The sequence below is a fragment of the Pseudoalteromonas sp. Z9A6 genome (assembly GCF_011378805.1).
GTDB classification, from domain to species: Bacteria; Pseudomonadota; Gammaproteobacteria; order Enterobacterales; family Alteromonadaceae; genus Pseudoalteromonas; species Pseudoalteromonas distincta.
The window spans coordinates 1-57,671 of record NZ_WTKZ01000012.1 but is presented as its reverse complement, the minus strand read 5'-3'; the positions used below and the strand labels follow the sequence as shown (position 1 = coordinate 57,671).

Below are 57,671 nucleotides of genomic sequence, written 5' to 3'. Positions count from 1 at the left end.
ATCATCATGTTACACCGAAAGACATCGATTTAAGTGAGCACACCCAAGAGCTTAAAATACTATCAAGTGTTAAGCCCTTAGATTATCAGATTAATTTGTCTCGCCTGCTAAAAGAGCATTTGTTGAATTAGCCTTACTGCATTGCCTTTTTTTAGTTTGTTTTGCAGAAATAAACGCACCCAAAAAGCAATTTCCCATCAGTGTTAACCATAACAAAGTGCCTAGCTCTACGTGCAATGCAAAACAACACAGCGCTAAAGAAATCAACGCATTTAACATTGCCCCTAGCCAATAATGGTTTACGGGGTTATCGCATTGTCCTGCTTGAGTACATGCACAGTAGTTTGCTTTGTAAAAGCAAAACACACTCGCCCCACAAAATATTAGCCCTGTAATAATAAATAAAATGATCACAGTTTTACTTCCATTGCGATTTTATAATGAGTGTAAGTTGCTACTAATTTCAAGTCAATCTAAATGATAACTAATTACATTTAGAGTGTTTGCTCTAATACCACACTTCTCATCCGATGAGTTTTAAATAGTTGTTAAAATGCCGTTAAAAAACATGTTTTTTACTGTCTTTTGACGTATTAATAGAGTTTTTTACAAAAAATTAAGGTAGTGTAATCACGTTTTAAATCCTAATAACAACACACATAGTACCCAGACAGTCAGTTTGGTTAAGGACTCAACAATGAAATTTTCTAAAACTCTTATTGCAGCTTCGCTTGCATTTGTTTCAGCTGATAGCTTTGCAGCTGCGTTTCAATTATCAGAGCAAAATGCATCGGGTTTAGGCCGTGCATACGCTGGTGAAGCTTCTATCGCAGACGACGCGTCTGTAGTTGCACGTAACCCTGCACTAATGACTTTATTTAAAGAGAAGCAACTAAGCGTTGTAGCAATTGGCGTAATTCCAGATGTAAGCTTAGAAGGTGAAAGTGCCCCAGCAGGTATTGATGAGTCATCATTAGATGACGATAGCATTGCACCAAGTGCAGTGGTACCAGCAGCTTACTTTACTATGCCTTACAGCGATAAAATCTCACTTGGTTTTGGTGCATTTTCTAACTTTGGTTTATCAACAGACTTTGATGATGATTACTCAGCAGGTCAAATTGCGGGTAAAACAGAAATATTTACTGTTAACTTAAATGCAAGCGTTGCTTATAAAGTTACTGAAAAGTTTAGCTATGGTATTGGCTTGAATGTGATTTATGCAGAAGCTGAAATTGTTCGACATTTAGGTGAGACTCCATTACCTCTTCCAGCTCAAACAGAAGCAAGAAATTTAAAAGGTGATGATACTGGTTTCGGCTTAAATGTGGGATTGATGTACCAGCTAGATGATAATAGTCGTTTTGGTTTTAATTACCGTACTGAAACAGATATTACATTTGATGGCGATTTCTCTAGTGCTCTACCAACAAATTTTGGTGGTACTAATGGGGTGAAATATCCTGGAGCTGTTGATATTACGCTTCCTGCAATAGCAGAGTTTTCTGGTTCTCATCAGTTAGATGATAAGCTAGGCCTACATTACAGTGTATTATGGACAGGATGGAGCAGTTTTGAATCATTAGAAGCGCAAGTAACTGCGCCGACGGGTGATAAATTTATTGGATTTAGTAAAGATGAGAGTTTTTCTGATTCTATGCGCTACGCAATAGGTTCTGATTATCAATACAGTGAAAACTTATTGTTACGCGCAGGTGTTGCTTACGACGAATCACCTGTATCACAAGATCACTTATCTATCTCTATTCCAGATACAGATCGTTTTTGGTTCTCATTTGGCGGTAATTACGCAATTGACCAGCAATCAAATGTTGATTTAGGTGTAAGTATTATTCGCGGTAAAACTCAAAACTTTAAAGAAGATGGATTTGAGTTTGAGTCAGAAGGTAATGCAGTACTTATTGGTGCTCAGTACAACTACAAATTCTAATATTTGTATAAATGCTTAGAGCTTAGGCTCTGGGCACAAAAAAGCCGCTCACTTTAATTAAAGTGAGCGGCTTTTTTAATGCCTATTAAATAGTGTTAATAGGCATTTTATGAAAGCTTATAAGCTTTCTATTTTAGTTTTTTGCTCAAGTAGCTTAGTTTTAGCATCGCTAAACTCAGCCAGTTTTGCATTTTCTTTAGCAAGTACCGCTTCAGGTGCGTTATTAACAAACTTTTCGTTAGCGAGTTTGTTTTGCACTTGTGCTAGGCCTTTTTCTGCTTTTTCGAGTTGCTTATTAATACGCGAAAGCTCGGCTTCTACATCAATTAAGCCCGCCATTGGGATCATGATCTCAAGGTTGCCAACATAAGAAGTCGCACATGCAGGTGCCCCGTCTTTGTTTTCAAGCATTGTAAACTCTTCAATTTTTGCAAGTGATGCTAAAAATGATTTGTTTTCTTCAATGCGGCGCACGTCGTCGCTTGATGCATTAGCAAGTAATACGCTAAGTGGTTTACTTGGGCTAATATCCATTTCACCACGAATATTACGAATAGCTAAAATGAATTGTTTAACCCACTCTAAGTCGTCCATCGCTTTAGCATCAACGCTTGCTTCATTATATACAGGGAACGGCTGAACCATAATGCTGGTGTTTGTTGTTTCAAGGCCTGCAAGAGGTGCAACACGTTGCCAAATAGTTTCAGTGATGTACGGCATCATTGGGTGCATTAAACGCAGTAAGCTTTCAAGTACGGTAATAAGTGTATTACGTGTACCACATTGCTGCGCTTCATTACCTTTAAATAATACCGGCTTAGTTAGCTCTAAGTACCAATCACAGAACTGGTTCCAAGTGAATTCGTAAAGCGTGTTAGCAGCTAAGTCAAAGCGGTAGTTATCTAAATGCTCTGTGTAGGTTTTAACTGTTGACTCAAATTGACCTAAAATCCAGCGGTCAGCTAATGAAAGCTCTTTTTGTGCGTCGTTTGCAAAACCACAGTCTTGCTCTTCTGTATTCATTAATACGTAACGGCTCGCGTTCCATAATTTATTACAGAAGTTACGGTAACCTTCAAGGCGGTTCATGTCCCAGTTAATATCACGACCGGTAGATGCCATTGCAGCAAGTGTAAAGCGAAGGGCGTCGGTGCCGTGTGCCTCAATACCGCCTGCAAATACTTTACGCGTATCTTTTTCGATTTTAGCGGCAAGTTTTGGCTGCATCATGTTACCAGTACGTTTTTGTACTAGGTCTTCAAGTTCAATGCCGTCAATCATGTCTAGTGGGTCAAGTACGTTACCTTTTGACTTAGACATTTTATCGCCATTATCGTCACGTATTAAACCAGTTACATACACGGTTTTAAACGGAACTTGTGGTTTGCCATTTTCGTCTTTTACAAAGTGCAGCGTCATCATAATCATGCGCGCAACCCAGAAGAAAATAATATCAAAACCAGTTACCAGCACGTCAGACGGGTGGAAGGTTTTTAAATCATCGGTATTTTCTGGCCAACCTTGTGTAGAGAAAGTCCAAAGCGCTGATGAGAACCACGTATCAAGTACGTCTTCGTCTTGGCTTAGCGTTACGTTATCAGCAATGTTGTTTTCACGGCGAACTTCGGCTTCGTCGCGACCAACAAATACATTGCCTTCACTGTCGTACCAAGCTGGAATGCGGTGACCCCACCAAAGCTGGCGTGAAATACACCAATCTTGTACGTCGTTCATCCACGAGAAGTACATGTTTTCGTATTGCTTAGGTACAAATTGAATATCGCCGTTTTTAACAGCGTCTTTTGCAGGTTCAGCAAGTGGTGCAACACGTACATACCATTGGTCGGTAAGTAGTGGCTCAATTACCACACCAGAGCGATCGCCGTAAGGAACCGTTAAACCATGGTCTTCAATTTTTTCAAGCAAACCTAGTTCTTCAAATTCTGCCACAATTGCTTTACGTGCTGCAAAACGATCAAGGCCGTGCAAGCGCTCAGGTATTGGTGCATCAAACTCAAGCTCTTTACCGTCAAAGGTGTATGTTTCACCTTGGGTAAGAATAGCGGCGTCTTTATCGAAAATGTTGATCATAGGCATTTGATGACGCTTGCCCACTTCGTTATCGTTAAAGTCGTGCGCTGGGGTTATTTTTACACAGCCCGTGCCTTTATCTTTATCGGCGTGTTCGTCAGCAACAATTTTAATACGACGATTAACGATGGGTAATAAAATCTCTTTATCGATTAAATCTGTGTAGCGTTCGTCATCAGGATTTACTGCAACACCTGAGTCACCCAACATGGTTTCAGGACGTGTTGTTGCTACTACTATGTAGTCTTTTCCGTCTTGTGTTGTAACGCCATCAGCCAGTGGGTAACGTAAGTTCCACATGTGGCCTTGCTTGTCTTTGTTTTCAACTTCAAGATCAGAAATAGCCGTGTGTAATTTTGGATCCCAGTTTACTAGGCGTTTGCCTCGGTAAATTAGGTTTTCTTTATGAAGGCGTACAAACACTTCTTTAACGGCTTCAGATAGGCCATCGTCCATGGTAAAGCGTTCACGATCCCAATCAACCGATGCGCCAAGGCGACGAAGTTGCTTAGTGATAGTGCCGCCAGATTCTTTTTTCCATTCCCAAATTTTATTAATAAAATCTTCGCGGCCTAAATCGTGGCGTGTTTTGCCTTCTTCGGCATGCAGTTTACGCTCAACCAACATTTGCGTTGCAATACCTGCGTGGTCAGTACCTACTTGCCATAATGTGTTGTTACCTTGCATACGTTTAAAACGCGTTAGGGTATCCATTATTGTATCTTGGAAGGCGTGGCCCATGTGTAAGCTACCAGTGACATTTGGCGGCGGGATCATAATTGAATATGGTACGCCTTGGCCAGATGGCTTAAAGTAGCCTTTTTGTTCCCAGTCTTGATATAGAGACTGTTCAATATCTTGCGGATTGTAGGTTTTATCCATTACACAGAACCTTAAATAAGTACTTAAATTAGTTGGTTAGTTTGCCTGATTGGCTAGCTATTAATATCTTGCGTGGTGAGATTGGCACCGAGTTGGCGTAGCTTTTTAAAACGCTCGCGGGCTGCTTGCTTAGCAGCTGGTTCTACGGGTACAAAATCAAAAACTTGGTTAAACCGACGAATGTAATCCGGTAACTGAGTAGCCAAGTTAATTAAAACTTTACGATTGCCAACAGGTGGCGTAATACCAATTTCTACAGGTGCGCCGCCTTTAGGGCCTTCACCTTGTAAATTATGTGGCACAAAACTATCTGGATCGAATGCCCAAATTATTTCATCAATGGCACAGGCTGCTTCGTTATCGTTAACACAAATAAACACACGCTGCCCATTTCGATACTGATCGGCTGCAATTTGAGCTGCCAATGCAAAATGATCGTCAGCCTTCGCTTTAGACTCATCTTGTTGCTTTAGAACGAAAAATTTAGCGTTCATGTTCATTGTATCGGGGTTTCCCATGACATTGAATGTATACCAAATTGATATACACAAATTAAGAGGCAGATTTTGCCATATAACGGGGTTTGCTTCAATTAATACACAAATAAATAAGGCGCCAAATGGCGCCTTATAAATAGTTAAATAGATTATTAATCGTGCGTAGCTTCGCTTACACCCGCTCGGTTTAATAAATACTGAGTAAGCATAGGAACAGGACGGCCCGTTGCGCCTTTTTTAGCGCCACTGCGCCATGCTGTACCGGCAACATCTAAATGTGCCCAATTATACTTTTTAGTAAATTTAGATAAGAAACATGCCGCAGTAATAGTACCCGCAGAGCGTCCACCTAAGTTCGTAAAGTCAGCAAATGGGCTTTCTAGTTGATCTTGGTAGTCATCCCATAACGGTAACTGCCATGCACGGTCGCCACTTTGCTCAGACGCTTTTAATAAATCGTGTGCAAGTGGGTTATGGTTTGATAGTAAACCAGTAGCATGCGCGCCAAGGGCTACAATACACGCGCCAGTTAGCGTTGCTACGTCAATAACCGTATCTGGGTTAAAGCGTTCAACATATGTTAGTGCGTCGCATAATACTAAGCGGCCTTCAGCGTCGGTGTTTAATACTTCAACTGTTTGCCCCGACATTGTTGTTAAAATATCACCTGGACGATACGCATTTGAGCCAGGCATGTTTTCACAACCCGCTAAAACACCAATAACGTTAATCGGCAATTGCATTTGTGCAAGTGCACGCATTGCGCCAATAACGCCTGCTGCTCCGCCCATGTCGTATTTCATTTCGTCCATGCCTTCGCCTGGTTTTAATGAAATACCGCCTGAATCAAACGTTAGACCTTTACCAACAAGTACAATAGGGGCTTGGTCGTCAGCGGCGCCTTTGTAGTTAATAATCGACATAATCGATTCGTTATCACTACCTCGACCAACAGCTAGGTAAGAATTCATACCAAGTTCTGCCATTTGCTTTTCGCCAATAAGATCAACAGTGATGTTGTCAAAATCAGTTGCCAGCTCTTGTGCTTGTTCACCTAAGTACACAGGGTTACAAATATTTGGTGGCATATTAGCTACGTCTTTACATAGCTTACTACCTGCTGCAATGGCTAAACCATGCTCAATAGCGCTTTCGCCAATAGTTAGTTCGCGTCGTGTTGGTACGTTAAACACCATTTTGCGAAGTGGACGACGAGGGTCTACTTTTTTACTTTTCAGTTGGTTAAACGTATATAGGCAGTCTTGCGTTGTCTCAACTGCCTGACGTACTTTCCAGTAGGTGTCGCGACCTTTAACGTGTTGCTCTGTTAAAAAGCAGACTGCTTCCATAGAGCCCGTTTCGTTTAAGGTATTTATAGTTTTAGAAATGATTTGTTTATATTGCTTATCATCAAGCTCACGCTCTTTACCACAACCAACAAGCAATATGCGCTCGCTTAATACATTAGGTACATGATGCAATAATAAAACTTGGCCTGGCTTACCTTCTAAATCGCCACGGCGAAGTAAATTAGAGATATAGCCATCACTAATTTTATCGAGTTGTTCACCAATGGGGGATAACCTACGTGGCTCGTAAACGCCAACCACAATACATGCGCTGCGCTGTTTTTCTGGGCTACCACTTTTTACGTTAAATTCCATTGTTACTCCTGGTTTTGAGTCGTTTAAGTTACTAAGTTGGGGCTAAAAAAGTATTTTCTAGTCTTATCTACGTAACTTATGTAAGGATAATTCTTATTTTAGCTGATTTTGCTAGACTCTTACTGTGTAATTGAACTTTATATGCTTAAGGGCTACTAATGCAACATTATATCGTGCACTTAGGTAGGATAATTAATTTTGATGGCTTATAATAATAGCCTATTTGCCGGTATTAATTGGGTAAAATAGCTATTTAACTATTCAATTCTCACTATCGTAGTGAAATTCCATGTTTAACAGGGGCGAGCATTGCTAATTTTCCGTTATTTGACCGCTGAGGTTTTAAAATCGCAGGTCGCCGTATTTTTAACTTTGATGACAATATTTTTGTCACAAAAGTTAGTTGGTATTTTAGGTGATGCCTCTGAGGGCAGCATTCCTGCTAAATTAGTGCTATCGATGATTGCATTAAAACTTCCACAACTAGCCTCGCTAATACTTCCGCTGAGTATATTTTTAGGCATTATTTTAGCCTACAGCCGTATTTACGCCGATAGCGAAATGACCGTACTTAAAGCCTGTGGCGTAAGTGAATGGTATGTTGTGCGCGTAACACTTATATCAAGTGTAGGGCTTGCTATATTAGCCGCAGCACTGACTATGTATATAGCGCCGTGGGCAAGCGAGCAAGAGTATCAATTAAAAGAGCAAGCCAAAGCCGATGCGGGGTTATCTGCACTCAGAGCTGGGCGGTTCCAAGAAACCGGTAACGAAAAAGCCGTGGTGTTTATTCATAATATTGAAAAGGGTGGCAAAGAGCTCAATAAGGTATTTGTTGCACAGTTACCCGATAGCGAAAAAGGCAACTTAGCGCGCTTGGTATATGCAGAGCAAGGTGTTGTGGTTGAAGCCGTAAATGGTGAGCAACAGCTCGTACTAACAGACGGTAAACGTTACGAAACAGATGGCACAACGCCTGCACTTAACTTAACAGAATTTGATGGTTACAGCGTACAAATACGAGAACAAGAAATAGAGCATCAACGCCGTAAATTAGAGGCTGTGCCTACTAATCAATTACTCGCCATTAATACTCCAGAATCTATTGCTCAATGGCAGTGGCGACTCGCTATTCCGTTATCAATTCCGCTACTTACCTTACTGGCAGTACCGCTAAGTGTGGTTAATCCTCGCCAAGGTAAATTTGCAAAACTAGTACCTGCTATAAGCTTGTACTTAGGCTATTTTATTTTACTAAATGCCGCTAAATTTGCAGTTGAAGATGGCAAAATTCCGCCTTCAATTGGCTTGTGGTGGATTCATCTAAGTGCCTTGTTTATAGGTGGATTATTAATTATAAAAGGGCGACCGTTGGGCGCTTGGCTTAAAGCCGTTGTAACTAAGCGGGAGTTAGGCTCATGATGAAAACACTTGATTGGTATTTAGGGCGCAGTATTTTACAAACTACCGGCTTTGCATTGTTGGTACTTGTTGGTATTAGCACCTTAATTAAGTTTATCGACCAGCTAAAGTCGGTAGGGCGTGGTAGTTACGATTTAATGACCGCAATGCTTTACACTTTGTATACAATACCTGGTGATCTTGTTGTGTTTTTCCCTATGGCTGCGCTAATTGGTGGCTTAACGGGGTTGGGGGCACTTGCCTCAAACAGTGAGCTGGTAGTGATGCAAGCGGCTGGTATGTCGCGCTTACAAATAATTGGTTCTGTGATGAAAACGGCCATATTTATGGCTGTATGCATTATGGCACTTGGCGAATGGGGTGCACCTGAAGCGCAATTACACGCCAAAGAAATGCGTAACCAAGCAATACATGGCGGCGATGTATTTAACACACAAAAAGGTGTATGGGCTAAAGACGGCAGCAATTTTATTAATATTGAAGATGTTGACGAAAACGGCAGGCTCAATGGGGTACACATGTACCACTTTGACAAATCGTTAGAGCTTACCCAAATCACTAAAGCAAAAGATGCACTGAGCCGAAAAGAAGGCTGGCTACTTCGTGATGTAAATAAGGTTATTATTACGAGCGAAAAAACCACAACAGAGCAACTACCAGAAGAGTTTTACCCTTCACAATTGACTGCTGAAAAGTTAGGGGTTGTTTCGGTAAAACCAGAGTCACTCTCATTTACTGGGCTTTGGTCGTATTTAACTTATTTAGAGCAAAACGAACAAGACACCAGTACCTACGAGCTTGCTCTGTGGCGTAAGCTTATGCAGCCTGTATCTGTAGCGGTAATGCTGCTGGTGGCGCTCTCGTTTATATTTGGCCCACTGCGTACCGTTACTATGGGCGCACGTATTATTATGGGTGTTGTAACGGGGATCGTGTTTCACTTAACTAATGAAATATTTGGCCCTGTAGTTATGGTTTACCAAATACCTGCCATTATAGGGGCGGTATTACCCAGTATTATATTTATAGGCTTTGCGACATATTTGATGAATAAACGGGTATAGAGTACCTATTCAAAGCATTAAAAAGGGTGACCACTGGTCACCCTTTTTGCTTTTTAATTACCAGTTTTGGAAAGCTGGTATTAATCAAGCTCACTATAAATACGCCTGTTCTCTTCTTTAGTAAGTGTAATAACTTCTGTTTTAGAGATGTAATCTTGTAGTGCCTTTTTGTTTTTAAAATCGACTAACACCACCAAATTACCTAAACCGAGTAAAGCGCTAACGCTGCGGATAATTGATTGCGGCCAGCTAATTAAATTACCTTCAAGAGTTTGTACTTTTAAACGCCATGCACGCATGCCAATGGTTTGCCCGCTTTTAGTCCAAAAGTAGCCAAAAAATACTAAGCTAACAATAATTAAAAGAGCGGTACGAATACCCGAAAGAAGATTTGAATTTTGAATAAAGGCAGATACATCCTCTGCGCCATTTAAACTAATTACATCGAGAGAAATAAGCCCTTGTACTGCAAATAAATACAGCACTACAGTTAACATCGCAAACGCAATAATGGCTAACGTATCGTAGACCAACGACGCAAAACGGCGCCAAAAACCAGCACGTGGAAACTCACCCGACATAAATACACTCTCACTATTAATATGCGAGCTAGTTTAACAAAAAAGCTTACAAATACTAAGACATGTTGATGCTTAGAGAGGGAATTGATTTTATTGCTTTAAGTTATTACCTACAGGGGAAATGAAAAAGACCCTGCTATTGGTAGCAAGGCCTTTTAATTTATAGCGAGTTTAACCTAGCTTAATGGCAAGGTATTTTATGTCGTCACCACTTATTTGCGGTAAAAAATAAATATCGCCGTATTTAAAATACTGCTGCGAGTTAATTATTACGGCCTGTGCAGCCTGAGGCAGTGAGTCGTAAGTTTGGCCCAAGCTATAGTCATTCACATTACCCACTTTTACTGCCTGATTAAGGCGAGTTGATGGCTCATCAACAACCGTATAACCATCATTATCCGCAATGTAGTACACATTTTGATAAGTGTAGTAAGTCGTATTATGGTGTTTAAAATGCCTGTAATTTCTTGGTAGCGTATTTATACGCAGGCCTCTAGGTGGTTTAACAACATGGTAGCCTCTTTTAGCTTTACGGTAATAAAGGCCGTCGTTAAACGTAAACGAAATACCATTAAATCTGATTGATGCGCTATTGCGTGGTAAATGGTTTATAAATCGATTTTGTCTGTAAGCGACTGAATTGTGATGGCTTGTTAAGTAGTTATATTTTCGCTGGTTGTAGCGGTGTAGTTCACGCTTTTCATGTTTGTACTTAGCAAGTTTACGTTTTTCTTGCTTACGGTCTTCTCGTTTTTCTTTTTTATGTTCAATACGCTGCTTTTTTTCATGGCGGCGTTCATCGCGTTTATATTCAACACGTTTTTCGTGGTCACGTTTAAAGCTTTTATCATTCTCTCGCTCGTTTTGTGCTCCAAGCGCAGAGCCTGATACTGTGCCAATGGCGAGCAGGGCAGGTAGTAAAAAAGTAAGTTTCATAGTATTGCCTCGTTTATGTTTTTACATAACTGGGTTCAATACTAGCGGCTCAAACTGAATGTTAACTGACATACAACAGCAAACGGAGTTATGCTTACAGCTTTTTACATTTTACTGACGGTTCTTGACATAATCTCTAGTTTTTGACGATTTTAGGAACGTTTTAATATATCAAAATGATTAGTCGTGTCACAAAAAATGGATATGAAATTAGTAATTAAGCCTTCCTTGGCTTTGCAGGTTAATTACTTTTGATAAAAAGGATAATCGCTATAACCTACTTCGGTGCCGCCATACATAGTGGCTGCATCGGCCTCGTTAAACGTCCAATTATTTGCTATACGCTCTGGTAAATCAGGGTTAGCTATAAATGGGCGACCAAATGCAAATAAATCACCGTAACCTTCACCTAAAATACGTACCGCTTTTTCTACTGTGTATTTACCTGCATAAATAATGCGACCTGAAAATTCAGCTCGTACTGCTTTATAAAATTCTAGTGGTAAATCGGGAGCGTTATCCCAATCAGCTTCAGCAATCGATAAGTAAGCAATACCCGCTTGCTCAAGTAATTTAACGGCTTGGATATAAGTGTGATGAGGGTTTGATTCAACAAGCCCTAAATACACTCGTGTTTCATCTGTGCTTTCAAATAAAGGAGCAAAGCGAACACCTAAACGGTTTGCGCCTACAACGTCACTTACCGCTTCAACTATTTCTTTTAAAAATCGCAGGCGATTACTAAGCGTTCCACCGTATTGATCGTCACGGTTATTAGTATGCTCAGAAATAAACTGATTAACTAAATACCCGTTAGCACAATGAAGCTCCACACCATCAAAGCCAGCTTCTAGAGCATTGCGTGCAGCTTGCGCATACATGTTTACTAGCTCGCCAACCTCAGTAGTACTTAATGCTCGGGGCTCACTTGGGTCAGCCAATACGCCTTCACCAGGTGCGGTTTCAATAAATACTTTTACGTTTTCAGCAATAATATCTGAAGGGCCAACCGGTTTACCTGAATTTGGTTGTAGCGTGGTGTGCGATACGCGCCCTACATGCCAAAGCTGAGCAAAAATAACACCGCCTTTAGCGTGTACTGCTTGTGTTACTTTTTTCCAGCCTTCAATTTGTGCTTGCGAGTGAATACCTGGGGTCCAAGCGTAACCTTGCCCACGAGGCTCTATTTGTGTGCCTTCGGTAACCATAAAACCAGCCGATGCACGCTGCGAGTAATACTCAGCCATTAATTTATTAGGAATATTGCCAGGCTGAGTGCTGCGAGAGCGAGTAAGAGGAGGCATCACAATACGGTTTTTAAGTGTAAAAGGGCCAAGCTCAATTGATGAGAATAAAGGAGCGGTATTAACTAATTCTGATTTCATTTTAAATTCTCTTATAAAGCAAACAAAGGCTTAAATAGTGGTTAAGCAACATTGGCAGCATAGAGATTTAAAGATACAATTTGAAACAATACTTTTTTGTGCAGCATACAATTATGAATGGTATCAGTCGGCTCGATATAAAACAGTTAAGAGTACTCAGTAGCTTATTAGAACTGCAAAATCTTTCACAAGTAGCCAAAAAAATGGGGTTAACGCAACAAGCTATTAGTGAGCAACTACGAAAACTACGAGACTTATTTGACGATCGCTTGTTTATTCGCCAAGGCAATAACATGGTTGCTACTCCTAAAGCGCAAGGGCTCAAGGCACCTATTAATAATATTTTAAAGCAATTAGAGTCGTTACTAGAGCCCGAGCAGTTTAGCCCGCAAACTTATAAAGGTGTGTTTACCATAAGCGCAACCGACTACGCCACGCAGGCCTTATTGCCGCAATTATTTAATATTACTCGCCGCGAAGCGCCAGGTTTAAAGCTGATTGTGCGCGACTTTGCATCAGATAACGTTAATCAACTTATAACGGCAGGCGAGCTTGATTTGCTGATAAGCTTTCCAGAATTTATACCCGACAACCTTTCTTATATCACTTTGTTTGAAGAACAGCATTTGTGTATTACCGGTATAGGTAACACTACTTACACTGAACCTTTGAGTTTGGCGCAATTTGCAAAGTATCCACAGCTAGTGGTGTCGCCATCTCGTGCAAATTTGCGCGGATCGCACGATCAGTGGTTTGAAAGCCAAGGGCTAAAACGTAATATTGTTATGTCGGTACCAAGTTTTTCTGCGGTGCCCGACATTTTACATACAACCGATATGCTCGCGTTTTACCCATCAAGATTATTACCAAACAGCAAAGTTAAACAGCTAAAAATAGAAGCTCTGCCTCCTACATTTAAAGTAATAGCCGCATGGCACCCGCGTACTAATAAAAGCCCTATTCATAAATGGTTGATAGAGCAATTACAAAACTTATAAAATCCGTAAAAATGCAACAAGATCTAAACGCTCTTGCTTGGTGAGTTTTAATGGTTTTAACAATTTCGTCGTTTTAGGAAAGTGTGGATCGTTTAATTGGCTTTTCCTAGGCTTAGGTCTTGCTCCACCATGGTTGTACATGTTTACTATGCCTAGTAGGTCATCAAAAAGCCCATTGTGCATCCAAGGAAATGTTTCAGTTAAACCAAGTAGAGAAGGGGTTCTAAATAACCCTATATCACTTGGATTATTTGTAAAATTAAACCGGCCTTTATCTTCAAAACTACGGCCGTAGTAATGAAGGCCAGTGCCATGAAATTGGTTGTCACTTAATAGTGCGCCATTGTGGCAAGTCATACATTTTGCTTTGGTTCTAAATAAATGTAATCCGTTTAATTCATTTTCGGATAAACGTCTCAGCGCTTTTTTTGGATTACTCTGAACCTCATTAATAAATGATTTAAAGCGAGTATTAGGTGCAATGAGTGTTCGCTCAAATGCAACGAGGGCTTCTGCCATTTGTGCCATAGAGAGCGTATTTGAATTAAAAGCACTTTTATTAAATGCCGTATAGCTTTTATCTTTATTGACCCGCATTAAAGCTTTTTGTGGATCTAAGTCCATTTCAATTGGGTTGCTAATGGGCATAAGTGCTTGTTGCTCAGCTGTTTTAGCGCGACCATCCCAAAAAAAACTTTGCCACTGATCTATACCAAAAATTGCAGGGGTATTGCGTGTGCCGATTTTCCCATCAATACCCACTGCGGTTGTGCGGCCATCATGAAAGCCTTTGTCGCGCTCATGGCAGGTTGCGCAGCTAACGGTATTATTACGCGAGAGCTGCACATCATGAAAGAGCTTGTCACCTAAAGCAACATGCTCAGGTTTTGGCGAGGCTACAGGCAAAAGCGACATGGGCTCAACGCTTCTGCCATCACTGGTTTGAATAGCAGGCCAGTGTGCTTGGCCTTTGCTATACAGTGAGCGTAAATCGTGGCTACTTGTTGGTGTGGCGTTTAAGCTAAATGAGCACAGAAAAAAAATGCTTAATAACCTAATCATAGTTATAGCTAACTCCTAGCCAAAACATACGCCCAGGCTCAATACCAGATGCGCCTTCGTTTACTGTGTAAGTACGTGCATTCAACAAGTTAGAAATATCTGCTCTTATTTCAACTGACTGGGTTTTTGTTAGGTTGTGGCTATAGCGCAGGCTAAGGCCTAGCATGGTTCTGGCACGAATTTCTTGTTCTTCGTATACATCAACAAGTGTTGATTCTGCAGGACAATTTGCACAGCTCTGTTCAAGGCCTATGCTTTCGCTTGCGCCGGTACTCACTGCGCTGGTGTAGCTATCACTGAAGGTTACGTTAAGCCCTGTGCTTAATGAATTGCTCCAATCAACATTCCAACCTAGCGCACCGGTAATCGGAGTGCCAAAGTTTGTACGAATTTGATCAAGTTGTCCAAGCGTTACAAGCTCGCCGCTGCCACTTGCATTTTCGTAGTAAACGAGTTCGTCAAGGGGGGTATTTTCAGCAGTGGCATTGTAGTCGTCGTTAGAGACTTTGTTTTCAGCGTATGAGGCGTTAGCCCATAATGAATGGCTACCAAACTGCGCGCTCCACGAAATAGAATAGCGCTCTGAGCTACCATCACCTTCGTTGGTCATACGAATATATTTATAGCCATCGCTACCTGCTTCTTCATCGGTAACCTGAGAAAATTGCTGATGCTTTTTACGTTTGACATATTTAAGCGATACATTACCTGCTTTTTCAAATGAATGTGCAATACCTAATGCGAGTTCGTCATCGTACGGGGTGTTTACATCATCAAAGTGGTACTTAAACGCGCCAGTATAGTTAGAAGGTAGCCACCCTTGCAGGTAACCGTTTTCAATTGGGCGGTATTCTCGATATGAAAAACGCTGCTGTTCTTTGACTTTATAACCAATAATGGCAGAGTCGTAATAGCGGTTAACGCCTGCACTAATAATAGTGCGGTTGTCGTTAAATACGTCGTAACCCAGCGATATACGTGGCGCGATATTATGATTTGCTAAAAAGTCATCATATTCGTAGCGCATACCTAAGTTTAGGTTTAGCTGTCCTAATGTGATGCTATCGGTTACATAAAACGAGGCACGATTAAGTGTTACGTTAATGTATTCGGCAGGGGTGACTAAACGGCCATTAAAATACTGCGCTGTAGCGGTTACATTATTTGTATAGGCAGTAATGTGCGATTGATTATTAAAATCAATTTCGCCACCAAGTTGTGCTGCTAACTCATCAATAGAAATAGTGGTTTGAAGTGCTTGGCAATCAAGTGTGTAACCGCTGCAATTAAGTGGCGTACTCGCGCTAGACCATATAATAGGGGAGTCGTAGCTGTAGCTATTTTGTATGCGTTCGCGTTCTACTTCTTGGCGAATAAGTTCAATACCGGCTTTAATGCGGTGCTCAGTGCCTGCAAACTCCAGCGTTTTAAAATCAAGGGTGTTTTTCCAGCTGGTGGTGTATTGGGTATTATCTAGGGCGCCATATCCCCCTTGGCGAGAGTAACGAGTTTGCGCATCGCCTTGGTCGGCGTATTGCCCCCAATCTTTCCCTTTGGCTTGTAGCCAGCTATAAAAGTGAGCTGGGCCTTCTCGGCTGCTGTCACTCATACTAAAATTAAGATTACTGTGCCACGATGCAAAGTCAAAATGCTCGGTTAATGCCGCAACGGCGCCAATAGCACCGCCTTCTAAATGAAAGTCACTGTCTTTGGCATCCGTTATAAAGTTATCAACTTCGTATGGGGAGTACATTAGTGTTAAATCTAGTGCATCTACCCAGCCATTTCGGTAGCCATACTTCACAATCGCATTTATGTTTGTTCTGCTTTGGGTTTTTACTTCCCCTAGCGATAAATCGCTGATGTCGCTGGTTAAGTAATTAACGCTCATCATTAATCCATGGCGCTCATTAATTTGTTTATTAGCACGCAGGTTATAGCTAATTTTTTCGTATTTAGGCTCTTCAAGAGTACTTTGGTCAACATTTTGCTGTGAACTGTCTTGATCAGCCTCAATAAAATGATAACTCCCCCAGCTACTTTGATTCCCCCGCACGCCAAAACTAAAGCTGTTATTTGCAAATACGCTTTTGGTTTTACTATCAACAATACCACCCGAAAAACCACCAAATTCAGCCGGTATGTTATGGTCGTAAACTGTGATTGATTCAACTATATCGGAGTTCACGTTCATACTTTGTACGCCACCCGACACATCGTCTGATGAAGAGCTTAATCGGCTGCTGCTTGCTGGGTCTATACGGTTATTGTAATTTAACCCATCTAACGAAAACCCTGTTTGCCAAGGCTGCGCCCCTGAGATTGATATTTCTGGCGCGCTGATCTCAGCTAAGCTACCAATAGAGTACGCTTCGTTACTTAGCTGCACGCCAGGGAGCAATGCAATTAGCTCATTTATATCGCCATTGCCTTTAGGTGTGGCGTTTATAAAATCACGGTTTAAATAAGAACGCCCAATAACTTCGGGTACTTCTATGCCTATGTACTGGCCTTTTACTTCAATATGCTCAAGTGCTTCACAGCGCTCTTTTTGCTCATCTTTAAGTTCGTTACATGGCTGTGGCTTTGGTTCGGTCTGCTGTTGCTGCTCTGCGGCGTATACACCCTGAGAAAGCAAAAGCAGACACGCGAGGGTAGTCGGTGTCTGCATTTATTACGGCTCTTATTTAAATACCTAGTGGGGTAGTGTCTTCGCTATCAATGACGCCATCGTTATCGGCATCTTGGTCGGCAATTAATCCTGCTAAGGCTATGTCTTCATCGCTGGTGTTAGGTAAAAAGAAGTTAGGTAAGCCGTCGTGGTCGGTATCTACGCTTGCTATCGCTATGCCTCTAAAGTCATCGCGAGAGGCGACTAAGTTGGTCATGCCTATGTAAAGCTCAAGCTGATCGGCTTCGCCATTAACCCCGTTACTAATTAAGCTTTGTGCTTTGCTAATATCGTTAATTAACGTAAAACTGTTAACTAAGTCTGCCATGTTGTCGGCAATAATTGTATCGGCAAAGCCCAAAATAAGAGGCTCAAGCGTATTTAAAAGCGTGCTAGCTTGTGTTTTTGCATTACTATAATTTGCTGAAAAGTCGCTAATGTTCGCTGCGTTTGAACCCATACTTGAAAGCATAGAATAACGTAAAAATTCACCTGTTTGAGCTTCTTCTAAACCAATTACTTCGGCTTTAACAGCGGCTAAAATAGTTTCTAGCTGATCGCTTGTTAACTCATTTAACGCAGGTGTTATTTCTGTAATTGCATCATTTAAAGTGGTGCTTGCAAGCGATGTTTGGTTTGCATTAACTAAGTAACCTAAGGTTTCTAGGCGGGCTTCAAATCTGTCTTCGGTATCTTCATCTAGTGCAATATAGCTAAGTAGTTGATTGTGTACACCGGCCACTTGCTCCGCTAAGCCGCCTTCAATTAGCGATACTATTACTTGATTATGCGCCGTAATTGATGAGCTATTACTTAGCGTGCGTATGTCGCCATCATCAAGCGTATTAAGTATGGTTAAACATTTATTAGCCGCACTTGCTGTATCACCACCAACTCGCGCTGTTAAGCTTACTAATGACTTACAGCCTTTGAAACCCGTTAAAAACGTGGTTGATGACTCTTTGCTAATGTATTCATCAGAGGCTAAAAAGTCGCCCGCATAGGTAAATACTTGCTGTGCTAAGTCGTTTCTGCCGGCCTCACTTAAAATTAGGCCTGTGCCTGGGACGTTATCAAGTTCGGTAAGTGCTCTAAAAAATTCGTTGTAATCGCCATTTTCAGTAAAAAAGTTGCGAGCTTGTGCTGCGGCACTTGTTATATCTTCACCGGCAAGTAGGCGGTTAGCTATATTAAAGCCATATACTTGCTCTTGCGCGTTGTTTATATCGGTTTCGCTGTCTGACAGCGTTATTGCTGGGTTTTCGTCGCTTTGGTATAAGCCTTCAATTAAGCCCGCTAAAAATTGAATAGGGTAAGTGTAGTTATCTAATGTAGCGGCGCTGTATGGCGACGCTGAGTAGGCGTAGTTACTATCAAAACCAGTAGAGCCATACATAGCAAGGACTTGGTTAGTGTAATCTTTTGCTGCTTCAAATTCGCCAGCTCTATAAAGGTATTGCGCAGCCCAAGCCCCGTGCAACGTTTTGTATTGCTCGTATGGTTGGCCTTCGTATTCGCCGCTACGTACAAGTCTGTAACCCGTTTTTACCGCAAGTTGCGCGTAGTTATTGGCAAGTAATTTGGCTTGAGTTAAATCACTTTCATCTAGGCTTTGTGTATAGCTTTGTAGGGCATCATCTATTGATAAGCGTACGCTATTTAAAAAGTAGCCATAGCTTGATGTGTATTCGTCTTCGCGTACTTGCTCAGCGTATAACGAAATTGTATTCAACAAATTACTTGCTTGCGAGACTTGATCGGCGTCTAGGTAGCTTTTTACTAAAGAGTAAAGTGCTGATGCGTCTGATGAGGCAATGTTATCGAAACCTTTATCAGCTAAGTATTGGTTGTAGGCCGCTACCGCTTGGACGCGGTAATCGTTTGCTTGCTCTGTTTGGCCTATTTCATCAAGTGCTTGCGCCACATCTTTTAGTGCCGAAGAACGCGCCGTTTGCTCGTTTATAAGTGCTAAATAGTCGTTAGCAGTATCTAAAAATCCTGCACGCGCATAGGCCGCAGCTTGGGTTGCGTATATATCGTAACGAGACAGTTCGTCAGCAATATTTGCGCTTAGTTCATCTGCTTGTTTTAGGTGAGATAGGCTTGAACTGTAGTAATAATTAAGTTTGTCTTCGTTAGTTACATAAGAAGGGCTTAACGAAATAATTGCAGTTAATGGCTCGCTAATTAGGCCATCTGTGTAACTAATTTCAAATTGCTCATCAATGCTGCTTAGAGTTTGTGCCTCATAGGTAAATTCACCCGTGGTGCTATTTATGCTCATTACGCCATTACTAGGTGGTGTAATTAAGCTAATAGTTACGGTGTCACCATCTAAATCTTGCGTAGTAATAATCCCTTGTGTGGTGGTTGAAGAGGTAACAAACACGTTATTGGTTAGTAACTGTGGTGCATCATTAACATTTTCTACGCTAAAACGTACTACAACATTTGCTGTTAAGTTGCCATCGCTTGCGCTAATGGTCGCGGTATCTTCGCCATAATAATTACTAAAAGGCGTATACGTAAATTGACCATTTGCTTCTACTGCTATAGTGCCGTTACTTGGTGCATTAGCAAGTGTGTAGCTAAGGGTATCGTCGTCGGTGGCTGTTACTTGAGCAGTAAATGGAGCGTCTTCGTTTACAGTAAAGCTTAAATTAGGTTGTGCAAACTGCGGGGCTGTGTTGCCAGAGCCACCACCACAGCCAGTTAAAGCAAGGGCGCATAATATTGGGGTAAACTTAATTAGCTTGTTCATTATTGTTAATATAAAAAGTTAATGATGTTGCGAATGATAACTGATATCAATTAGATTTAAAAGTTTAATCTGTATTTGTATTATAAATAGTGAGTATTCAATTGAAGTTGAAAATGTCCCTAAAAAGCAAAACCCTGCGCTTAACAGGGTTTATATTGCAAATAAGAGAGTGTTACTAAATGGAGGGGAACCAATTAATTATTTAAGATCGTTAATAATAAGAAGGGGGAAGTTTTTAGCTGAGCGAGGTTGCCAATTATTATAGCTAATATTGCTAATTCCAAAATAGTTAAGCACTTTAGGTGAATACGTCCAGCCACGGGCACGTTGCTTTATAGCTGCGCTGCGTAAATTGGGTTTTAACCCTACAGTGAGTAAATCATGATTTACGTTTAATTTTTTGTATAGGGCTTTTTCGCGCAGGCTTGCTTTATTAATTACCTCATCGTAATGAGCACGTAATTCTTCCCACTTTTGGCTTTTTTGCGGCTCTTCTAAATGCTTTACCATGGCATCAATATCACTGTCTAACCATTTTGCTGAGGCTGCATCGCCATGCCAACCGATAATTGCATTAGGTTCTATTGTAGTAGGGTGCCCAGCAAGCAACACATAATTAGCACACGATGAAAAACAAAACTGCTTTATATTTACGGTTAATTTATGCGCCAAAATTAGCTCGGCTAAATCCATTCCTAAAGCTATGTTTCCGCCGCCGCTGGTAATAGTAAAGGTATTAATTGTGGGATTGTTTTTTAACAGCTCAGCTGCTGTATTGTTATTTTGTTTGTTGATTTGACCACTATAAATAAGCGTTTTATCGCTTAAAGTGACTTGAGCCTGCAATAACCTAGGGAGTATTAAAAAAAGGGTAAAAATTAATTTATGCATGTGGGTTTTGAATGAGTATTTTTGCCAAAGGCTACGTAATTTGGCTAAGCGAGGCAAATACTAATTTGTCTAAAGTAAGTTAACTCCTTTTAACCCACTCTTAACCCTTGCCCTAATAAGCTATGTGTAATAGTACGAATTAGGCATAGTTAAATGGTTTATTTTAAAAAGCACTCAACCAGTTTGTTATTTGCACTTAGTTGTACGCTTGCTGCATGTAGTAGTCAGCCAAGCTATAAAGGTAATAGTACTGAGCAGTCGCTAAAACAACATACAAACTGGCAGTACACGCAAAATAACGCACAGCAAGTAAATTACATTACCGATTTGGTGGATATTGAAGGGCTTGATTCGCTTATTGAGCAAGCTGTTACTAATAACCCATCGTTTAATCAAGTGCATGTTGCATTAAAATTAGCTTATGCGCAGCGTGATGTAACTGCTGCAAGTCAGTGGTTTAGTGTAGATGCGGGATTTGACGCGCAGCGCAGTGAAACCGAAGGCACGCAATATAGCTCATCAGTAGGTATAAGCTGGGAAGCCGATATATGGCAAAAAATTGCTGACAATGTAGCCGCGCAAGATATGACTATTGCCAGTAACCAAGCTACCTATCAAGGCGCTAAAGACACATTAGTAGCGAGTGTTATTCGTACTTATTTAAATATTATTTTGCAGCAAAATTTGCTCGATATAGAGAAGCAACGTTTAGTTGTTTTACAAAATAATGAGCAAAGTATTGTAGAGCGCTACCAATATGGGTTAGGTGATTTAGAAGCGCTTGATACCGCCCGTACTAGCACGGCATCTACTCGCGCAACCATTGCCGACTATCAAGAGCAAATAGCAAAAGCAAAGCGTGCTTTAATGCTAATTGTAGGCACTGATAAACTTCAAAACCTGCCAAATACATTAACACTACCAAACGTTATTGAGCCATTAAGTACATTACCAGAGCAAGATTTAGCGCGCCGACCTGACTTACAAAGTGCCTATTACAACATTCAGGCAAAGCATTACTTGGTTGATGTATCGTACAAAGAGCTACTACCTAGTATTTCGCTTTCGGCATCACTGAGTGATTTTGCAAGCACGCCAAGCCAATCATTATTAACCAGCCCAGTGTGGAGTTTATTAGGCAGTTTAAGTGCCCCTTTATTTGAAGGTGGAGCACTGCGTGCGCAAGTTGATATTGCAAAATTAAATGCCGAGCAAGCGTTTTGGCAGTACCAAGATACGCTGCTAAGTGCGGTAAACGAAGTTGAAAATGCACTCGGGCAGGAGCAATCATTAACCGAGCAGCAACTGCAAATTAGCAATGCACTTGCTAGCGCTAAACGCAGCTTTAGTAACTATCAAAGTAAGTATCAACAAGGTTTGGTTGATATTTTAGATTTGCTAACAGTGCAACAAAAAGTATACGACCTGCAAGCCCAGCTTAGCCAAATAAACTACACCCTTTTAACTAACCGCATAGATTTAGGCCTCGCTTTGGGCCTTGGAGTATCGTCATGAAAATTTCGCCAACACCGGTTGTTGTAACGCTTGTTGCTATTGTTTGTATAGGGCTTGCTATTATGTATAACGGTCAAAAAATAACTGAACAAGCAAACAGCCCACAACCAGCCGCTATTAAAGCTATTGCCCCAAATGTATCGGTAATTAATGCAGCTCCGAGCACTTATCAGGCTTATGTTAGCGGCCACGGTGAAGCTAAAGCGCATTGGTCACTTAGCTTAAAAGCACAAGTTAAAGGCGAAGTAACCAGTATGAGCGAGCAATTTGCGACCGGTAGCTTAATAACTAAAGGGCAGGTGTTTGCACAAATTGATGACACCGAATACTTACAAGCTCTAGCTAGCGCAAAAGCAACATTGGCTGATGCAAAACTAGCACTGCAAGAAGAACAAGATTTAGGTAATCAAGCAAAACGTGAATGGGATCGCTCAGGCGTTACGCAAGCGCCAAGCTCGCCGCTTGTATTTAGAACGCTGCAGTTAGAAGCCGCGCAAGCTACGCTCGATAAAGCACAATATGCACTTAAAACCGCACAGCGTGATGTAAATAACACCCAGTTAAGTGCACCATTTGACGCTGTTATTTTATCGCGCGATATAGATTTAGGTACTTATGTGAGTATTGGCGATACGCTTGCCACGCTAAACAGCACTGACAAAGTAGAAATAACGGTACCGCTTTCATTAAGTCAGTGGCAAAACCTAGCAAATAATAAATCAGGCGAGGTTATTTTAACTGATGTAACCACTAATACTAAATGGAACGGTTATATTGCACGTTTTGAGCAACACCTTGATGACAGCTCGCGTCAACGCAGCGTAATTGTTGCCTTAGATAAACCGTTTGAGCAAACAACGCCGTTACTGCCTGGCACATTTTTAGCGGTAGAAATTGCCGGTAAGCAGTTAAGTAACGTAATAAAACTGCCTGCTTCGGCGGTATCTCAAGATGGCTTAATTTGGTACGTAAATGATCAAAATAGCTTAGTAAGCACACACGCTAATAAAGTATTTGAGCGTGGGGATTACGTATATATTACGCCAGTAGATGGTGCTAAAAATCTAAAAGTGGTGGCGCGCCCACTTGTTAGTTACTTAAACGACATGAAAGTAAATCCAATAGTTGAGGAGATACAATAATGAGCCCTCATCAACCACCTCAAATACCCAGTAATAATAACCCGCTGCATGGTATTATTAATTGGTTTGCAAATAACTCTGTTGCCGCTAACTTATTGTTAGTTATTGTGATTGTAATGGGTATTATGTCGCTTACGACTTTACGTAAAGAGGCATTTCCGAGTTTAGAGCCAGATACTATTTCGGTATCGGTGGTTTACGACAGTGGCGATGCATTGCAAGCCGAAGAAGGAATAGCGTTAAAAATTGAAGAAGCGCTCGAAACCGTATTAGGTATTAAACGTATTATCTCTACATCCGATGCTAGCGGCAGCCATGTAAGCATTGAAAAAAGTACTGATTACTCACTCGATGAGTTACTTGTTGACGTTAAAAACCAAGTTGACGCTATTAATAACTTTCCCGCAGATGCTGAGCAACCTGTTATTGATAAAGCCCGTAGGCAAGATCATGCATTAACGCTGCAACTTTTTGGGGATGCCGATCGCCATACATTACAAAACCTGGGTGAAAAACTTAAAGCCGATTTATTAGCGCAATCAGGCATTAGCGACGTAGCGCAATCGGGTGTGCTCGACCCGATGATGTCCATAGAAATCGACGAAGGTAAATTACAAGCGTATGGCTTAACTATTAGTGATGTAAGTGAGGTCATTAATAATGAGTCATCAAGCCCGCTTTCGACTAGTTTGCGCGATAGCAGTAAAATTATACGCTTGAAAGCCGCCGACCAAGCTTACTGGCAGCGCGACTTTGCCAATATTGTATTGTTGAGCACTGCATCAGGCACGCAAATTAAGTTAGGCGATGTAGCAACAGTTACCGACTCATTTGCCGAAGACAGCAACTCATTAAGCCGTTATAACCAACAAAATGCCGTAGGCGTTGAAATTTTAATGGGCGATAACAGCGATATAACTACCATTGTTGAACAAGCTAATAGCGTAATAGATAAATGGCACGAAAGCGGTTTATTACCTCAAAACGTAGAGCTTGAAAGCTGGCACGACAAAAGCACCATGATCACCGAGCGTTTATCGCTACTTACTAAAAATGCCGTGACCGGTATTATTATGGTGTTTGTAATACTTGCCATATTTTTAAACGTACGCGTAGCGCTATGGGTGGCTGGTGGCTTGCCGTTTGTATTTTTTGGCACGCTTTATTTTATGACCGATGGCTACACCGCACTGACCATAAACGAAATGACCACCTTTGGCTTTATTATGGCGCTGGGCATAGTGGTAGACGATGCCGTTGTTGTAGGCGAGAGTATTTACACCACACGTAAAAAACATGGCGATACATTAAATAATACAGTTTTAGGCACCATGAAGGTTGCTGTGCCAACAATATTTGGGGTGTTAACCACGGTGGCTGCGTTTGTGGCGCTTTCGAATGTGTCAGGTAACTTAGGTAAAATTTACTCTCAATTTGCCACTGTAGTGACCATTTGTTTACTGCTTTCGGTTGTTGAATCAAAACTTATTTTACCATCGCATTTAGCCCACATTAGTACTAAACGCCAAGTTAAAAAAGGCTTAGCAGGTCTGTGGTCAAAAATACAACATGGTGCTGATAGCGGCTTAAGCTGGTTTAGTAAAAACATTTACTGCAAGGTTATTGAATTTTCACTGCGCTTTAGGTACGCCGTAGTGGCTGCGTTTATCGCCTTTTTTATATTAGTTATTGGCATGCCGATGACAGGCACAGTTAAAGTTGGCTTTTTCCCAAGTATTGCAGGCGATACCGTAACAGCCGATTTGGTTATGCAAAACGACGCAGCTTATGGGCAAACAAACACAAACTTACTAACGCTTGAGCAAAGTGCATTACAAGCTGAGCAAAACTTAATGACTAAGTTGAGCTCTGACAAAAGCGAAATAACCAGCCTACAAGTCATTAGTAGCAGCGACACCAGCGGTGAAGTAAGCGTTGAGCTATTAAACGAAGGCGCTTTTACAGCAAGCGAATTTGCTCAAGAATGGCAGCGCGTAGCAGGTAGCCTTGAGGGCAGTAAAAAATTACAAATATTAGCCACGCGTAAAATGGTCGATAACTTTAAAGTTGAACTTAAAGCGTGGGACGACGAAACCGTAATGGCGGCGGGTGCACTATTTAAGGAGCGCTTACAAAATACCGCAGGCGTTAACGGAATAGACGACAACTTAAACCCAGGTCAGCCACAGCTTAAATTTACCCTAAATGCACAAGGGCGCGCGCTTGGCATGGATACAGCTAGTTTATCAAAGCAAGTACTGCAAGCCTTTGGTGGTGCAGTTGTACAGCGCTACCAACGTAATAAAGACGAAGTTAAAGTACGTGTACGCTACCCAGAAGATGCTCGTAAAACACCTGCCGATATAATGCAGTCGCGTATTCGCCTACCCGATGGCACGGTTGTCCCTTTAGTTAACGTAGCCACAGTAAGCAGTGAATATCAGCAAGATGAAATAACCCGCATTGATGGACTTCGTGCAATTTATTTAAGCGCCCAAGTAGATAAAAACGTGATTGCTCCAAACGAGTTAGTTGCTAATTTAAAGCGCGACTTAATTCCTGAGTTAACACAGCAATTTCCTAACTTAAGTGTGTATTTTGCAGGAGAGGCAGAGCAACAAAGCGAAACCACCAGCTCAATGAGCACTATGTTTGTAGCGGCTTTATTAGTTATTTACGTGTTGCTGGCTATTCCGCTTAAATCGTACATTCAACCTATGTTGATTATGGTAGCAATTCCGTTTGGCATTGTGGGCGCTATTTTAGGACATTGGTGGAACGACTTAACCATTAGTATATTGTCGTTAAATGGTATTTTGGCGCTCAGTGGGGTAGTTGTAAACGACAGCTTATTACTTGTTTCACGCTTTAACGAACTAGTAAAAGAAGAGGGCATGAGCACGCACGATGCCATCGTTGAGTCGTGTACGAGCCGATTACGTGCGGTATTACTTACCTCAATTACGACGTACGCAGGCTTAGTGCCGCTACTTAGCGAAACCTCAATGCAGGCACAATTTTTAATTCCTGCTGCGGCATCACTTGGCTACGGTATTTTGTTTGCCACGGTTATTACCTTAATACTTATACCGGCATTATTGATGATTCAAACCGATGCTAAACGCGGTATTGATGCTGTGCTAATATCGCTAGGTGCTAAAAATAAAACGCAGGAAGTAGCCTCTTAATGATAAACGTACTACTGGTTGAAGACGACATAGATTTGGCAACCACCATTGTTGATTATCTCGAAATTGAGTCAATAGAGTGTGACCATGCAAGCAATGGCGTAATGGGTTTAAATTTAATAGAACGTAATCAATATCAAATGATTATATTAGATGTAAACATGCCCAAAATGGACGGTTTAACCATGTGTAAATCATTGCGTGAGCAAGGCATTGATATACCTGTATTAATGCTGACAGCGCGCGATAGCCTGGACAATAAGCTTGAGGGGTTTGCAGCCGGTAGTGACGACTATTTAGTAAAACCATTTGCGATGAAAGAGCTAGTAGCGCGGGTTCAAGTATTAGCAAAGCGTAAAAGTGGAGAGGTTAAGCGACTTACATTTGCTAATTTAACACTTAATTTAACCGCGCATACAGCAACAGTGGCAGAGCACAGTTTAAAGTTATCACCCATTACTTTTAAGTTATTAGAAGTGCTTGTACGAGAGCAGCAAAAACCGGTAACCCGACAGGTAATTATGCAAGCAATATGGGGAGGCGATCAGCCAGACAGCAATAGCTTAAAAGTGCATATTCATCATTTGCGTAAACAGCTAGAGCAGGCGCATTGCCAAGCCATACTAGAAACAATACCCAGTGTAGGGTTTGCGCTAAAATTAAAAAATGGGACACAAGCATGAAAATTAGACCCAGCCTGAGGTTGTATTTTTTTGCCACCATGGTGCTTTTAAGTTCATTAATGGCAATTGGTTTTTCGTTTTTAAGTGTTAATTATTTTATTGATGGCTTAGACCGAGGGTTAAACGGAGTTATGTTTGAGCTTTCGCAAACCACTGAAGTTGAAGACGGTCAGCCAAAAAATATTGTTGGATTTAATGTGGCAAGCCGTTGGGAAGACATGCCAGAAATAATACAGCAAAAATTTGAAGTTATGCCAAATGAAGCAGGCGTACTACAAAAAATGAAAGATGACACCTCATTGTTTGCTATGCCCGCAGACTTGTTTTTTGTTGTTTACTATCAAAACCCAAATGGTGAGGCGCGTTATATATCGCGCATTATGCTTGAAAAAGATCGCCCTAAAAGAATGGGAACTGTAAAACCAATACACCGTATGACATTGATAGCCATAACAGGTTTTGCAGCCATTGCCTTATTTACCTTCTTTTTGTTTATGGTAATGAAAAAAATAGCTAAGCCAGTAGAGTCACTACGCGGTTGGGCTAAGTCGTTAAATCAAAAAAATTTACAAAACACGCCGCCCGATTTTACCTATAACGAACTAAATACCTTGGCAACGCTAATACGCAGTAGCTTGCTTTCTGCTCACGAGAGCCTTGAGCGAGAGCAGCGCTTTTTAAATTATGCGAGCCACGAGTTACGTACACCAATTTCGGTTATTCGTAGCAACGTTGAGTTACTTAACCGCTTAAGCGAAAAAGCACCTTTAAGCGATAAACAGCAACTTACACTGCAGCGAATAGAGCGCGCCGGTTTAACCATGAGCGATTTAACCGAGACGTTATTGTGGCTTAGCAGAAATGACGACCAGCAAAGTGCACCAGAGCCTGTAAACCTAGCCGAAAAAATAACGACCTTGGGTAACGAACTCGATTATTTACTCAATTCAAAACAAGTTAATGTACTTATAAATACTGATAACCAAAGTACGACTATTAGTACCGAAGCCACCGCATGCCACATTGTGCTTACTAACTTAATACGTAATGCGTATCAGCATACGCAACAAGGTCAAGTGCGTATTACTCAACAAGGTAGCCGCGTAATTATAGTAAATAGCAGCGAACAAACGGATATGCCACACACTGCTAATAACACAAACAAGCCCGCCAATATTGGCTACGGTTTAGGATTAGAGTTAAGCGAAAAAATAATAAAACGACACGGTTGGGTATACAAAGTAAACGACATGCCTGGGCGTTATGAAGTGGTGGTCGATTTTAGTTAATAGACTTTTTTATACTTAGGTTGTTACATTCAAAAATATTTAATTTAACGCTGAGAATATAAAAACTTAGTGATAGTAATGTGTTAAGTAATTTGTTAAGACTATGAATAGTAAAGAATATTAACGATAGACTTACATGGAGTGTTAATTCATATGTTCAAATTCATAATTATTTTAATCTCAATTACTTCTTTCAATGCCTTGGCTGCAGAGAAGGTTAAACTTGGAGTTGTGGGGAACGTTGGCGCTGATGGTTTTTTTAGTCCGACGGTAACATCATTTTATTATTGAAAAAGTAGAGCCTAATTCACCCGCTGAAAAAGCAGGGATTGTTGCAGGACAGGAAATCATTTCTATAGAAGGCTGTAAAATTCCAGGCTGCCCTGCCAGTGAAGCAAAAGAATTAATGCGCAAGGAGTCTGGAGAGATTTTACAATTACTTTTAGAGAATGAAGATGGTAGCCAAGTACCTTTAAAAATCCCTATGAATGCTTGGTAAACCTAAGACGTTTTTAAAATACCTAAATATATCCAGCCTATAAAGTATGTTTATTCCCAAAGCGTGGGTTTGTGTAAATGAACTAGATGCAATTGGAGTATTACTTACTCGGTTTGTATGTAGGTTACTGCTTAAAGTAATTGAGGTAGATTAAAAAGGTTTGATCAGTAATAACTTTATTTAACTAATTAATGAATACATTGGTATTGCGTTAAATACGGCAATACCAATAATTATTAGATTAAAGCTTATAAATCGCTGCGCCAACCCATACCAGACTCTTCCATTAAACGCTCGTACACGCCTTCTATGTTAAGCGGTAACCATGCATCAAACTGTTTAAAGTCACTAAATTGGTCTAATTTTACATTTTTTTTAATTTCATCAAGCGTATTACCGGCTAAAACGCCTGCTGTTACTTGGCTGTATAAAAGCTCTAAATAACTTAAATAGCGCGCTACATCAGCCTTGCTGCCAATATCGGCATGTCCGCCTACAAAGGTATCAAAGTTATATTTGAGTACCGCTTGGGTTGAATTAATCATGCCTTGAATATCGTAGCTCCACAGCTTTTGCCACGGCATTCTGCCAATAACAATCCAATCAACTACAAATAGTGTTTTTTGCTTTTCGAATAATATACTAACCGAACCACGACCATCGTTTGGACCATGGTAGTTAAGCTTTACTGTAGAATCACCAAGGGTAAGTAGTAGCTCGTTATCAAAAGTAAGGCTGGGCGTTACTGTTTTCATTTGCGTGTTTTTAATATCTTGCGCAGCGAGTTTATGCGCTACAAACGTGGTGTGCGGGTTTTTAAATACCTCGGCGCCGTAAATATGATCGCTGTGATTATGGCTATAAATTACATACTTTACCGGTACGTTATAGCGGGTTTTAATTTGCTCGTTTAACCAGGTGGCGGCTTTTTTATTAAGCGGGTCGGTAACAATTGCACCTTAAGAAGTGATTAAAAATACTGAGCGGTGTCTGTCGTCTATAAAGCGGTGTAAGCCATCTCCTAAGTCTTCTATTTCATAGGCTTGTGTGGCAAAGCCTATAAACAATAGGGCTGTGGTTAATAGTTTTTGTAGCAAGCGGGGCATACACCATTCCTTTTTAAATTGATTAAATTAATAACGCTATTAAAAGAAGAAAGCATTAAGCCGTAAAAAATTTCAGCTATTGGTTAAATTAAAGCTTAAGTAAAAGGATCAAATATAAGGATGAAATAAAAAGCCATTATAAAAATGGCTTTAGATAGGTTGGTTGGGTTTATCTTTGTGTTAGTTGTTGGTTTATTTCTTCAAAGATACTGGCATCATCTATGGTTGAAGGTATTTGTAGTTCTTCGCCATCAACTAGTTGACGTAAATTTTTACGCAGTATTTTACCCGAGCGTGTTTTGGGCAGCCTATCTACACTGACTATATTTTTAAGGCACGCAATAGCGCCAATTTGATTACGAACACTTAAAACAAGTGCTTCTTCCACGTCGATACTTGAGCCCATAAAATCATTTTTAAGCACGATCATTCCCATAGGGAGTTGCCCTTTTAGGGGATCGTTTACACCAAAAACAGCGCATTCAGCAACAGCAGGGTGCGCGGCTACTATCTCTTCCATTTCGCCGGTAGAAAGCCTATGCCCTGCTACATTTATAACGTCGTCGGTTCTGCCCATAATAAATAGGTAGCCGTCTTCATCAATATAACCGCCATCGCCAGATAAATAATACCCCTCGTATTCATTTAGGTAGCTTGCTTTAAAGCGCGGAGTATCTTGCCAAATTGTTGGTAGGCAACCCGGTGGAAGTGGCAGTTTAATTACCACGGCGCCTTGCTCGTTAGCTTTGCATTCATTGCCATCCATATCTAATATTCGCACGTCAAAACCTGGAGTTGGCACGGTAGAGCTGCCAGGTTTTGTTGCTAAGTACTCAAGCCCTACAGGGTTACAAGCAATAGCCCAGCCGGTTTCTGTTTGCCACCAATGATCGAGCACTGGCAGTTTGGTTTTTTCTTTAAGCCACTCGTAAGTGGGAGGATCTAACCGCTCGCCAGCTAAAAATAAACGTTTTAAGCTTGAGGTATCGTATTGATTAAAACCATCGGCATTTGGGTCTTCTTTTTTAATTGCTCTAAATGCGGTGGGGGCACTAAATAATGCATTTACTTTATATTCTTCTACCACGCGCCAAAATGCACTAGCATCGGGCGTTTTAACGGGTTTACCTTCATATAATACGGTCGCGCAGCGATACATTAGCGGTGCGTAAACTATATAAGAGTGCCCAACTACCCAGCCAATGTCAGACGCTGCCCAAAATACGTCGCCGGGCTTCATACCATAAACGGTTGCCATGCTGTATTGCATTGCCACTGCGTGACCGCCATTTTCGCGTACTACGCCTTTGGGTGTGCCTGTCGTGCCTGAGGTATATAAAATATAAAGCGGGTCATCTCCATTTACCGGCACCGGATCTGCGCTTGCAGCCGTTTGCATTGCCTGAGTCCAATCTATGTCTCGTTTAGGCTTAAGAGTGGCGGTTACTTGTGGACGCTGATAAATAACGCAGTGTTCTACTTTATGCGCAGCTAAGTCTATTGCGTTATCAATGAGTGGTTTGTATTCAATAACGCTGTTTACTTCAACACCGCATGAGGCGCTAAGTATAAGCTTGGGCTTGGCATCATCAATGCGTACAGCCAGTTCGTGTGCAGCAAATCCACCAAATACCACCGAATGAATAGCACCAAGGCGCGCGCACGCCAACATACCAATAACAGCTTGTGGGATCATTGGCATATAAATAACAACGCGGTCGCCTTTTATAACACCTAACGATTGTATTACGCCTGCAAATTTAGCAACTTCTTGTTGTAGTTGTGAGTAGCTATAAGTTTGCTTTGTATTAGTGACTGGAGAGTCGTAAATCAGTGCAGTTTGCTCGCCAAATCCGGCAATAACGTGCTGGTCTAGCGCTAAAACACTGGTGTTTAATTGCCCGTCACTAAACCAATGGTAAAGCCCGTCGTCGTCTTGTGTGTATACTTTTGTGGGGGTTTTATACCATGGAATATTTTTACTTTGTTCGAGCCAAAACTCGGCTGGGTTTTGTTTAAAGGCATTATATTGCTGTTTATATTCGCCTGACATGTAAGGCTCCTAAAGCTAAATTTGTGTGTGAGAGACCTTACAAAATGTAGGCTTTTTTTAGTAAGCAAGCTATTCGACCTTGGTCGGCTAAAAGTTAATCAACACACTGGTTTTAAAAATACCAAATTGACAACACAAAGCGTGTGGTTCAGCATGGCGGGCAGTAAAAATAAGAGAAAATACGATATGAGTAACGTAGTAAGAGTTGGTGTGGCGGTTATCATAAAGCACCAAAACACAATTTTACTAGGTGAGCGCATTGGCGCGCATGGTGCTAATACATGGGCAACACCTGGTGGACATTTAGAGTTTGGTGAAAGTGTTGAGCAATGTGCAATACGAGAAGTGTTTGAAGAAACAGGTTTAAAGGTAAGTAAAATTACTAAGCTTGATTTTACCAATGATATTTTTACAGCAGAGAACAAACACTATATTACGCTGTATGTAAAAGCTGATTTTGAAGGCGGAGAGCCTGAGCTTAAAGAGCCTAATAAATGTTTAAAGTGGCGCTGGTACGATATTAATAATCTACCAACGCCACTGTTTACATCACTAAAAAATTACTTATCTGAGGCTGTACTAGCCTAGTTATTTTGTTGGCGGTGTCGCTGGGCTTAACGCTAGTTTACTAAAGCTTACTTGAGCGTAATCGCCATTTTGTTTATCTGTAGACCAATCGCCAGTACCTAAACAACCTGGGTACCAAATACCTTTCGCGCTTTTAGTACTACATTGGTTATAAGCGCCGGCTTTAAAGTAATGCCAATCTGCAGCGTAGCCATGTGGATGGTCTTTTTCGTCCACTTTGCCATAAGCATCTACGTTATTACCTAAGTTAATAGAGTAATTAACGTCTTCTTTGCCTTGTGCGCTAAATGTAAGGTGCATAACATTTTTATACACATTTACCGTGTAGCTAAATTCTTCACCTAGTGCAATACCTGCACCGCCTGGCTCGTTAGGGTTTTCCCATGTATTACCCCAAACTGGGTAAGTAATGTCTGTACGATCAGGATTCGTTTTAGCTAAGTTACGTTCGTAGTTCCAAAAAACTGAGCCTGTTTTATGTCCTGGCCATTTTTTGTAATATATTTTAAGTGGCTCATTGCCCCAGCCATAACCAAGCTTGGTATCAATAAGTGCCTGATCTTTACCTGCGTGAATTTGCCCTATAACAACCGAGTAAGCTGCTTTTTTATCAGGGTCGGTAGCACGTAGCGCAACGTGATCTACTTTTAATGTTGCTTCCATTTTTCCACCAACAGAACCAAATCTGTCAGATAGCGGGTGAACAGCTAAAGCAAAGTTGTTTTTAGAGTGTTTAGTTTTAATTTTAGTATTTGATCCACGGATCATTTGTCTAAGTTCACTACGGGTATTAGTAGAGTTAGCACTTGTAAGCGCTTTATTAGGGGAGGTAAATACCATGTAGCCTTTTTCATCAAGGTAGAAAAAATCAGGGTGTGCGTAAGTCTGAATTTCTTCTACATCTATTTCATCAATTTTACCGTCGTTGTTTAAATCCACTGGTACATTTATTTTCCAGTGAGATAAATCAAACTTTGTTGCAGGTACCGGCGCATCGCTTTGCTGATTAGTGCTTTGGGTACTTGAACAAGCGGTAAAAAGTAAAGGGGTGATAACGGCTAAAGCCGTAAGTTTAAATGTGGATGTATTTTTTATCATTATTGTCTCTGTGTGATGAAGTAAAAATTGTGCGGTACAGGCATCGCTTAATCTCAATCTAGCATACCAATTTAAAAATTAAAACTTACCAATTAGTAAAATTAAATATTTTTTAAATGATTTTTTGTTATACCAATTTGGTTTAGGTGTTTTTTAACGGCTTTTATGGAAGTGTTTGCGGTATGTATTTTATATGTGCTTGGCTATTCATTTAGTGATGTTTAACGTAGATTTTGGCGCTAAGGTGTAGTCTATTTTGGGGGGGAGGAGATTTTTAATTTTGTAGTTTGCTTTGCCGCGTTTAGCAAATAACTAAATAACCACTGCCAATAACTAATGTCGGGCTTTAACTATGGTTAGTGCTGCAAGTTAGTCGTGTTTGGTAATAAAAGTTGCCACTTGTTTAAAATGGCATGGTATTCACCATTTTATTTAATACTACTTAATGCGTCAGAGAGTGCTTTAGCTGTTTTAGGATTAAGTTGATTACTTGCTGCAAAATTAAGTGAGGAGGGAAGATCGCTTAAATGAATTCGTTTTGTTATTAGGCTAGGATCGAGTCCTAGGCTTTTTAGCTCGTTATTAAGTGTAAGTGTATTAGTTACTACAAAGTCGATTCGGTTTTTATAAAGCATTTGCCAAAGTTGATTATAGTAACTGACCAGTATTAAGTTGTTATTTTCGGTAAAGCCTTTTTGCTTTAAGTAGGCTTCGCTCAGGTAGCCACGAATGGTTGCTACTTTATACTCTTTAGCAAAATTTAAGTGAACAACTTCATCTATATGGCTTTTTAAGCTAATTAAATAAGCATCTGCAAAATACACTTCCCCTAACCACGTATATTTATTAATCCGCTCTGGGGTTTTTAACAAAGACAACATTATGGCGTTGGTATTTGTTTTATGCTCCTTAAAAACGCGGGCCATAGGCATTATTTCAAAATTAGCGGTTAAGTTTGTTTGCTTCACAACTGCTTTGGCAATGTCGACTAAAGCGCCGCTTACTTCACCTTGCTGATTTTTAAAGTGATAAGGAGGAAGGTCTTCAGCTATAAATGTGACGGGGTCTGCGTTACATATGGCGCTATAAAACATAAATACACAGGCACTAAATACAACACGCACTAACATAAACAAATCTTTTTAAATAATATTATCACTAGTGTAAAGAGTGCAGCTTAAAAGGTATACATTTTATGTTTATTTAATGTAAATAAACAGCATTAGCACCTTACTTTGATTTAGCGCTTTTTGTAAATTTTAATGGCGAGCACTTATGCCAGCGTAAAAATGCGCGATTAAAAGAGCTTTGATCTTTAAATCCTAAAATATTAGATAAATCAGCAAGTGGCATGCTGGCTATTAATGCATCTGCACGTTTTTTACGTTCTTTTTCAAGTAACTGAGCAAAGGTTAAGTTTTGTTGTTTTAAGCGTCGTTGTAGCGTTCGAGGTGTTAAATTGAGCGCATCAGCTATGCCTATTAGGTTGCAGTTTTGCAAGGTGGTTTTAGCTGTAAGTAACTGATTAACTTTATCGTCAATACGCTGCTGGCTTTTAAAGTTAGAGAGTTGCTGCTCTGACAATTGCTTAAAAGTAGAATTAATAATGGCGTTATCGGTTTTAAAGGGCAGCGTTAAATAATGGCTCGGAAAGCTAATTTGATTATATTCAGCACTGCTTTTTACAGGGCATTTAAACCATGATTCAAGGGCGCGTCTTTGCAATGGCAACCAATTATAAGTGAAACTAATACTACTTGGCGAAAGCGTTAAGTTTATTAACTGGCGAATTACACTTACCCACGCGGTCATGTTTCGTAAAACAACATGCTCATTACAACTTTGATGAGCAATCCAACGAATAATTGCTGTATCAATATTTAGTTCAAACTTGGCCTTACCAATATCAGCCACCAAGCTGTCGTAGCTTAACAATGCTTTAATGGCACTGCTTAAGTTATCGCTTGATTCAATTAAGTAACCTAAAACGCCGTAGTCAGCAGTGCGAATTTGTTGACCTAGGGTAAAACCAAAAAGAGGGTCGTTAAGTGTTTTCTTGCCATAAACTAATAAAGCATTGTAACTATTTAAACTAATACGCGGCGCTAATTGATGGGTATGCTGATTACTAAATTCGTCAAAGCTAATAGCGTGCAAAGCCGTTTTAGTATTAATGCCTTGCGCTTGTAAGTAATCAAGAATACTTGAAAAGTAATGATCAGCTAATGTGTGCATTTGTCATCTAAAGCTAAAAAATAGTCGTGTATTAGCAAGTTTGCCACGTTAAATTTTTATATGCTAGTTGAATGCCTAATAACCTCTTGCTGTAAAAATGATACTTATAACAATTAAACAAACGCTTAATGCACAGCCAAAGCAAATAATAAGCACACTATTGGATCATCAACAGTTGCATCGATTTTTTAATGCCAAATTTACGCTGCTACAAGCACAAGACGAAGGGCAAATAGAAGGCGGAAAAGGATCTGTTAGGCAAGTGAAAATAGGTAAAATAACGTTTTCAGAGCAAATAATCAGTGCCGATCAAAATCAGATCAGTTACCAAATAGTAGGCGATAAACCAGTAGCTAATCATCGAGGCGATATATACCTCACTGCAAATAAAGACATCAATACTTTAGTTACCGAACTTAACTATTGCATAAGCTGCTCAGCTCCATGGTGGATGCCAAATGCATTACTTAAATATGTTATTACAAAAGATATAACCCAAGCGTTAAACAATTTAAATAATTATTTTTTGGCGGGTAAAGTATGAACTCAGAAATTATTTTGCTCGCTCTTAGCCCGTTATTTTTGATATTTGTTTGCTGTGAGTTTATTAAGTTTAAGCGCTATTACGACATAAAAGATAGCCTAGCAAATACAGTGTTAGCGCTATTACACCAAGGCGCAGATGCTATTGCGTTACTGCTGTTAATGCCTTTATTTAATTGGTTGTATGACTATAGATTGTTTGATATTGAAGTGAGTGTATTAAGTATTGCATTTGCATTTTTACTGCAAGATTTTTTGTATTATTGGTTTCATAAAGCATCGCATCATATTCATTGGTTGTGGGCTGCACATGTGGTGCACCACAGCTCAACTAAAATGAATTTCACCACCGCATTTAGGCAAAGCTTAATGTACCCCGTAGCCGGTATGTGGGTGTTTTGGCTACCTATGATTTTAATCGGATTTGAACCGCTAACAGTATTTAGCGTGGTTGCATTAAATTTGGCGTATCAATTTTTTGTACATACTCAAATAGTGGGTAAGTTAGGCTGGCTTGAAAAAGTATTTAATACGCCTTCGCATCACCGAGTTCATCACGCAATAAATACAGGCTACCTTGATAAAAACTTTGCAGGTGTACTTATTATTTGGGATAAGTTATTTGGCACCTTTGTAGAAGAAGATAAATCAAAGCCTTGTAAATACGGCATTATAGGGCAGCTTAATAGCAATAACCCAGTCGTTATTACGTTTCATCAGTGGGAGCACTTATTGAAAAGTGTTTATAAGGCATCGGGAATAAAAGCTAAATGTAGAGTGCTATTTGGCTACCCTACAAGTAGCATTAAATATAAATAATATTGAAAAAGTTAAAAGTAAAACTGCATAGCTAAACTCATTGATGAATTATGGCTATGCCATTGAGCATGCTGTACTTTGCTGCGCAGCGATACATTGCGAGAAACAGCGTAATTCCATGTTATAGCTATTTCGCTGTGCTTACTTGCTGCGTTATCAGTTAGCCATAATATATTGCCAGTTAAAGCGAGTTTATGGTTATTGTTTATTTGCCAAATTACACCGGCTTCGCTGCCTATTCCAGTACTAAGTCGGTCGGTTATATCGCCTGTATTTAGCTCAAATTGACCAAGAATATAGCCGTGTAGATTATTAGGATCGCCATAAGATTTACCATAACCTCCTTTTGTAAAAAAGCGGCCTAAACGTTTATTGTCACTTGGTTGTCGGTCAAAGCCCATTTTAAAGTTCCACGACCAGCTATCAAATACGCGGTTATCGGGTGCAAGCGACATAGCATCTAATAAGTAAAAATGTTCAATATCTGCATTTCCTTCGTCAGTAATAGCGGCTTCCAAATCAAAAAAACTAATTTGTGCACCCGCTATAAAACCTTCAGGCCTATCTAGTAAGTCATGATACGCAAGCCTATAACCAAAATTTGTAAGGTTTGCTTGGTTATTATTTTGTACCCTACCTAGCGTTACTTTAGAAGAGCCATGACCTTGCTCTGGAGAAGCAATAGGACGACTTGGCTTAGTAAATGGCGAAGCTACTTTATATTTGCTGCGCATTAGTAGTAGCTTAGTTAGTCGCGGGGCAATTTCTTCACGCTTTAATGCTTTATCGTAAAATTCAAAATTTAACCATTCATACGCCATTTCTAATATTGCGACTAATTGCGACTGTGAGTAATTACGAGTATTGAGGGAGCCACCTTGTATTAACTCTCTTGCATCATCAAGTTGTTCGTTAGTCATTTGAGTAGAGTAATGGTAAAGCTTAGTGCCAAAAGCAGGGCGGTAATTAGGTGATTGTAGTAAGTTGTTATTTCTTAGTACTGCAACGGTATCTGATGGAATAGCTTGCATATTAAATGACGATGTTAAATCAAGGTCCTCTTGTGCGAGTTGTAATAATGCAAGTAATTGATAAGAGCAGTTTTCATCAATAAAAAAGTAATCAAATGTAGCTGATTGTAGCTCCCATAAGTGCAATAAAATAAGCTCTACTTGTGGCTCAGATAAATTAAGTTTGTATTCCCAAATATCACGAGATTCTAAATCATTATATTCGCGTACTTTTTTATAGTACGGCATAAGCGAAAATTTACCAGGATAGCTGCCAATCAGGCCTTTTAGTGCGTACATAGCTGCATTGTCTGAGCCGTCTGGTTCTGCTGCAAAATTAACCGCAAATGCGAGCAACTCTTTATGGCGAGTCTGATCTTTTGCATCAATACGAAGTAAGGTGTGACCAAACATTGATGATGGGCTATTCATAAATGCAGTAGGAAAAACTAACGTAACCCCTTTTGGGTTTATTATTTTTTGCCACGTTTGAAGCTCTGGGCAATTAAGCGCGGGCCAGTTATTTTTAATTTTTGTTTTTAGCCATTTATAGCGTGCTGGAAACCGACAGCGAGATTGTGTTGTTTTTGGGTCAGTATTTTTACCACTAAATGCGGCTATAGTGGCTTCAAGTTCGTCCAGTGGACTTGTTTTACCTATAGGAGATAAAAAAAACTCAGCCCTATCTACTTCACTTTTCCAACCACCTAATGTGGCCCCACGGTAATGACCTAATTTGAGCCAGTAAGGGTCGGTTGCTAAGGTGTCATTTTTAAAACTTTGAGCGTTTACGTAAGTACTAAACAGCGCAATTGATAAAACAAAGAATATTTTTTTCATAATCACTAAACAATAAAAGCCGCTAGAGAAATACTCCAGCGGCTTTATTTATACGTATAAAACCGGCTAATTTAGCTGATTAAGAAAGAGTATAAGAAGCAAGTTGTGCGTTACTTGCAAGAACAGTGTTTAGGTTTTCTAAAACTGTTTGCGAAGTTACGTTTTCAGAAGTAAATACTGAAGAAAACTGTGCTTGAGCAAGCGCGTTGAATGCTGCTTTATCTTGATCTGCAACACCCCAAGCTTCAGCTAGAGTAGCTAAAGTTTCGCCTTCACCTTTTGACATATCACGAGCAAGTTGCTCCATGTTACCGTCAATGAATAAAGCAATTTTTTCTGAAGAAGTTACTGTACCAGTACCATCACAACCTAAAGTACCAAAAGTGATACCAAAAGTTTGGTTACCAGAAGTACCGTTTGTTGTAGCGCCTAAAATTTTAACGCCTTTACCTTGCTGACCTGCAAATAACATAGAACCAAGACCACAACCAATATCTTGGTCAGCCATTGCGTTTGAGAAAGGAAGTAAAGATAGAGCTGCTACTGCGATTAGTTTTTTCATTTTCATAAATCCATATATGATTGTCTTTATTTAGGGTAAATAAAGTTCGCGAAAGATTCTAACAGACTTGCAAAGAAAAAGAACAGCTTAAAACATGAATATTTTACACTCTAATTTTTCTACTATTTTAAAGCGAATGCTGGGAGAAACTAGACCAGTTCAATAATTTTTTATTGAACTGGTGGCGGCTTTTTACTTCTTGGGGCACCTAACAAAATACAGGTATGGCAAATACATACAGATAAAAATGCACTAATACCCAATGCACCGCCGTAGCCGTCAAGTTTTGGTACAAGATGCTCAAATAAGATTGAAAACAAAATAGATGAGCTTGCTACAGTATAAATACCAAATCGATGTGGGGCGCTCATACCTATAAATGTACCGCCAAAAAATACAATCGCGTATAAATCGGGGTTCAAATTTAAAGCGCTAAAAATTAAATAAGCAATAATAGAAAGTGAAGACGACGCTCTAACCCCGTCAAAGCGACTATGCTTAGCTAAATAAAATGTTAAAAAAGCCCCAAGCAGTACAAGTAATGGATATTCAATACTCATAATACTATTCCTCTGGCTAATACAAAAAGTGCCACACTTGCAAAGGCAACACTACCAAGCTTGCCACCAAAACCTGTAAACATATTCATAGTAAGCACATACAAACTTGAGCCAATAAGCGAAATAATAGCAATTTCCCAGTAACTGGTAATTAAATGAGTTGAACACATACCTGCAAAGCTACCAGCATAAATTGCAGCATACGGATGGTTTTTATAATGTGCAGGAAAAGGAATAAACGAGCCAATAAGTCCCGTTAGCGCAGCAGAAATCACTAAAGGTAATGCAAAAGTAGTGTGCATAGCAAAGCAAGCTACAAAGCCTAAAAAGAAAGTGATGAATTTTAAAAATAAGAATTTAATCATAGCGGCGCAGTTTAAACTAATCCTTTTGCGCTTTCTAATACTCTCTAACAAATAAATGTTATAAGTAATTACAAACGTTAAAAGCGTGTTTTTTAAACGGCTTTTAGGTATTAAATATGCTTAATAGTGCCGCTGTTAATGTTCTATAAATCACAAGTTATGTATAATGGCGATAATTTAATGTATTAAAGTGTTAACCAAGGGTTATTTATGTCTAACTGTTTGCATCTGGCTATTCCGGCTGGCGATTTAAAAGTGGCTAAAGCGTTTTATTGTGACGTACTAGGCTGTAAAACGGGTAACAGTGAGGAAGGTCGCTGGGTAGATATAGATTTTTGGGGTAATGAACTTACCTTGCACCAAAGTGTTGAGCGCCTACCAACAGTTCGCCATGATGTAGACATGGGAGCTGTGGCAGTACCTCACTTTGGGATTCACTTATCTGAAGATGAATTTAACGGGTTAAAAACACGTATTGAAGATGCGGGAATTGAATACCTAGATAAACCATATCGCCGTTTTATTGGTGATGAGTTTGAGCAAGAAACGTTTTTTATTGAAGATCCAAATGGCAATGTGCTTGAAATGAAAACCATGGTAAATCCAGAGGTTTTATTTAAAAAAGTATAAATGCTGTTGTTTAAGTTAAGCTAAAAAACCACTTTAATAAGTGGTTTTTTTATAACTATTAATCAGTGTTTTGATAAATTAGTTAATATTTACAGGTAAAAAAAATTACGCTACATACATGATTTTTATTCACTCTACAATGTAGGTATAGACACGTAGACTTAATTTCAACTCTCATACTTTATTGTTATTTATGCTGCTTAAACTCATAATTGCACCTTTACTTATTTTACTAATAACATTCGCCCAAAAACGCTTTGGTAGTTTTGTTAGCGGTATAATTCCTGGCTTGCCTATTACCTCTGGGCCTATTTCTTATTTTATAGCATTAGAGCAAGGTAAATTATTTGCAGCTAACTCAGCGGTGGCCTCTCTTTATGGTATGAGCGGTATAGGCTTATTTTGTTTTAGTTACTTGGTTGTATCACGAAGGTTTGGAATGCTTAAATCGCTTTTTACAGCGTTGAGTATTTGGTGCGTATTTAGCGTTATTACTTTATTTTTACCAGTGAATATTATTGTGGCGAGTGTGGTTTCGCTTTGTATTTTACTCGGTTTAACTATTATCTCTACAAAGCTAAATATATCAGTTGATGCAAAACCATTAAATGCTCGCTGGGAGCTTCCGGTAAAAATGATATTAGTGACGAGCTTTATCGTGCTTGTTACGTTTATATCGCAGCATATAGGGTCTGCGTGGAGCGGGTTAATATCTACCTTTCCGGTTATTTTGGCGGTAATGGGCAGTGTTGCCCATTTTAGTGACAAACAAGCCTCAACGTTTAAAATTCTTAATGGCGGTATTATTGGTTCATTAGGTGGATGTGTATTTTTTGCGGTGATTGCGTTTATGTTAAAACATAACTTTATGATTTGGCAGGTGTACGCAACAGCTGCCATTTTCTCAACGTTATTTACTATTATTTTTAGCCAATTTATTAATCGCCAATTTACCAAGCAAGCTATGCTAAACACCAAAAAAGCAGTGCTTAAAATTGACTCGCTCGGTTAACTTACATATCTAAAGCCATTACCTAGTTATGTAGTTGAATTAACATTTCACTGGGGGTTTTATTAAAGTGGCGTTTAAATTCGCGGCTAAATTGCGATGGGCTGGTATAGCCAACCTTTAATGCAGCTTCGTTGGCTTTGCTTCCACTACTGGTTATAAGCTCTTTAGCCTTAGCTAAGCGTACTTTTTTTAAATACTGCAAAGGTGACTCAAACGTTACTTGCCTAAAAGCACGATGGAACGACGATACGCTCATGTTTACATCTTCAGCCAACCCCTCAACTGTAATTTGATTGGCATAACTACTGTGCATAGTTGAGAGCGTACGGGCGATACGCGCATAATGCCCATCATGCATAGCAAGCCCTATTAAAGTATGTCCTTGTGGGCCACAAAGTACACGATATACCAATTCTTTTACTATATCTTCGCCAAAAACGTCAGCCTCAATGGGGTTATTAAGCACGCTAAGTAAACGGTGAGTTACTTGCTCCATTGCGCCATCTATTTTAGCCGATTGAACGCCACTCATTTGCCCAGTGGTGAATGGCTTATGTGTACCAATTTGGTTTACTAATTTATGTAACATTACCGGGTTTATATCTATAACAATACCCATAACAGGCTGGTTGTTATCGGTAAAAGCTTCGCATTCAAGTGGCACTGGTACACCTAAAACAAGGTAGTCGCCTTCACCATATTTTATTTGATGATCAGGAAAATGAATTATCTTATGTCCTTGCCCAACAATAATAATACCTGAGTTATATATAAGTGGCTGGCGCGGCGAGCTTTTACTTGCACGATGAAAATACACACCTGGAATAATGGTTTCCATGTTGCCTTCAAAGTTAAGTAAATTATTGTGCTCTGCAAATTTTTGCATCATGTTGGCTATTGAGGACATTAAAACTTCTACTATCGTACGAATTTTGCGTAAAATATCAATCCTGACAGTTTTAGGCAAGCTTTTGCGAGTTATTGGGCTTTTTTTATGTTTATTTTGCCACTAATATGCACTCATTGAAGTTTAGCTTAGTTAGTAACTAAGCATTATATTTAGTATTTAACCGTCACCTAGGAGCAAAATAATGAAATTTAGCTACGTAAACCCAACACTTATCCAGTTCGGCCAAGAACAAATTGCCTCACTAACTGATTTGATCGCAAAGGATCAAAAAGTACTTGTAGTGTACGGCGGCGGTTCAATTAAAAAGAACGGCGTGTACGACCAAGTTGCAGCAGCACTTGAAGGCTTTGACTGGGTTGAATTTTCGGGTGTAGGCGCTAACCCAACTATAGAAGTACTAGACCAAGCAGTAAAAATTTGTAAAGAACAAGGCATCAACTTTGTACTAGGTGTAGGCGGCGGTTCAGTAATCGACGGCGTTAAATACATTGCAGCATCTGCAGTTTATGATGGAGAAGGTTGGGATATTCCTACTGGTAAGCACACTATTACTAGCGCATTACCAATTGGTGCAATATTAACATTGCCTGCAACGGGTTCAGAGTCTAACCAAAACTCAGTTGTGAGCAAAGAAGCAACAAAGCAAAAACTACCGTTTGCATCACCAGAAGTACTTCCTAAATTTGCGATTATGGACCCTGATGTAATGAAAACATTACCACAGCGCCAACTTGTGAATGGATTAGTAGATGCATGGGTTCATACATGTGAGCAGTACCTAACATTCCCTGAAACGGCATTGGTTCAAGAAGGTTACGCAGAGGCACTTTTAAGAACGCTTAAAACATTAGGCGACAACTTTGAAAATCAAGACGATACATGGCGTGCAAACCTTATGTGGGCAGCTAACCAAGCACTTAATGGTTTAATTGGTTCTGGTGTATCGCAAGATTGGGCAACACACATGATTGGCCACGAGCTTACAGCTGCTTACGGCGTTGATCATGCTCGTTCACTTGCTATTGTTCAGCCTTCTTTATTACGTAACCAGTTTGCAGTTAAAAAAGCAAAACTTGAGCAGATGGGTAAAAACGTATTTGGTCTTGAGCAATCTGACGACTTAGCTGAGAAAACAATTTTAGCAATCGAAGCGTTTTACCACAGCCTTGACGTAGCGACCCAGCTTACTGAACATGGCGATGATAAAGCAGCGGCGATTGACAATATTATTAATAAACTTGAAGCGCACGGCATGCTAGCTCTTGGTGAAAACCAAGCTATTACGCTAAAAGAAAGCCGCGAAATTTTAGAGCAAGCAGTTGCTTAATTTTCAAAGCTAAGCGCTTACTTAAATATACTAGGGCGTGTTGATCTTTGGTGGGTGAATTTGCAGCAGTATGTTTGGTTTTTAGGCAAGGCGGAGCCTATGTAGTGTGGTTATTCCCCATGAATAGGCGATAACGCAGCATAAATACCAAACATGCGCTGCCCTTTGGGTTCTTTCTAGGGACGATTAACTCTTTGTTGCTCGGTTTTTACTTAGCCCACTAGGTTACAAACCTCGCGCCGCGATTTAATCGCCCCTAGATTGAACAAATTTCAATCCACAAAGATCAACACGCCCTAAGTAATACGTTAATAAAAAACCGTCAACCTTTAGGTTGGCGGTTTTTTTATGGTTTATTATAAATACTGTGTTGCTAATTAACCAATAAGTTCCGTATTAATGTTTTTGAATGATGATAGTAAACTGTGCTCAACGGTTAGGAAAAATCTAACGATTAAATAAATTAAAACAGGACTAAACTCATGAAATTACTAAACACATTACTTAGCTCAAAAGCAGGCGTAGCAGCATTAATTTTACGAGTACCAGTTGGCCTTATTTTAGCGGCGCATGGTGCACAAAAACTATTTGCTTGGTTTGGCGGTTACGGGCTTGAAGGTACAGGTCAATGGATGGCGAGTATTGGTTTAGAGCCTGGCTATTGGTTAGCAATGATGGCAGGTAGCGCTGAGTTTTTTGGTGGCATTGCATTAGCAATTGGTTTGTTAACTCGCCCAGCTGCTGTAGTTGCCGGCTTTACTTTGCTGATTGCTATTTTTAGCGTACATATTAGTAATGGCTTATTTATGGCAAACAATGGCTATGAATACGCATTAACGTTACTTGTAGTAACTGTAGTTTTAGCAATTCAAGGAGCGGGAAGCTTTTCGCTTGATAACGTATTAGCTAAAAAACTAGCTAATAAATAGAGTTTATTAATTGAAGAATAGCGGCCAATTTGGCCGCTATTTTTGTAGGTTAACTACTAAATTATTTAGCTGAAAAAGTTAAAGAATAACTGTACTGCTTTTGCTCAAGTAAATATTCTTTATGGGTACTTGGGCTCCATGAATCATCGCCACCAACCCCCATATGTTGATGATCAATGTGTACATGTACGCAATCATCAGCAATGAGTTCGTTAGTGTGCTTAGCTTGCGTTAACATACTTTGCGAATACTCACTGGCTGCAAATAAAAACGCACCGGTTACGGTTAAATTATTAATACGCAGTAATTGGCAATCGCTACGCAGGCCGTTATCGGTTGGGAATATATACGGGGTATGTAGCTCATTTAAGCTCAAGCTGTAATAACCTAAACGTGCTGCGGCTTTGCGATCTGGGTAGTTTTCAAAAGGCCCTAAACCACGCCAGTTTACTTTTGTATCGCTTTGCTTGTTAAGTGTTGTACTTAGCCCTATACGCGGCATTGGCGGCAGAGTATCGTTTAGTTGCACATCAACATTTAAGCTAATATTGCCGGTATCATTTAGTGTATATAGCCACTGTGTTTGAGCCTGTAGCACGCCATTAAACTCGTAATTAAATACACAAGTAATACGTACATCAACACTTGATTGCACTGCGTGAATTGAGCTGCATGTGCGCTGCCATTGCCCTATACCTGCACGTAACCAACGAGCCTCCCATGCATTAGGGTCTAGGTTATCTACTTCGCTTACGCCTATGTCGTTATCAAGCGGGGCCCGATAAAAGTTATCAACCAGTGGGCTACTAATAACCTGAGTATCGTTTTGTAACCACTGCTCTATAAGCCCTGATTGCTTGCTAAAAACAAGTTTAAACTTATCGTTTTCAATACTTAGTTGAGAGTCGGTTTCACTAACACTTATAGCGCTTTGCTCTGTAGTTGATGTAAATGATTCACTGTTTAAATTATTACTATTTATAAGCTTAAACTGCTCGGTGTTTAATACATGCTCGGCACTTGCAAAGCTACAATCGTTAATTAGTGCTACATCTAAATTAAGGTGGTATTGCGCACCTTGCTCAAACGTTGTTTTAGTTTTAATTGTTAACGTGTGTGTACTTTGCGGAGCAATATTAAGTATATGCTCGCTTTGTTCAACACAGATGCCATTTTGCATTAACTGCCAAACGAGCTTTTCGTTATCTGTGTGTCTAAATACGTAATCGCTAAATACATCAATGGTGTATTGATTTTTAGTTTGCTCGCGCAGCGTAAATTGTAAATGCTGCTGGCTGTATTTTGCTTCAAACAGGCTAGGGTGCGGCGTGCGGTCTGGGAACAATAACCCATTTATACAAAATTGACGGTCATTTAGTTCATCACCAAAATCGCCACCGTAAGCCCAATAATGCTTGCCGTTTTCGTCTGTTTTAGATAAACCTTGGTCTACCCAATCCCAAATAAAGCCGCCTTGCAGGCGTGGGTATTCTCTAAATGCTTGCCAGTAATCGTCAAAGCTACCTAGGCTGTTACCCATTGCATGGGCGTATTCACATAAAATAAGTGGGCGAGTTTCACCCGGTAGGCTCAACCATTTTTTAATAGAGTATTTAGGTACCGCATCGTCTTTAATATCGGTATCTACACGGGCGTACATTGGACAAATAATGTCGGTAGCCGTTGTATTTGCGCCGCCGCCTTCGTATTGCACTGGGCGAGAGGGGTCAAAGCTTTTTGACCAGCCGTACATGGCATCATGATTTGCGCCGTGTCCGCATTCGTTTCCTAGTGACCAAATAATAATTGAGGCGTGGTTTTTATCGCGCTCAACCATTTGCGTATAACGCGACATAAATGCACCAGCCCACTGCGGATCGCTAGCTAAACGCCCCATAGGAAACATGCCATGGGTTTCTATATTTGCTTCATCAACTACGTATAAACCTAGCTCGTCACATAGTTCGTAAAAACGAGGGTGGTTAGGGTAGTGAGCAGTACGCACGGCATTAAAGTTATTTTGCTTCATCAGCTTAATATCTTCAATCATATCGGCGGTAGTAACTGTATGGCCGTTTTCAGGATGGTGTTCGTGGCGGTTAACGCCGCGTATAAGTAGCGGCTTGCCGTTTAGGCAAAGCTGCCCGTTGAGCATTTCTACTTTTCTAAAGCCAATGTTATAGGCTTCAATGTCGACGGTATTGCCTTGATCATCAAGCAGACTCACAACGCAGCGGTATAAGTATGGGGTCTCGGCGGTCCATTTTTTAGGGTTTTGTATATCAATTGTTTGAAATACAACATCGCTCCAGCCGCCTTTTTCGTCAACACGTTTATTATTAGTGCTTTGTATTTGCGGCTCACATAGCGCCTGTTCGCCATCAAAAACTTGCACTGCTATTTGATAGTTATTTGGCGCATTAATCGCCGTTTTTATATGTAGCGTTGCATCGCGGTAGCAGGCGTCTAAATCAGGAGTAATAAATACATCGCGAATTTGGCTTTGCGGTTTGGTAAGTAAGTTAACATCGCGGAATATACCGCTTAGCCACCACATGTCCTGATCTTCTAAATAACTGCCATCGCTCCAACGAATAACCATAACGGCAATACGGTTAGTGCCTGCAACTAATAGTTCGCTTAAATCAAACTCGCTTGGTAAACGGCTATCTTGTGAATAACCCACCCATTGTCCGTTACACCACAGGTGAAACGCCGAGTTAACGCCTTCAAAAATAATATGATTACGCTGAGTTAGCTTACTTTCGCTTATATTAAATTCAGTGCGGTAACAGCCTGTAGGGTTGTCGCTTGGTACAAAAGGCGGGTTAACTGCAAATGGGTACTTAACATTACAGTAAATAGGTTTATCAAAGCCGTGTAATTGCCAGTTAGAAGGCACTGTAATACTTTGCCAGTTGCTATTTAGTGTTTTACTTAGCAACGATTCATCAACTGCTTCGGGTTTATCAAATAATTTAAAGTCCCACTGACCGTTTAAACTTTGTTTTTGCGATTGCGTGTTAGTACGGGCATGGTCAACGCTTTTAAATCCATTGAGTGGGCTGTGCGCTTTTACTTGATTAGCTTGTACTGAAATTGGGTTTTCCCAATCTCGGCGATTAATTATGTGCTGTAAAGAGGTCATGTTTATCCTATTGCATAAGCGGGCAATTATAATGCGCTAAATATAGCTAAAAATAATCGCAGGGGTTATGCTTAAAGCTCTCCTTTATTTATCCAAAACTATCATTGTAATTATGCGCTATAACATTAAAGACATACTCGATATTGGTCCGCGCTGTATAGAACGCTTTATTGATTCACAAACGCTCGCGCAAATGCCAAACCTTGAAATAGCACTTGCGGGTTGCTCAAACCTATCGGGTCGTTATTGCGTAGCACGCTCAGCACCGCTAGAACATACACTTTTTTATACGCTTGCAGGGCAGGGTAAATTAACAACACACAATGAGCAGTACACACTTAATGCCAATACACTTATTGTGCTACCAGCAAAGCAAAGCTTTGAAGTGAAAATTGATGCTGAACATTGGGATGTTATTTGGTTAAACCTTGCAAATACTAAACGTTGGCAGCATTTAAACTTAGCGCAAGCATTGGTATTAACCGAGCAAAAACTTGAACCGTTACACCTTGCTATGGAGCTTTTATACAGCGAGCCCAATGCTAATTTACGCGAAAGCGTAACGCCTATTTTAAGTCATTACTTAAATGCTACGCTGCAAAATAACTCTCAGGGTGCGGCGCATAACCGTTTAATTAGTTTGTTTGAAGAGGTAGACAAGCGCTTGCAGTTTGATTGGACAATAGAGGCAATGTGCGAATATGTGCATTACTCATCGCCGCATTTGCATCGTTTATGCCAAGCGCAATTTGGTAAAAGCCCAATACAACAACTTATTTATTTACGCATTGAGCGAGCTAAAAACTTACTGTTAAACACGGCTTGGCCAATTTCGCATGTGGCAAGTTATGTGGGGTACTCTAATATTTTTAATTTTTCCAAACGTTTTAAGAAGTCGGTAGGTGTGTCGCCAAGCGAATTTAGAAAATAACGTTAGCGGCTCTCTACATTTGAATAAATTTAAGGTATTGTGCGATTTCTTAAATTGCATTTTAGAGTTTTAGGTAGGTAATGCGCTCAAACCGTTTTTTAATAGTGATATTATTAGTGCTTGTACACAGCTTTATTAGCTGTGATGGCGCTGCGTATCATTTGCAAGAAGACGTTGATCACGTAACCAGTTCGTTATCGCAAGGCGACTCCATAGCCGATGATAACCAAAGCGATAAAACATCAACTACCGAGATTCACGCCCACCAACATTGCCATTGTGGCTACAACAGCACCTCTAGCCATTCAATAAGCCCAGAGCAAAGTAAAGCAACTTCGCCTGCGTGCTATAACGGGTTAAATTACCCGCCAGATGTACCGCCACCCAATTCACTTAGTTAGTTTTTAATTTTAAACACTTTGTAAAAAACTGCCTGCGCCTGTGCGCTATAAGGCTAGTTATGTACATATTTAGGTTGCTTGATCGCGCTTGTTTTTAAAATAGGCGTAGTGATTAAGTCAACTCTGTTTGTTAAAAAACGGACACGCTATATGAATAAAAAACCAATTATGCTGGTGGCGCTAATGTGCGTGTTACCTGCTTTTAGTACTTTGGCGAATGTTAAAACATTAACCCTTAAACAAGCACTGAGTAATACCGAACAACAAAATCCGGTATTAAAACGCTACCCGTATCATCAAAAAATATTGAGTGCGCTTAAATCTCAAGCTGCACTTTCGCCTAACCCTGTATTGAATGTTGAAGCCGAAAACTTACTGGGCACTAACAAGGCGCGTGGCATTCAAGGCGCTGAAATAACACTCGGGCTTAGCCAACTAATAGAGCTGGGCGATAAGCGCCAAAGCCGTATTAATTACGCAACCGCCAATATAAAAGCCCAAGCAATACAGTATCAAAATACCCGTTTAGCCTTATTAGCAACCACTGCTGAGCGATACTACCAAGGGCTTAAATTTCAAACATTATTAAGTTTGAACAACGAGCGTAAACAGGTAGTTACCCAAGCACTTAAAGCGATTGAACAAAGAGCTAATGCAGGTGCTGCGTCGCAAGCTGATGTAACGCGCATGCGTTATGCACTTAGCCAAGTAGAGCTTGATAAAGCCATGCTTAATAGTGAATTTGAGCGAGCAAGTTTATCGCTTAACGAGCTGTGGAGTGAGGAGCAACCCTACGATACTTTTGCTGGCAATATTAATGTAATTACTGCGCTTAAATCAGCACAAGCACTTTTAGATGCGGTTAACCAAGCTCCTGAATTTGCATTATTACAGCAGCAATATTTACAGCAAACAGCCAACTTAACACTACAAAAAGCAAACGGACAAACCGATATTAACGTAGGGGGAGGCGTGCGCTATAACCAGCAAAATGACTCCAGCTCGTTAGTGTTTTCGTTTTCTATGCCACTGCAATTAAGCAATTCTAATAGCGGCAATATTGCAGCTGCAAATAGTCAGCTCATGCTTTTAAATGAGCAGCAAGGGCAATTGCGCATCCAGCTACGCCAGCAAGTACGTACTTTGTACGCTTATTATCAAGGTAGAGCTAATCAGGCAAAGCTATTATCTGATCAAATTATTCCTCAGGCACAAACATTGATTGAGCAAAGCCTAAAAAGTTATCAACGCGGACAAATTTCGGTGTTGCAATTGCTTGATGCTCAACAAGCACTTTTTGATTCTAAACGCACACTTATTACCACTCACGCAGAGCTGTACCAAGTGCTACTTACTCTTGAGCGTTTAACAGGCCAATCTTTAATTGAGACTCATCAATCATGAATAAAAATATAATCGCATTATTAGTATCACTTTCGTTTGCCAGCAGCTTTGTAAGCACAGGTGTATTTGCCTCTGCTGAGCATGGCGAGTCAGGTCATAAAGAAACAGAGCAACACGAGCAAAAGCAAGGTCCACACGGCGGCTTTTTATTAACTGACCCTAAATTAACACTTGAGCTTAAATTGCAAGAATTTGCAGGTAATGTTGAGCTACGTGTATACGGCTATAAACAAAATAAGCCAATTAATATAAACGACTTAAACATAACAATGAGTTTAAAACGCTTAGTTGAAGCCCCGCAAAATATACAGTTTACAGCTGAGGGCGACTACCTTGTGAGCACGCAATCAATTAACGAACCGCATTCGTTTGCACTTACCGTTACTGCTAATTATAACGGTGAGAGCATTAGCTATGAGTACGATCAACACGAAGGGCAAACCACGTTAACAGAGCGAGCTATTGAGCGCGCAGGCATTAAAACCGAGATAGCGCAAAGTGGTGAAGTGGATATTACCGATACGCTTTTTGGCGTTATTGCCCCAACGCAGCACGGCACGGTAGAAGTAATGGCACCGTATACAGGATTGATCAGTGATATTTTTGTAAGCATTGGTCAAAACGTTAAAAAAGGCGAAGTACTTGCCAGCGTAACCAACCGTGAAACACTGCAAAATTACCCCATTAAAAGTCCAATTAGCGGTGTTGTAACCGAGCAATACTTAAAGCGTGGCGAGCTTGCAAGCACCAGCGCACTGATGCAGGTAGTTAACCTTGATAAAGTATGGGTTGAGTTATCGGCTTTTCCTGAAAACATTGAAAAACTAGCCATTGGTCAAAGCGCTAAAGTGTACGACCTACATCACCATTTAAATACGCAAGGCAAAGTGTTTTTTATAGCTCCAATGATGACTGGCGGGCACATAGCGCGTGCCCGTATAGAGCTTAATAACCCAGACGGGCATTGGCGCCCAGGCATGCATATAAATAGCGATGTAAGTGTGGCTAAAATAAATGCCAGCGTGCGTGTAAAGCCACAAGCAATTCAAGAACTTAACGGTCAACCCAGTGTGTTTGTTCGTAAAAATAATGTATTTGAAGTGCGCCCCGTTACCTTAGGTGCAAAAAATAGCGAGTGGGTAGAAGTACTTACAGGCTTAAACGCAGGTAGCGAATACGTAACAGACAATAGTTATGTCATTAAAGCTGATATTTTAAAAAGCGGCGCAAGCCACGCTCACTAGGAGGCACCATGATTAATTGGATAGTTTCTTTTGCGGTTAAACGCCGCATGCTGGTGCTTGCGCTTACATTTTTATTTGCTGGATTTGGTGTATACAACATTCAAAATTTAGCAGTAGACGCAGTACCCGATATAACAAACGTACAAGTGCAAATTAATACCAAAGCGCAGGGTTTTACGCCATTAGAGGTAGAGCAACGCATTACTTATTTGGTAGAAACCGCCATGGCGGGCATACCTAAGCTTGATTACACCCGTTCGCTTTCGCGTTATGGGCTTTCGCAAGTAACGGTTATTTTTAATGAAGGCACCGATATTTATTGGGCACGTCAGCAAATTGGTGAGCGTATTCAAAGTATTCGCTCCGACTTACCTAATAACGTAGAGCCAAACTTGGGTCCTATTGCCAGTGGTTTAGGCGAAATATTTACTTATAGTGTGCACGCCGCGCCTAATGCGTTAAAAGAAGATGGCACTGCCTACAACGCCGAAGACTTACGTACTTTGCAAGATTGGGTTATTCGTCCGCAGCTTTTAAAAGTAAAAGGCGTAACCGAAATAAACAGCCAAGGTGGTTTTGAGCGCCAATACCAAGTAGCGCCAGTGCCCGAAAAACTCATTGCCTATAAGCTTACTATTAGCGATGTAATTAGTGCACTTGAGGTTAATAACAGTAACCGAGGCGCAGGCTATATTGAACGCTTTGACGGGCAATATTTAGTACGCTCGCCTGGGCAGCTTAAAACCATTGATGACATAGCCAATACCGTTATAGCTAAGCGCGACGATGCACCTGTACGCATTAAAGATGTGGCTAACGTGTTTTTAGGCAAAGAGCTTAGAACCGGCGCGGCCACTTATAACGGCGAAGAAACCGTGCTCGGCACCGCCATGATGCTAATTGGCGAAAACAGCCGCATAGTGGCAAAAGCCATGGCTGATAAGTTAGTTGATGTGCAAAAAAGCTTACCCGCTGGCGTTATTGTTGAAGCGGTTTACGACCGCACAACTCTTGTTGATAAAACCATAGCAACCGTGCAAACCAACTTATTTGAAGGTGCCGTTTTAGTGATAGTAATTTTGCTATTACTGCTGGGTAATGTAACGGGCGCGCTTATTACGGCAATGGTTATTCCGTTGAGTATGTTGTTTGCCGTTACAGGTATGGTGGGTAATCGCGTATCGGGTAATCTAATGAGCCTAGGCGCAATCGACTTTGGTTTAATTGTTGATGGCGCTGTAATTGTTGTTGAAAACTGCCTGCGCCAACTCGGTGTAGCTCAGCATAAACATGGCAGGCTACTTACCTTAAACGAGCGTTTAAATGTAGTGACCGCAGCCACCAAAGAAGTATTTACACCGGCTGTGTTTGGCATTGTTATTATTATGCTGGTTTACTTACCTTTATTTGCACTAAGCGGCGTTGAAGGCAAAATGTTTCAGCCAATGGCATTTACTGTAGTTGCGGCGTTAATTGGCGCGCTTATATTTGGCGTTACCTTTGTACCTGCTGCTATTGCAGTGTTTGTTCGCGGTAAGGTTGATGAAACCGAAAATGCAGTCATGCGCGGCGTTAAAAAAGTGTATAAGCCATTACTTGGTATATCGCTTAAATTACCGTGGTTGATGGTGGGTATTGCCACGGCATTAGTATTGGTGCTTGGTTTTAAAGTTAAAAACATGGGCGCAGAATTTTTACCGAAACTTGATGAAGGCGATATTGCCATGCACGCGCTGCGCATTACTGGCACCGGTATTGAGCAATCTGTGCAAATGCAAAAAGAGCTTGAGCAAGCCATATTAGATCAGCCTGAGGTTGCTAACGTATTTTCAAAAATTGGTACTGCCGATGTAGCAAGCGATCCTATGCCGCCCAATGTTGCCGATACTTTTTTAATACTCAAACCGCAAGATGAGTGGCCTAATCCAGCACTTACTAAAGCAGAATTGGTTCAGCAAATTCGTACCCGTGTTAACGATGTCCCTGGTAATAATTACGAATTTACACAACCAATAGAAATGCGCTTTAATGAGTTAATTGCTGGCGTGCGCGCCGATGTGGCACTGCGTATTTATGGTGACGACTTAAGCGTACTTAAAGAGTTTGGCGAAAAAGCCACAGAGCTAATGCGTAATATTGCAGGTGCTACCGATGTACGTTTGGAGCAAATGGAAGGATTGCCAACACTTTCGGTAACACCAATGCGCGACCATATGGCGTTATTGGGTTTAAGCGTAAACGATATTCAACAAACACTTGCCGCCGCTGTTGGTGGTGTGCAAACCGGACTAATTTACGAAGGCGATAAACGTTTTTCGTTATTAGTACGCCTTGATAAACGTTGGTCTAGCGATGTATCAGCACTTGCTCGTTTGCCAGTTGCTTTACCTAAAGATAGTAACCCAGAACTTGCGTTTGTACCGCTTGGCGAAGTGGCAACAATTAGCATTGAAAAAGGGCCTAATCAAATAAACCGCGAAAGTGGTAAGCGTAACGTAGTGGTAACTGCCAATGTAGAGGGGCGCGATTTAGCAAGCTTTGTAAGTGATGCGCAAGCGAGCATGAATGAATCACTTAATTTACCAAGTGGCTATTGGCTTGAATACGGCGGCACGTTTGAGCAGCTACAATCAGCAAGTAAGCGATTGTCGTTGGTTGTGCCGGTCACTTTATTACTTATATTTGGCTTACTGTATAGCGCCTTTGGATCGCTTCGTGATTCATTGATTATATTTAGTGGCGTGCCATTGGCATTAACGGGAGGTGTGCTTGCGTTATTGCTGCGCGATATGCCGCTTTCAATATCAGCAGGTGTCGGCTTTATTGCTCTAAGTGGTGTCGCGGTATTAAACGGTGTGGTTATGCTGTCGTTTATTAAGCAATTACGAAGCGACGGCTTAAGCTTGTTTGAAGCAATTCACAGCGGCGCATTACAGCGCCTGCGCCCAGTACTGATGACGGCGCTGGTGGCAAGTTTAGGCTTTATACCTATGGCGCTTAATTCGGGAACGGGTTCTGAAATGCAAAAACCTCTCGCGACAGTAGTGGTTGGCGGGATTATTTCATCAACTCTACTGACACTATTAATATTGCCTGCGCTTTATAAGTTAGTACATTCTAAATTTACTAAAAAAGTAGAAGCTGAATTAGCTTAAATACTAGCTATTGATAATGTAATAAAAAAAGCAGCTGTACTTACAGCTGCTTTTTTATTTGGGTATTATTTAGCAAAAATACTACATTAATTATATTGAAACAGATTATCCCAACGCTCATCTAATATCGTTTTTGCGTGTTCTAAATTTATTGCGCTATACACATCACTAGTGCACGTTACCAAACGCATACGTACCAGCTTTTCAAGTGCGTCGCTAATTTCAAAATCAAGATCGCACTGGTATTTGCTTTTAAACCAATGCTCTATTTGTTCATCAAGCGTTTGGGCGGTTAAGCCGCTTTCTGATTTTAGTAAAAAGGTATACGCAAGCAGCGCTTCTTTTATGTCTTCTTCTTCGGCAGCGTCAATAAGCGTGTGAAAAACACCCGCGTTATTATCAAGGTTTTTAAAGTAGAGGTTATCGCTAAGCGCTTTCATAAATTTAATTTTACGGTTTTTAAACTTACTCCATTCTTTAAAAATAAAGCTGCCAAATACTCCCATGCCAATAGCAAAGGTAATAAAATGTTGTTGGGTCATTTCTACAGCTTCACTTCTAAAACCACCCCAAAAAGCAAACAGAGCAAGCAATAATACGATTGATGCGCCAAGTTTAGTTATAAGTACCACTGCACCGCCAACTAAAGCCGATGAGCCAATAATTGCTTTATCAATAGGGCGCATGCGTACTTCGCTATTAGGAAATAGCATTTCGAGATCGGCCTTTGGCACATTTTGAAACAGCTTTACTATGGTTGAGCTTGGCTCAAATCCCATTGGCGTTTTATTTTTAGCTTCAAAATAAGCGCTATCTTTAAAGCGAATAAACACGGCAACACGGTCGTAATTAGTAAAGTGCAGCGGCTTTTTACGCAAGCCCCAAAAGCTGGTAATCGTTTCAGTGAGCTGCGACTCGCCACGACGATAAAATACCACTTCTTCAAAGTCGTCAAATTCAACTTCAAGGCGCACCTTAAATAATGACTCTTCATTTAATGCATCTTGTAAGTCTTCATTGGTGATCACTTCAAAATTAGCGGCATTAAGCACCTTAGCAAAATCTTTAGCAAACTCATGTTGGCACTGCGCTTTTTGATCCGCCGATACTGGCGCTAACGATCGCGTGTCACTGTTGGGATCAAAAGGGGCGTAGTTGTTTTTAAGTGACTCAAGTGTTGAGTGGTAATCGTAATGAATAAGGCTTGCTAGTAAATCGCAAAATTGTTTAAACGATGTTTTTTGTGTACTGCTTTTAAGCTCTTCGCTACACATATCAACAATATCTTGCTTTCTAAAGGGAATAAAACGCGCACTTTGCATAAATTAATAACTACTGTGATAGGGAATCTAACTGCATGGGCACATAATAAAATATTCTTATGGATATTACTAATTTGTTAACGCGTTAGGGCGTGTTGATCATTGGTGGTTGAATTTGAAGCAGTGTGTTTGGTTTTTAGGCAAGGCAGAGCCTATGTCGTGTGGTTATTCCCCATAAATAAGGCGATAACGCAGCATAAATACCAAACATGCGCTGCCCTCTGGATTCTTTCTAGGGACGATTAACTCTTTGTTGCTTACATGGATGTCATAGGTAAGATCTTAAGAAATTGAGTTGAAGCTCAAT

At 40.4% G+C, this 57,671-nt stretch carries 43 protein-coding genes and 2 pseudogenes (1 of these 45 running past the window's edge); 22 read left to right on the top strand and 23 right to left on the bottom strand.

Annotation, left to right across the window (positions count from 1 at the left end; translation table 11 throughout):
* Positions 1–131, top strand: the 3' portion of a protein-coding gene (locus GQR53_RS07035) for an HD-GYP domain-containing protein (RefSeq protein ID WP_165743318.1). Its footprint begins 1,084 nt before the window's first position; 131 of the gene's 1,215 nt are visible here — the last part of the coding sequence; its start codon lies beyond the left edge, outside the window; the stop codon is at positions 129–131.
* On the opposite strand, the gene GQR53_RS20840 is transcribed toward GQR53_RS07035, so the two are convergent.
* Complete coding sequence (locus GQR53_RS20840) at positions 91–414, bottom strand: hypothetical protein (protein ID WP_165725768.1); 324 nt, start codon at positions 412–414, stop codon at positions 91–93. The two genes, GQR53_RS07035 and GQR53_RS20840, sit on opposite strands and share 41 nt — an antisense overlap.
* 283 nt (positions 415–697) lie before the next feature.
* On the opposite strand from GQR53_RS20840, the gene GQR53_RS07025 reads away from it, so the two are divergent.
* Complete coding sequence (locus tag GQR53_RS07025; RefSeq protein WP_165743316.1) at positions 698–1,951, top strand: outer membrane protein transport protein; 1,254 nt, start codon at positions 698–700, stop codon at positions 1,949–1,951.
* Between the two features lie 117 nt (positions 1,952–2,068).
* Here the strand turns inward: GQR53_RS07025 and GQR53_RS07020 are convergent, their stop codons facing one another.
* The 3 genes from GQR53_RS07020 to pepA form a co-directional block, all read right to left on the bottom strand.
* Positions 2,069–4,924 carry a valine--tRNA ligase gene (locus GQR53_RS07020; protein WP_165743314.1) on the bottom strand — a complete coding sequence of 952 codons (2,856 nt, stop codon included), beginning with the start codon at positions 4,922–4,924 and terminating at the stop codon, positions 2,069–2,071.
* 53 nt (positions 4,925–4,977) lie between these two features.
* Complete coding sequence (locus GQR53_RS07015; RefSeq protein ID WP_002962020.1) at positions 4,978–5,424, bottom strand: DNA polymerase III subunit chi; 447 nt, start codon at positions 5,422–5,424, stop codon at positions 4,978–4,980.
* Between the two features lie 149 nt (positions 5,425–5,573).
* On the bottom strand, positions 5,574–7,085 hold the full coding sequence (gene pepA / locus GQR53_RS07010) for a leucyl aminopeptidase (protein ID WP_039490278.1): 1,512 nt from the start codon (positions 7,083–7,085) through the stop codon (positions 5,574–5,576).
* A gap of 309 nt (positions 7,086–7,394) precedes the next feature.
* Here pepA and lptF point away from each other — a divergent pair, with 309 nt between their 5' ends.
* Both lptF and lptG read left to right on the top strand, forming a co-directional pair.
* Positions 7,395–8,507 carry an LPS export ABC transporter permease LptF gene (gene lptF, locus GQR53_RS07005; RefSeq protein WP_002962016.1) on the top strand — a complete coding sequence of 371 codons (1,113 nt, stop codon included), beginning with the start codon at positions 7,395–7,397 and terminating at the stop codon, positions 8,505–8,507.
* Complete coding sequence (gene lptG, locus GQR53_RS07000) at positions 8,504–9,571, top strand: LPS export ABC transporter permease LptG (protein WP_165743306.1); 1,068 nt, start codon at positions 8,504–8,506, stop codon at positions 9,569–9,571. The genes lptF and lptG overlap by 4 nt, the downstream gene beginning before the upstream one ends.
* 80 nt (positions 9,572–9,651) lie before the next feature.
* Here lptG and GQR53_RS06995 read toward each other — a convergent pair whose 3' ends face one another.
* From GQR53_RS06995 to GQR53_RS06985, 3 genes are all read right to left on the bottom strand, one after another.
* Positions 9,652–10,152 (bottom strand): RDD family protein, encoded by a 501-nt coding sequence (locus tag GQR53_RS06995; RefSeq protein ID WP_165743304.1) that lies wholly within the window; start codon positions 10,150–10,152, stop codon positions 9,652–9,654.
* A 171-nt stretch (positions 10,153–10,323) separates the two neighbouring features.
* Complete coding sequence (locus tag GQR53_RS06990) at positions 10,324–11,088, bottom strand: DUF6515 family protein (protein WP_165743302.1); 765 nt, start codon at positions 11,086–11,088, stop codon at positions 10,324–10,326.
* Between the two features lie 245 nt (positions 11,089–11,333).
* The gene (locus GQR53_RS06985) at positions 11,334–12,473 is read right to left on the bottom strand and encodes an alkene reductase (RefSeq protein ID WP_165743301.1); all 1,140 of its coding nucleotides are present in this window, start codon (positions 12,471–12,473) and stop codon (positions 11,334–11,336) included.
* Positions 12,474–12,553: 80 nt separating this feature from the next.
* Between GQR53_RS06985 and GQR53_RS06980 the strand changes: the two genes are divergently transcribed.
* Positions 12,554–13,471, top strand: a complete 918-nt coding sequence (locus GQR53_RS06980; protein WP_206013204.1) for a LysR family transcriptional regulator — start codon at positions 12,554–12,556, stop codon at positions 13,469–13,471.
* On the opposite strand, the gene GQR53_RS06975 is transcribed toward GQR53_RS06980, so the two are convergent.
* The 4 genes from GQR53_RS06975 to GQR53_RS06960 all read right to left on the bottom strand — a co-directional run bounded on the left by GQR53_RS06975 (position 13,466) and on the right by GQR53_RS06960 (position 20,856).
* Positions 13,466–14,533 (bottom strand): cytochrome c peroxidase, encoded by a 1,068-nt coding sequence (locus tag GQR53_RS06975; protein WP_165743298.1) that lies wholly within the window; start codon positions 14,531–14,533, stop codon positions 13,466–13,468. The two genes, GQR53_RS06980 and GQR53_RS06975, sit on opposite strands and share 6 nt — an antisense overlap.
* The gene (locus GQR53_RS06970; protein WP_165743297.1) at positions 14,526–17,204 is read right to left on the bottom strand and encodes a TonB-dependent receptor plug domain-containing protein; all 2,679 of its coding nucleotides are present in this window, start codon (positions 17,202–17,204) and stop codon (positions 14,526–14,528) included. The genes GQR53_RS06975 and GQR53_RS06970 overlap by 8 nt, the downstream gene beginning before the upstream one ends.
* Before the next feature lie 16 nt (positions 17,205–17,220).
* The gene (locus GQR53_RS06965; RefSeq protein WP_165743296.1) at positions 17,221–19,965 is read right to left on the bottom strand and encodes a cadherin-like domain-containing protein; all 2,745 of its coding nucleotides are present in this window, start codon (positions 19,963–19,965) and stop codon (positions 17,221–17,223) included.
* Positions 19,966–20,163: 198 nt separating this feature from the next.
* Positions 20,164–20,856 carry a hypothetical protein gene (locus GQR53_RS06960; protein ID WP_240917453.1) on the bottom strand — a complete coding sequence of 231 codons (693 nt, stop codon included), beginning with the start codon at positions 20,854–20,856 and terminating at the stop codon, positions 20,164–20,166.
* 153 nt (positions 20,857–21,009) lie between these two features.
* Between GQR53_RS06960 and GQR53_RS06955 the strand changes: the two genes are divergently transcribed.
* Genes GQR53_RS06955 through GQR53_RS06935 form a run of 5 tightly spaced genes read left to right on the top strand, consistent with a single transcriptional unit; the run spans position 21,010 to position 28,673 of the window.
* Complete coding sequence (locus GQR53_RS06955; RefSeq protein ID WP_165743294.1) at positions 21,010–22,371, top strand: TolC family protein; 1,362 nt, start codon at positions 21,010–21,012, stop codon at positions 22,369–22,371.
* Positions 22,368–23,513, top strand: coding sequence for an efflux RND transporter periplasmic adaptor subunit (locus tag GQR53_RS06950; RefSeq protein ID WP_165743293.1), 1,146 nt, complete (start codon positions 22,368–22,370; stop codon positions 23,511–23,513). The genes GQR53_RS06955 and GQR53_RS06950 overlap by 4 nt, the downstream gene beginning before the upstream one ends.
* Positions 23,513–26,701, top strand: coding sequence for an efflux RND transporter permease subunit (locus tag GQR53_RS06945; protein WP_165743292.1), 3,189 nt, complete (start codon positions 23,513–23,515; stop codon positions 26,699–26,701). Before GQR53_RS06950 ends, GQR53_RS06945 begins: the two co-directional genes overlap by 1 nt.
* Complete coding sequence (locus tag GQR53_RS06940; RefSeq protein WP_165743291.1) at positions 26,701–27,384, top strand: response regulator transcription factor; 684 nt, start codon at positions 26,701–26,703, stop codon at positions 27,382–27,384. The genes GQR53_RS06945 and GQR53_RS06940 overlap by 1 nt, the downstream gene beginning before the upstream one ends.
* On the top strand, positions 27,381–28,673 hold the full coding sequence (locus GQR53_RS06935; protein ID WP_165743290.1) for a HAMP domain-containing sensor histidine kinase: 1,293 nt from the start codon (positions 27,381–27,383) through the stop codon (positions 28,671–28,673). Before GQR53_RS06940 ends, GQR53_RS06935 begins: the two co-directional genes overlap by 4 nt.
* Before the next feature lie 747 nt (positions 28,674–29,420).
* Here the strand turns inward: GQR53_RS06935 and GQR53_RS06925 are convergent.
* Positions 29,421–30,278: pseudogene (locus GQR53_RS06925) on the bottom strand (MBL fold metallo-hydrolase).
* Between the two features lie 169 nt (positions 30,279–30,447).
* Positions 30,448–32,331, bottom strand: a complete 1,884-nt coding sequence (locus tag GQR53_RS06920) for a propionyl-CoA synthetase (RefSeq protein ID WP_024605811.1) — start codon at positions 32,329–32,331, stop codon at positions 30,448–30,450.
* Between the two features lie 186 nt (positions 32,332–32,517).
* On the opposite strand from GQR53_RS06920, the gene GQR53_RS06915 reads away from it, so the two are divergent.
* A complete protein-coding gene (locus GQR53_RS06915) occupies positions 32,518–32,919 on the top strand; it encodes an NUDIX hydrolase (RefSeq protein ID WP_024605810.1) in 402 nt (133 codons plus the stop codon).
* Here GQR53_RS06915 and GQR53_RS06910 read toward each other — a convergent pair whose 3' ends face one another.
* From GQR53_RS06910 to GQR53_RS06900, 3 genes and pseudogenes are all read right to left on the bottom strand, one after another.
* Positions 32,920–34,017 carry a polysaccharide lyase family 7 protein gene (locus tag GQR53_RS06910; protein ID WP_024605809.1) on the bottom strand — a complete coding sequence of 366 codons (1,098 nt, stop codon included), beginning with the start codon at positions 34,015–34,017 and terminating at the stop codon, positions 32,920–32,922.
* Between the two features lie 356 nt (positions 34,018–34,373).
* Positions 34,374–35,147: pseudogene (locus tag GQR53_RS06905) on the bottom strand (transporter substrate-binding domain-containing protein).
* 100 nt (positions 35,148–35,247) lie between these two features.
* Positions 35,248–36,252 carry an AraC family transcriptional regulator gene (locus GQR53_RS06900; RefSeq protein WP_165743288.1) on the bottom strand — a complete coding sequence of 335 codons (1,005 nt, stop codon included), beginning with the start codon at positions 36,250–36,252 and terminating at the stop codon, positions 35,248–35,250.
* A 97-nt stretch (positions 36,253–36,349) separates the two neighbouring features.
* On the opposite strand from GQR53_RS06900, the gene GQR53_RS06895 reads away from it, so the two are divergent.
* Both GQR53_RS06895 and GQR53_RS06890 read left to right on the top strand, forming a co-directional pair.
* Positions 36,350–36,796 carry an SRPBCC family protein gene (locus GQR53_RS06895; RefSeq protein ID WP_101216759.1) on the top strand — a complete coding sequence of 149 codons (447 nt, stop codon included), beginning with the start codon at positions 36,350–36,352 and terminating at the stop codon, positions 36,794–36,796.
* Positions 36,793–37,614, top strand: coding sequence for a sterol desaturase family protein (locus GQR53_RS06890; protein WP_165743287.1), 822 nt, complete (start codon positions 36,793–36,795; stop codon positions 37,612–37,614). Before GQR53_RS06895 ends, GQR53_RS06890 begins: the two co-directional genes overlap by 4 nt.
* An 11-nt stretch (positions 37,615–37,625) precedes the next feature.
* Here GQR53_RS06890 and GQR53_RS06885 read toward each other — a convergent pair whose 3' ends face one another.
* From GQR53_RS06885 to GQR53_RS06870, 4 genes are all read right to left on the bottom strand, one after another.
* Positions 37,626–39,464: a DUF4105 domain-containing protein gene (locus GQR53_RS06885; protein WP_165743286.1), complete on the bottom strand. Its 1,839-nt coding sequence runs from the start codon at positions 39,462–39,464 to the stop codon at positions 37,626–37,628.
* Positions 39,465–39,543: 79 nt separating this feature from the next.
* Complete coding sequence (locus tag GQR53_RS06880; protein ID WP_002962856.1) at positions 39,544–40,026, bottom strand: DUF3015 domain-containing protein; 483 nt, start codon at positions 40,024–40,026, stop codon at positions 39,544–39,546.
* A 170-nt stretch (positions 40,027–40,196) separates the two neighbouring features.
* Complete coding sequence (locus GQR53_RS06875; protein ID WP_024605803.1) at positions 40,197–40,586, bottom strand: hypothetical protein; 390 nt, start codon at positions 40,584–40,586, stop codon at positions 40,197–40,199.
* On the bottom strand, positions 40,583–40,888 hold the full coding sequence (locus GQR53_RS06870) for a hypothetical protein (RefSeq protein WP_024605802.1): 306 nt from the start codon (positions 40,886–40,888) through the stop codon (positions 40,583–40,585). Before GQR53_RS06870 ends, GQR53_RS06875 begins: the two co-directional genes overlap by 4 nt.
* Before the next feature lie 273 nt (positions 40,889–41,161).
* On the opposite strand from GQR53_RS06870, the gene GQR53_RS06865 reads away from it, so the two are divergent.
* Positions 41,162–41,581, top strand: coding sequence for a VOC family protein (locus tag GQR53_RS06865; protein WP_010554617.1), 420 nt, complete (start codon positions 41,162–41,164; stop codon positions 41,579–41,581).
* A gap of 193 nt (positions 41,582–41,774) precedes the next feature.
* The gene (locus tag GQR53_RS06860; RefSeq protein ID WP_010554616.1) at positions 41,775–42,593 is read left to right on the top strand and encodes a hypothetical protein; all 819 of its coding nucleotides are present in this window, start codon (positions 41,775–41,777) and stop codon (positions 42,591–42,593) included.
* 22 nt (positions 42,594–42,615) lie between these two features.
* Here GQR53_RS06860 and GQR53_RS06855 read toward each other — a convergent pair whose 3' ends face one another.
* The gene (locus GQR53_RS06855) at positions 42,616–43,500 is read right to left on the bottom strand and encodes an AraC family transcriptional regulator (protein ID WP_024594102.1); all 885 of its coding nucleotides are present in this window, start codon (positions 43,498–43,500) and stop codon (positions 42,616–42,618) included.
* A 184-nt stretch (positions 43,501–43,684) separates the two neighbouring features.
* On the opposite strand from GQR53_RS06855, the gene GQR53_RS06850 reads away from it, so the two are divergent.
* Both GQR53_RS06850 and GQR53_RS06845 read left to right on the top strand, forming a co-directional pair.
* Positions 43,685–44,830, top strand: a complete 1,146-nt coding sequence (locus GQR53_RS06850; RefSeq protein WP_165743285.1) for an iron-containing alcohol dehydrogenase — start codon at positions 43,685–43,687, stop codon at positions 44,828–44,830.
* A 482-nt stretch (positions 44,831–45,312) separates the two neighbouring features.
* Complete coding sequence (locus GQR53_RS06845) at positions 45,313–45,759, top strand: DoxX family protein (protein ID WP_165743284.1); 447 nt, start codon at positions 45,313–45,315, stop codon at positions 45,757–45,759.
* Between the two features lie 61 nt (positions 45,760–45,820).
* Here GQR53_RS06845 and GQR53_RS06840 read toward each other — a convergent pair whose 3' ends face one another.
* Positions 45,821–48,907, bottom strand: a complete 3,087-nt coding sequence (locus GQR53_RS06840) for a beta-galactosidase (protein WP_165743283.1) — start codon at positions 48,905–48,907, stop codon at positions 45,821–45,823.
* Positions 48,908–49,019: 112 nt separating this feature from the next.
* Between GQR53_RS06840 and GQR53_RS06835 the strand changes: the two genes are divergently transcribed.
* The 5 genes from GQR53_RS06835 to GQR53_RS06815 all read left to right on the top strand — a co-directional run bounded on the left by GQR53_RS06835 (position 49,020) and on the right by GQR53_RS06815 (position 56,042).
* Positions 49,020–49,838 carry an AraC family transcriptional regulator gene (locus tag GQR53_RS06835; protein ID WP_165743348.1) on the top strand — a complete coding sequence of 273 codons (819 nt, stop codon included), beginning with the start codon at positions 49,020–49,022 and terminating at the stop codon, positions 49,836–49,838.
* 80 nt (positions 49,839–49,918) lie between these two features.
* Positions 49,919–50,239 carry a hypothetical protein gene (locus tag GQR53_RS06830; protein WP_007587197.1) on the top strand — a complete coding sequence of 107 codons (321 nt, stop codon included), beginning with the start codon at positions 49,919–49,921 and terminating at the stop codon, positions 50,237–50,239.
* Between the two features lie 150 nt (positions 50,240–50,389).
* Complete coding sequence (locus tag GQR53_RS06825) at positions 50,390–51,643, top strand: TolC family protein (protein WP_165743282.1); 1,254 nt, start codon at positions 50,390–50,392, stop codon at positions 51,641–51,643.
* On the top strand, positions 51,640–52,887 hold the full coding sequence (locus GQR53_RS06820; protein WP_165743281.1) for an efflux RND transporter periplasmic adaptor subunit: 1,248 nt from the start codon (positions 51,640–51,642) through the stop codon (positions 52,885–52,887). Before GQR53_RS06825 ends, GQR53_RS06820 begins: the two co-directional genes overlap by 4 nt.
* A gap of 8 nt (positions 52,888–52,895) precedes the next feature.
* Positions 52,896–56,042: a CusA/CzcA family heavy metal efflux RND transporter gene (locus tag GQR53_RS06815; RefSeq protein ID WP_165743280.1), complete on the top strand. Its 3,147-nt coding sequence runs from the start codon at positions 52,896–52,898 to the stop codon at positions 56,040–56,042.
* A gap of 86 nt (positions 56,043–56,128) precedes the next feature.
* On the opposite strand, the gene GQR53_RS06810 is transcribed toward GQR53_RS06815, so the two are convergent.
* The gene (locus GQR53_RS06810) at positions 56,129–57,364 is read right to left on the bottom strand and encodes a TMEM143 family protein (RefSeq protein WP_010554605.1); all 1,236 of its coding nucleotides are present in this window, start codon (positions 57,362–57,364) and stop codon (positions 56,129–56,131) included.
* Positions 57,365–57,671 lie beyond the last annotated feature (307 nt).

Bases quoted from the DNA above. Each gene is read 5' to 3' on its own strand.
- GQR53_RS07015 (WP_002962020.1), bottom strand. From the start codon at position 5,424: ATGAACATGAACGCTAAATTTTTCGTTCTAAAGCAACAAGATGAGTCT.
- GQR53_RS06970 (WP_165743297.1), bottom strand. From the start codon at position 17,204: ATGCAGACACCGACTACCCTCGCGTGTCTGCTTTTGCTTTCTCAGGGT.
- GQR53_RS06835 (WP_165743348.1), top strand. From the start codon at position 49,020: ATGCGCTATAACATTAAAGACATACTCGATATTGGTCCGCGCTGTATA.
- GQR53_RS06870 (WP_024605802.1), bottom strand. From the start codon at position 40,888: ATGCACACTACTTTTGCATTACCTTTAGTGATTTCTGCTGCGCTAACG.
- GQR53_RS06860 (WP_010554616.1), top strand. From the start codon at position 41,775: ATGCTGCTTAAACTCATAATTGCACCTTTACTTATTTTACTAATAACA.
- pepA (WP_039490278.1), bottom strand. From the start codon at position 7,085: ATGGAATTTAACGTAAAAAGTGGTAGCCCAGAAAAACAGCGCAGCGCA.
- GQR53_RS06890 (WP_165743287.1), top strand. From the start codon at position 36,793: ATGAACTCAGAAATTATTTTGCTCGCTCTTAGCCCGTTATTTTTGATA.
- GQR53_RS06995 (WP_165743304.1), bottom strand. From the start codon at position 10,152: ATGTCGGGTGAGTTTCCACGTGCTGGTTTTTGGCGCCGTTTTGCGTCG.
- GQR53_RS06935 (WP_165743290.1), top strand. From the start codon at position 27,381: ATGAAAATTAGACCCAGCCTGAGGTTGTATTTTTTTGCCACCATGGTG.
- GQR53_RS06885 (WP_165743286.1), bottom strand. From the start codon at position 39,464: ATGAAAAAAATATTCTTTGTTTTATCAATTGCGCTGTTTAGTACTTAC.
- GQR53_RS06840 (WP_165743283.1), bottom strand. From the start codon at position 48,907: ATGACCTCTTTACAGCACATAATTAATCGCCGAGATTGGGAAAACCCA.
- GQR53_RS06880 (WP_002962856.1), bottom strand. From the start codon at position 40,026: ATGAAAAAACTAATCGCAGTAGCAGCTCTATCTTTACTTCCTTTCTCA.
- GQR53_RS07020 (WP_165743314.1), bottom strand. From the start codon at position 4,924: ATGGATAAAACCTACAATCCGCAAGATATTGAACAGTCTCTATATCAA.
- GQR53_RS06810 (WP_010554605.1), bottom strand. From the start codon at position 57,364: ATGCAAAGTGCGCGTTTTATTCCCTTTAGAAAGCAAGATATTGTTGAT.
- GQR53_RS06900 (WP_165743288.1), bottom strand. From the start codon at position 36,252: ATGCACACATTAGCTGATCATTACTTTTCAAGTATTCTTGATTACTTA.
- GQR53_RS06985 (WP_165743301.1), bottom strand. From the start codon at position 12,473: ATGAAATCAGAATTAGTTAATACCGCTCCTTTATTCTCATCAATTGAG.
- GQR53_RS06920 (WP_024605811.1), bottom strand. From the start codon at position 32,331: ATGTCAGGCGAATATAAACAGCAATATAATGCCTTTAAACAAAACCCA.
- GQR53_RS06815 (WP_165743280.1), top strand. From the start codon at position 52,896: ATGATTAATTGGATAGTTTCTTTTGCGGTTAAACGCCGCATGCTGGTG.
- GQR53_RS06965 (WP_165743296.1), bottom strand. From the start codon at position 19,965: ATGAACAAGCTAATTAAGTTTACCCCAATATTATGCGCCCTTGCTTTA.
- GQR53_RS06845 (WP_165743284.1), top strand. From the start codon at position 45,313: ATGAAATTACTAAACACATTACTTAGCTCAAAAGCAGGCGTAGCAGCA.
- GQR53_RS06850 (WP_165743285.1), top strand. From the start codon at position 43,685: ATGAAATTTAGCTACGTAAACCCAACACTTATCCAGTTCGGCCAAGAA.
- GQR53_RS06975 (WP_165743298.1), bottom strand. From the start codon at position 14,533: ATGATTAGGTTATTAAGCATTTTTTTTCTGTGCTCATTTAGCTTAAAC.
- GQR53_RS06830 (WP_007587197.1), top strand. From the start codon at position 49,919: ATGCGCTCAAACCGTTTTTTAATAGTGATATTATTAGTGCTTGTACAC.
- GQR53_RS06960 (WP_240917453.1), bottom strand. From the start codon at position 20,856: ATGCATAAATTAATTTTTACCCTTTTTTTAATACTCCCTAGGTTATTG.
- GQR53_RS06950 (WP_165743293.1), top strand. From the start codon at position 22,368: ATGAAAATTTCGCCAACACCGGTTGTTGTAACGCTTGTTGCTATTGTT.
- GQR53_RS07025 (WP_165743316.1), top strand. From the start codon at position 698: ATGAAATTTTCTAAAACTCTTATTGCAGCTTCGCTTGCATTTGTTTCA.
- GQR53_RS06825 (WP_165743282.1), top strand. From the start codon at position 50,390: ATGAATAAAAAACCAATTATGCTGGTGGCGCTAATGTGCGTGTTACCT.
- GQR53_RS06820 (WP_165743281.1), top strand. From the start codon at position 51,640: ATGAATAAAAATATAATCGCATTATTAGTATCACTTTCGTTTGCCAGC.
- GQR53_RS06945 (WP_165743292.1), top strand. From the start codon at position 23,513: ATGAGCCCTCATCAACCACCTCAAATACCCAGTAATAATAACCCGCTG.
- GQR53_RS06910 (WP_024605809.1), bottom strand. From the start codon at position 34,017: ATGATAAAAAATACATCCACATTTAAACTTACGGCTTTAGCCGTTATC.
- GQR53_RS06875 (WP_024605803.1), bottom strand. From the start codon at position 40,586: ATGAGTATTGAATATCCATTACTTGTACTGCTTGGGGCTTTTTTAACA.
- GQR53_RS06955 (WP_165743294.1), top strand. From the start codon at position 21,010: ATGGTTTATTTTAAAAAGCACTCAACCAGTTTGTTATTTGCACTTAGT.
- GQR53_RS06940 (WP_165743291.1), top strand. From the start codon at position 26,701: ATGATAAACGTACTACTGGTTGAAGACGACATAGATTTGGCAACCACC.
- GQR53_RS06865 (WP_010554617.1), top strand. From the start codon at position 41,162: ATGTCTAACTGTTTGCATCTGGCTATTCCGGCTGGCGATTTAAAAGTG.
- GQR53_RS06895 (WP_101216759.1), top strand. From the start codon at position 36,350: ATGATACTTATAACAATTAAACAAACGCTTAATGCACAGCCAAAGCAA.
- lptG (WP_165743306.1), top strand. From the start codon at position 8,504: ATGATGAAAACACTTGATTGGTATTTAGGGCGCAGTATTTTACAAACT.
- GQR53_RS06915 (WP_024605810.1), top strand. From the start codon at position 32,518: ATGAGTAACGTAGTAAGAGTTGGTGTGGCGGTTATCATAAAGCACCAA.
- GQR53_RS06855 (WP_024594102.1), bottom strand. From the start codon at position 43,500: ATGTCCTCAATAGCCAACATGATGCAAAAATTTGCAGAGCACAATAAT.
- GQR53_RS06990 (WP_165743302.1), bottom strand. From the start codon at position 11,088: ATGAAACTTACTTTTTTACTACCTGCCCTGCTCGCCATTGGCACAGTA.